The organism is Streptomyces canus (assembly GCF_041435015.1).
In the GTDB taxonomy this organism is placed as follows: Bacteria; Actinomycetota; Actinomycetes; order Streptomycetales; family Streptomycetaceae; genus Streptomyces; species Streptomyces canus_G.
On sequence record NZ_CP107989.1, the window covers coordinates 9,134,833 to 9,190,053 of the forward strand.

The 55,221-nt window shown below is 71.7% G+C and carries 54 protein-coding genes and 1 pseudogene (1 of these 55 only partly in view); 28 read left to right on the top strand and 27 right to left on the bottom strand.

Annotation, left to right across the window (positions count from 1 at the left end):
* From OG841_RS41515 to OG841_RS41545, 7 genes are all read left to right on the top strand, one after another.
* Positions 1-47, top strand: partial view of a Gfo/Idh/MocA family protein gene (locus OG841_RS41515; protein WP_328636656.1) — the 3' portion only. Its footprint begins 1,066 nt before the window's first position; 47 of the gene's 1,113 nt are visible here — the last part of the coding sequence; the start codon falls outside the window, past its left edge; it ends in the stop codon at positions 45-47.
* Complete coding sequence (locus tag OG841_RS41520) at positions 44-970, top strand: PmoA family protein (RefSeq protein WP_328636655.1); 927 nt, start codon at positions 44-46, stop codon at positions 968-970. The genes OG841_RS41515 and OG841_RS41520 overlap by 4 nt, the downstream gene beginning before the upstream one ends.
* Entirely contained in the window at positions 967-1,716 is a 750-nt protein-coding gene (locus OG841_RS41525; protein ID WP_328636654.1) for a cupin, read from the top strand. Before OG841_RS41520 ends, OG841_RS41525 begins: the two co-directional genes overlap by 4 nt.
* 71 nt (positions 1,717-1,787) lie before the next feature.
* Positions 1,788-3,071 (top strand): ABC transporter substrate-binding protein, encoded by a 1,284-nt coding sequence (locus OG841_RS41530; RefSeq protein ID WP_371569560.1) that lies wholly within the window; start codon positions 1,788-1,790, stop codon positions 3,069-3,071.
* Positions 3,068-4,006 (top strand): carbohydrate ABC transporter permease, encoded by a 939-nt coding sequence (locus OG841_RS41535; RefSeq protein WP_328636652.1) that lies wholly within the window; start codon positions 3,068-3,070, stop codon positions 4,004-4,006. Before OG841_RS41530 ends, OG841_RS41535 begins: the two co-directional genes overlap by 4 nt.
* Positions 4,003-4,869, top strand: a complete 867-nt coding sequence (locus OG841_RS41540) for a carbohydrate ABC transporter permease (protein ID WP_371569563.1) — start codon at positions 4,003-4,005, stop codon at positions 4,867-4,869. The genes OG841_RS41535 and OG841_RS41540 overlap by 4 nt, the downstream gene beginning before the upstream one ends.
* A complete protein-coding gene (locus OG841_RS41545) occupies positions 4,866-5,468 on the top strand; it encodes a hypothetical protein (RefSeq protein WP_365116827.1) in 603 nt (200 codons plus the stop codon). The genes OG841_RS41540 and OG841_RS41545 overlap by 4 nt, the downstream gene beginning before the upstream one ends.
* A 56-nt stretch (positions 5,469-5,524) precedes the next feature.
* Here the strand turns inward: OG841_RS41545 and OG841_RS41550 are convergent, their stop codons facing one another.
* Positions 5,525-7,765 (bottom strand): heavy metal translocating P-type ATPase, encoded by a 2,241-nt coding sequence (locus OG841_RS41550; protein ID WP_365116829.1) that lies wholly within the window; start codon positions 7,763-7,765, stop codon positions 5,525-5,527.
* Between the two features lie 161 nt (positions 7,766-7,926).
* On the opposite strand from OG841_RS41550, the gene OG841_RS41555 reads away from it, so the two are divergent.
* The gene (locus OG841_RS41555) at positions 7,927-8,880 is read left to right on the top strand and encodes a hypothetical protein (protein WP_365116831.1); all 954 of its coding nucleotides are present in this window, start codon (positions 7,927-7,929) and stop codon (positions 8,878-8,880) included.
* Positions 8,881-8,906: 26 nt separating this feature from the next.
* Here OG841_RS41555 and OG841_RS41560 read toward each other — a convergent pair whose 3' ends face one another.
* Entirely contained in the window at positions 8,907-9,785 is an 879-nt protein-coding gene (locus OG841_RS41560; RefSeq protein WP_328636648.1) for a PhzF family phenazine biosynthesis isomerase, read from the bottom strand.
* Between the two features lie 36 nt (positions 9,786-9,821).
* Positions 9,822-11,642, bottom strand: coding sequence for a glycoside hydrolase family 15 protein (locus OG841_RS41565; RefSeq protein ID WP_328636647.1), 1,821 nt, complete (start codon positions 11,640-11,642; stop codon positions 9,822-9,824).
* Positions 11,643-11,801: 159 nt separating this feature from the next.
* Here OG841_RS41565 and OG841_RS41570 point away from each other — a divergent pair, with 159 nt between their 5' ends.
* Together OG841_RS41570 and OG841_RS41575 are read left to right on the top strand one after the other, a co-directional pair.
* The gene (locus tag OG841_RS41570; RefSeq protein WP_328636646.1) at positions 11,802-12,686 is read left to right on the top strand and encodes an SIS domain-containing protein; all 885 of its coding nucleotides are present in this window, start codon (positions 11,802-11,804) and stop codon (positions 12,684-12,686) included.
* 8 nt (positions 12,687-12,694) lie between these two features.
* Positions 12,695-13,546 carry a class II fructose-bisphosphate aldolase gene (locus OG841_RS41575; RefSeq protein WP_328636645.1) on the top strand — a complete coding sequence of 284 codons (852 nt, stop codon included), beginning with the start codon at positions 12,695-12,697 and terminating at the stop codon, positions 13,544-13,546.
* On the opposite strand, the gene OG841_RS41580 is transcribed toward OG841_RS41575, so the two are convergent.
* Positions 13,524-14,300, bottom strand: a complete 777-nt coding sequence (locus tag OG841_RS41580) for a class I SAM-dependent methyltransferase (protein ID WP_328636644.1) — start codon at positions 14,298-14,300, stop codon at positions 13,524-13,526. The genes OG841_RS41575 and OG841_RS41580 overlap by 23 nt on opposite strands.
* The gene (locus OG841_RS41585; RefSeq protein ID WP_328636643.1) at positions 14,293-15,435 is read right to left on the bottom strand and encodes a methyltransferase; all 1,143 of its coding nucleotides are present in this window, start codon (positions 15,433-15,435) and stop codon (positions 14,293-14,295) included. The genes OG841_RS41580 and OG841_RS41585 overlap by 8 nt, the downstream gene beginning before the upstream one ends.
* Positions 15,436-15,503: 68 nt before the next feature.
* On the opposite strand from OG841_RS41585, the gene OG841_RS41590 reads away from it, so the two are divergent.
* From OG841_RS41590 to OG841_RS41605, 4 genes are read left to right on the top strand one after another with little or no spacing between them, the layout of a single operon-like run.
* A complete protein-coding gene (locus tag OG841_RS41590) occupies positions 15,504-16,145 on the top strand; it encodes an alpha-ketoglutarate-dependent dioxygenase AlkB family protein (RefSeq protein ID WP_328636642.1) in 642 nt (213 codons plus the stop codon).
* A gap of 36 nt (positions 16,146-16,181) precedes the next feature.
* Positions 16,182-17,426, top strand: a complete 1,245-nt coding sequence (locus OG841_RS41595) for an ROK family protein (protein WP_328636641.1) — start codon at positions 16,182-16,184, stop codon at positions 17,424-17,426.
* On the top strand, positions 17,419-18,141 hold the full coding sequence (locus tag OG841_RS41600; RefSeq protein WP_371569576.1) for an NUDIX hydrolase: 723 nt from the start codon (positions 17,419-17,421) through the stop codon (positions 18,139-18,141). The genes OG841_RS41595 and OG841_RS41600 overlap by 8 nt, the downstream gene beginning before the upstream one ends.
* Position 18,142: 1 nt before the next feature.
* Complete coding sequence (locus tag OG841_RS41605) at positions 18,143-18,592, top strand: RpiB/LacA/LacB family sugar-phosphate isomerase (protein WP_328636639.1); 450 nt, start codon at positions 18,143-18,145, stop codon at positions 18,590-18,592.
* A 14-nt stretch (positions 18,593-18,606) separates the two neighbouring features.
* Here OG841_RS41605 and OG841_RS41610 read toward each other — a convergent pair whose 3' ends face one another.
* Complete coding sequence (locus OG841_RS41610; RefSeq protein ID WP_328636638.1) at positions 18,607-19,578, bottom strand: NAD-dependent epimerase/dehydratase family protein; 972 nt, start codon at positions 19,576-19,578, stop codon at positions 18,607-18,609.
* A gap of 31 nt (positions 19,579-19,609) precedes the next feature.
* Positions 19,610-20,479, bottom strand: a complete 870-nt coding sequence (gene ilvY, locus OG841_RS41615; RefSeq protein ID WP_328636637.1) for an HTH-type transcriptional activator IlvY — start codon at positions 20,477-20,479, stop codon at positions 19,610-19,612.
* 85 nt (positions 20,480-20,564) lie between these two features.
* Here ilvY and OG841_RS41620 point away from each other — a divergent pair, with 85 nt between their 5' ends.
* Both OG841_RS41620 and OG841_RS41625 read left to right on the top strand, forming a co-directional pair.
* On the top strand, positions 20,565-22,034 hold the full coding sequence (locus tag OG841_RS41620) for a ketol-acid reductoisomerase (protein WP_371569581.1): 1,470 nt from the start codon (positions 20,565-20,567) through the stop codon (positions 22,032-22,034).
* Positions 22,035-22,069: 35 nt separating this feature from the next.
* Positions 22,070-22,597, top strand: coding sequence for an SMI1/KNR4 family protein (locus tag OG841_RS41625; RefSeq protein WP_371569584.1), 528 nt, complete (start codon positions 22,070-22,072; stop codon positions 22,595-22,597).
* A gap of 6 nt (positions 22,598-22,603) precedes the next feature.
* On the opposite strand, the gene OG841_RS41630 is transcribed toward OG841_RS41625, so the two are convergent.
* From OG841_RS41630 to OG841_RS41645, 4 genes are read right to left on the bottom strand one after another with little or no spacing between them, the layout of a single operon-like run.
* Positions 22,604-23,527 carry a phosphotriesterase family protein gene (locus OG841_RS41630; RefSeq protein ID WP_371569587.1) on the bottom strand — a complete coding sequence of 308 codons (924 nt, stop codon included), beginning with the start codon at positions 23,525-23,527 and terminating at the stop codon, positions 22,604-22,606.
* Complete coding sequence (locus OG841_RS41635) at positions 23,521-24,105, bottom strand: DUF4865 family protein (protein ID WP_328636633.1); 585 nt, start codon at positions 24,103-24,105, stop codon at positions 23,521-23,523. Before OG841_RS41635 ends, OG841_RS41630 begins: the two co-directional genes overlap by 7 nt.
* Positions 24,106-24,116: 11 nt before the next feature.
* Positions 24,117-24,512: a (R)-mandelonitrile lyase gene (locus OG841_RS41640; protein WP_328636632.1), complete on the bottom strand. Its 396-nt coding sequence runs from the start codon at positions 24,510-24,512 to the stop codon at positions 24,117-24,119.
* Between the two features lie 14 nt (positions 24,513-24,526).
* Positions 24,527-25,090, bottom strand: a complete 564-nt coding sequence (locus OG841_RS41645; RefSeq protein ID WP_328636631.1) for a TetR/AcrR family transcriptional regulator — start codon at positions 25,088-25,090, stop codon at positions 24,527-24,529.
* Positions 25,091-25,245: 155 nt separating this feature from the next.
* Between OG841_RS41645 and OG841_RS41650 the strand changes: the two genes are divergently transcribed.
* From OG841_RS41650 to OG841_RS41660, 3 genes are read left to right on the top strand one after another with little or no spacing between them, the layout of a single operon-like run.
* Positions 25,246-25,539 carry an SHOCT domain-containing protein gene (locus tag OG841_RS41650; RefSeq protein WP_371569591.1) on the top strand — a complete coding sequence of 98 codons (294 nt, stop codon included), beginning with the start codon at positions 25,246-25,248 and terminating at the stop codon, positions 25,537-25,539.
* The gene (locus tag OG841_RS41655; protein WP_311718732.1) at positions 25,536-26,294 is read left to right on the top strand and encodes an ABC transporter ATP-binding protein; all 759 of its coding nucleotides are present in this window, start codon (positions 25,536-25,538) and stop codon (positions 26,292-26,294) included. Before OG841_RS41650 ends, OG841_RS41655 begins: the two co-directional genes overlap by 4 nt.
* Entirely contained in the window at positions 26,291-28,852 is a 2,562-nt protein-coding gene (locus OG841_RS41660) for an ABC transporter permease (protein WP_371569595.1), read from the top strand. The genes OG841_RS41655 and OG841_RS41660 overlap by 4 nt, the downstream gene beginning before the upstream one ends.
* A 337-nt stretch (positions 28,853-29,189) precedes the next feature.
* Here the strand turns inward: OG841_RS41660 and OG841_RS41665 are convergent, their stop codons facing one another.
* Both OG841_RS41665 and OG841_RS41670 read right to left on the bottom strand, forming a co-directional pair.
* Positions 29,190-29,711 (bottom strand): ATP-binding protein, encoded by a 522-nt coding sequence (locus OG841_RS41665; protein WP_280855777.1) that lies wholly within the window; start codon positions 29,709-29,711, stop codon positions 29,190-29,192.
* Between the two features lie 186 nt (positions 29,712-29,897).
* On the bottom strand, positions 29,898-30,221 hold the full coding sequence (locus OG841_RS41670) for a hypothetical protein (protein ID WP_057617772.1): 324 nt from the start codon (positions 30,219-30,221) through the stop codon (positions 29,898-29,900).
* Between the two features lie 347 nt (positions 30,222-30,568).
* Between OG841_RS41670 and OG841_RS41675 the strand changes: the two genes are divergently transcribed.
* Positions 30,569-31,714 carry a PLP-dependent cysteine synthase family protein gene (locus OG841_RS41675; protein WP_328636628.1) on the top strand — a complete coding sequence of 382 codons (1,146 nt, stop codon included), beginning with the start codon at positions 30,569-30,571 and terminating at the stop codon, positions 31,712-31,714.
* Between the two features lie 433 nt (positions 31,715-32,147).
* Here OG841_RS41675 and OG841_RS41680 read toward each other — a convergent pair whose 3' ends face one another.
* Together OG841_RS41680 and OG841_RS41685 are read right to left on the bottom strand one after the other, a co-directional pair.
* A complete protein-coding gene (locus OG841_RS41680) occupies positions 32,148-32,627 on the bottom strand; it encodes an SRPBCC family protein (protein ID WP_328636627.1) in 480 nt (159 codons plus the stop codon).
* A 51-nt stretch (positions 32,628-32,678) separates the two neighbouring features.
* Complete coding sequence (locus OG841_RS41685) at positions 32,679-33,509, bottom strand: DeoR/GlpR family DNA-binding transcription regulator (RefSeq protein WP_328636626.1); 831 nt, start codon at positions 33,507-33,509, stop codon at positions 32,679-32,681.
* Positions 33,510-33,822: 313 nt separating this feature from the next.
* Here OG841_RS41685 and OG841_RS41690 point away from each other — a divergent pair, with 313 nt between their 5' ends.
* A complete protein-coding gene (locus OG841_RS41690; protein ID WP_371570982.1) occupies positions 33,823-36,141 on the top strand; it encodes a hypothetical protein in 2,319 nt (772 codons plus the stop codon).
* Here the strand turns inward: OG841_RS41690 and OG841_RS41695 are convergent.
* From OG841_RS41695 to OG841_RS41710, 4 genes are all read right to left on the bottom strand, one after another.
* Positions 36,111-38,546 (bottom strand): right-handed parallel beta-helix repeat-containing protein, encoded by a 2,436-nt coding sequence (locus tag OG841_RS41695; RefSeq protein WP_328636625.1) that lies wholly within the window; start codon positions 38,544-38,546, stop codon positions 36,111-36,113. The two genes, OG841_RS41690 and OG841_RS41695, sit on opposite strands and share 31 nt — an antisense overlap.
* Positions 38,547-38,657: 111 nt before the next feature.
* Complete coding sequence (locus tag OG841_RS41700; RefSeq protein ID WP_328636624.1) at positions 38,658-39,263, bottom strand: Rv1733c family protein; 606 nt, start codon at positions 39,261-39,263, stop codon at positions 38,658-38,660.
* A 220-nt stretch (positions 39,264-39,483) separates the two neighbouring features.
* Complete coding sequence (locus OG841_RS41705) at positions 39,484-40,311, bottom strand: MOSC domain-containing protein (protein ID WP_328636623.1); 828 nt, start codon at positions 40,309-40,311, stop codon at positions 39,484-39,486.
* Between the two features lie 42 nt (positions 40,312-40,353).
* Positions 40,354-40,794, bottom strand: coding sequence for a DUF6643 family protein (locus OG841_RS41710; protein WP_328636622.1), 441 nt, complete (start codon positions 40,792-40,794; stop codon positions 40,354-40,356).
* A gap of 297 nt (positions 40,795-41,091) precedes the next feature.
* Between OG841_RS41710 and OG841_RS41715 the strand changes: the two genes are divergently transcribed.
* The gene (locus OG841_RS41715; protein ID WP_328643462.1) at positions 41,092-42,297 is read left to right on the top strand and encodes a TerD family protein; all 1,206 of its coding nucleotides are present in this window, start codon (positions 41,092-41,094) and stop codon (positions 42,295-42,297) included.
* A gap of 4 nt (positions 42,298-42,301) precedes the next feature.
* Here the strand turns inward: OG841_RS41715 and OG841_RS41720 are convergent, their stop codons facing one another.
* Positions 42,302-43,480 carry a glycosyltransferase gene (locus tag OG841_RS41720; RefSeq protein ID WP_328636621.1) on the bottom strand — a complete coding sequence of 393 codons (1,179 nt, stop codon included), beginning with the start codon at positions 43,478-43,480 and terminating at the stop codon, positions 42,302-42,304.
* A gap of 57 nt (positions 43,481-43,537) precedes the next feature.
* Here OG841_RS41720 and OG841_RS41725 point away from each other — a divergent pair, with 57 nt between their 5' ends.
* Together OG841_RS41725 and OG841_RS41730 are read left to right on the top strand one after the other, a co-directional pair.
* Positions 43,538-44,326: a glutamate racemase gene (locus OG841_RS41725; protein WP_328636620.1), complete on the top strand. Its 789-nt coding sequence runs from the start codon at positions 43,538-43,540 to the stop codon at positions 44,324-44,326.
* 86 nt (positions 44,327-44,412) lie between these two features.
* Positions 44,413-44,961, top strand: a complete 549-nt coding sequence (locus OG841_RS41730) for a hypothetical protein (RefSeq protein WP_328636619.1) — start codon at positions 44,413-44,415, stop codon at positions 44,959-44,961.
* Positions 44,962-44,976: 15 nt separating this feature from the next.
* Here the strand turns inward: OG841_RS41730 and OG841_RS41735 are convergent, their stop codons facing one another.
* Positions 44,977-46,005 (bottom strand): O-antigen ligase family protein, encoded by a 1,029-nt coding sequence (locus OG841_RS41735; protein ID WP_371569607.1) that lies wholly within the window; start codon positions 46,003-46,005, stop codon positions 44,977-44,979.
* Between the two features lie 239 nt (positions 46,006-46,244).
* Between OG841_RS41735 and lnt the strand changes: the two genes are divergently transcribed.
* The 4 genes from lnt (at position 46,245) to OG841_RS41755 (ending at position 51,263) form a co-directional block, all read left to right on the top strand.
* Positions 46,245-47,858, top strand: coding sequence for an apolipoprotein N-acyltransferase (gene lnt, locus OG841_RS41740; RefSeq protein ID WP_371569610.1), 1,614 nt, complete (start codon positions 46,245-46,247; stop codon positions 47,856-47,858).
* Between the two features lie 68 nt (positions 47,859-47,926).
* Positions 47,927-48,406, top strand: coding sequence for an NUDIX hydrolase (locus OG841_RS41745; protein ID WP_328636615.1), 480 nt, complete (start codon positions 47,927-47,929; stop codon positions 48,404-48,406).
* 54 nt (positions 48,407-48,460) lie between these two features.
* The gene (locus tag OG841_RS41750; protein ID WP_328636614.1) at positions 48,461-49,261 is read left to right on the top strand and encodes a 3-hydroxybutyrate dehydrogenase; all 801 of its coding nucleotides are present in this window, start codon (positions 48,461-48,463) and stop codon (positions 49,259-49,261) included.
* 82 nt (positions 49,262-49,343) lie between these two features.
* Positions 49,344-51,263 carry a helix-turn-helix domain-containing protein gene (locus OG841_RS41755; RefSeq protein ID WP_371569614.1) on the top strand — a complete coding sequence of 640 codons (1,920 nt, stop codon included), beginning with the start codon at positions 49,344-49,346 and terminating at the stop codon, positions 51,261-51,263.
* 53 nt (positions 51,264-51,316) lie between these two features.
* Here the strand turns inward: OG841_RS41755 and OG841_RS41760 are convergent, their stop codons facing one another.
* From OG841_RS41760 to OG841_RS41785, 6 genes and pseudogenes are all read right to left on the bottom strand, one after another.
* A complete protein-coding gene (locus OG841_RS41760) occupies positions 51,317-52,705 on the bottom strand; it encodes an MFS transporter (RefSeq protein WP_328636612.1) in 1,389 nt (462 codons plus the stop codon).
* Positions 52,706-53,038: 333 nt separating this feature from the next.
* Positions 53,039-53,167, bottom strand: a complete 129-nt coding sequence (locus OG841_RS41765; protein WP_371569617.1) for a hypothetical protein — start codon at positions 53,165-53,167, stop codon at positions 53,039-53,041.
* A 42-nt stretch (positions 53,168-53,209) separates the two neighbouring features.
* Positions 53,210-53,407, bottom strand: coding sequence for a hypothetical protein (locus OG841_RS41770; protein WP_371569620.1), 198 nt, complete (start codon positions 53,405-53,407; stop codon positions 53,210-53,212).
* A gap of 257 nt (positions 53,408-53,664) precedes the next feature.
* Positions 53,665-54,444 carry an acyl-CoA dehydrogenase family protein gene (locus OG841_RS41775; RefSeq protein WP_328636609.1) on the bottom strand — a complete coding sequence of 260 codons (780 nt, stop codon included), beginning with the start codon at positions 54,442-54,444 and terminating at the stop codon, positions 53,665-53,667.
* Positions 54,441-54,953 carry an acyl-CoA dehydrogenase family protein gene (locus OG841_RS41780; RefSeq protein ID WP_371569624.1) on the bottom strand — a complete coding sequence of 171 codons (513 nt, stop codon included), beginning with the start codon at positions 54,951-54,953 and terminating at the stop codon, positions 54,441-54,443. Before OG841_RS41780 ends, OG841_RS41775 begins: the two co-directional genes overlap by 4 nt.
* Positions 54,922-55,002, bottom strand: a pseudogene (locus tag OG841_RS41785) (GlsB/YeaQ/YmgE family stress response membrane protein); the annotation flags it as partial. The pseudogene OG841_RS41785 and the gene OG841_RS41780, both read right to left, overlap by 32 nt.
* Positions 55,003-55,221 lie beyond the last annotated feature (219 nt).

Genomic DNA, 55,221 nt, shown 5'->3' on the forward strand with positions numbered 1-55,221 from the left:
CCATGCACGGCGACCACCCCCACTGGGCCCCCAAGGAGCGCGCATGAGCATCCGCGTCAGCCACGTCCACGGCGAGCACATCGCCGTCGAGGCGGCGAACGGCACGGAGATCCTCCGCTACGTCTACCGACCCGACCCCGAGGCCTTCGAGGCGAAGAAGCCCTACGCCCACCCGGTGCGCACCCTCGGCGGCCGCACGGTGACCGGCTACCGTCCCAACGACCACCGCTGGCACAAGGGTCTGCAGATGACCGCGAGCCATCTGTCGGGGCAGAATTTCTGGGGCGGCAACTGCTATGTCCACGGGCAGGGCTATCTGCCCCTGCCGGAGCGGGTCGGCTCGATGCGGCACGACGGGTTCCCGGTGCTGTCGGTCGAGGACGACCGGCTCACCGTCGCCGAGGAGCTCACCTGGGTGGAGAACGGCGGAACCGAGTGGGCGCGCGAAGTCCGCGGCATCACCGTCCACTCCGTCGACGAGGAGTCCGGCTCCTGGGCGCTGGACTGGTCGATCCGCCTCACCAACACCCGCGACGAGCCGCTCGCCTTCGGTTCCCCCACCACCGCGGGCCGTGAGATGGCGGGTTACACCGGACTCCAGTGGCGCGGCCCCCGCGACTTCACCGGTGGATCGGTCTTCGCCCCGGACACGGACGGGGACGCGGACAAGCTGATGGGCAGCCAGAGCCCCTGGCTCGCCTTCACCACCGAGCACGACGATGTGGACGCCCACTCCACGCTCGTCTTCGCGCACGCCCCCGAGAACCTCGACCCGCGGACCGCCGTCCACGAGTCGCACTGGTTCGTGCGTTCCGAGCCCTTCCCGACGGTCGCGTTCTCCTGGGCGTTCTTCGAGGAGTTCGAGCTGCCGCCTGGGGAGTCCTTCGAGTACCGCTACCGGCTCGTCGTGGCCGACGGTGCCTGGGACGAGGAACGCGTGTCCTCCTGTCTGGAAGGCCTGTCCTGGTGAAGCCCGGTCTTCCGCACCCGCTGCCGGGCGCCGTGGGCCTGTCCCACCTGAGCGCCTACGACTGGGAGGCCATCGACGGCGTCTGCGGCGGCAGCCCGCATCTGCACCTGGTGTGCACGGAGGCCTACGTCGTCACCGGCGGCCGGGGCGCGGTGCAGACGCTGAGCCCCGACGGCTACCGGGAGATCCCCCTGGAGCCGGGCTCGATCGCCTGGTTCACACCGGGCACCGTGCACCGCATGGTCCAGGGCGGCGATCTGCGCATCACCGTGCTGATGCAGAACAGCGGTCTGCCCGAGGCCGGGGACGCCGTGTTCACCTTCCCGCCGGACGTGCTCGCCGACCCGTCGCGGTATGCCGAGGCCGCCCGGCTCCCGCCCGGTACGGGTCCGGAGACGGCCGCGGCCGCCCGCCGGCGCCGGGACCTCGCCGTCGAGGGCTACCTCGGCCTGCGCGAGGCACTGGCCACCGGAGACAACGGCCCGTATCTGGAGTTCCAGCGGGCCGCCGCCCGCCTGGTACGGGACAAGGTGCCCACCTGGCGCGAGCTGTGGCGGACCGGTGCCCTGGCCACCGCGGAGCGCACCGGCGCCCAACTCGACGCGCTGGCGTCCGGTGAACCGTCGTACCTCGGCGAGGCGACCGCCCACGAGGCCGCGCCGACCCGGCTCGGCGGCTTCGGGATGTGCGGCCGACGGGACGAGTACAACCTGCCCGGCACGACGCTGCCGTACGGCGGCGAGTAACACCGTTTGCACGGGGGGGAGTTCCGAGGGGGGCCGTAGAAAGTCCGAGGAAGGGATGAGGTGACCTCGGCATGCCCGGACACAGGACAAAGGGGTTCTGCGCTTCGGCCGTCGCACTCGCGCTCTGCGCGCTGGCGGCCGGCTGCGGGGGCTCCGGGGAATCGGTCGGCGGCGGCAAGGTCGTGCTCCGCTACACGTGGTGGGGCAACCCCGACCGCGCGGAGCGCACCGAGCAGGCCGTCGCCCTGTTCGAGAAACAGCACCCGAACGTACAGGTGCAGACGTCGTTCTCGGGTTACGACGCCTACAAGCAGAAGCTCGCCGTCCAGGCCACGGGCGGCGACGCACCCGACGTGATGCAGCTCGACTACCGCCAGATCGACCAGTACGCCTCCGGCGGGGTCCTGCTCGACCTGGCGAAGCAGAAGGCCGTACTGCGCACCTCCGAGATCGACTCAGGGCTGCTGGCCACCGGCCGCGTGGACGGCACCCAGTACGCGATCCCGCAGGGCCGGGGCACCGAGACCGTCGTCTACGACGTCAAGACCTGGAAGACCTCCGGGGTGCCGCTCCCCGCGCAGGGGTGGACCTGGGACGACTGGGCCCGGGCCGTGCGCGCGCTCGAGAAGAAGACGGGCGAACCCGGCGCCACCGATCCCGGTCAGAGCGAGGACGCCTTCGAGGTCTGGCTGCGCGGACAGGGCAAGGCCCTCTACACCAAGGAGGGCGGACTGGGCTTCACCGCCGCCGACCTCACCAAGTGGTGGACCTTCACCGACCGGTTGAGGCGCGAGGGTGCCGTCTCCCCGGCCGGGCAGACCACCCAGCTCGACGGCTCCGTGGAGAACACCCCGCTGGGCCGGGGCAAGGCGGTCTCCGACACCAACTGGGACGCTCCGTCGAGCGGTTATCTCGCGATCATTCCGACGGGGATCGCGCTGGCACCCATGCCGTCCGGCTCCGACGGCACACCGGGGCAGTACTTCAAGCCGTCGATGTTCCTCGGTGTCTCCGCCCACACCGGCCACGCCGAGGCCGCCGCCCAGCTCGTCGACTTCCTCCTCAACGACGAGGACGCGGCGAAGATCCTCGGCGCCACCCGCGGCATCCCCGTCAACGAGACCATCCGCAAGGAGACAGCGCCCCTACTCAAGGACTTCGACAAGACGGCCGCCGACTACCAGGCCTCCCTGGAAGGGAAGTTGAAGGACCCGCCGCAGGCCCCGCCCTCCGGCGACAACGCCCTGCAGACCACCTTCCAGCGCGACTACGACCAGGTTTCCTACGAGCGTATGACGCCCCGCGAGGCGGCCGAGAACTACGTCACCGAGGCGAAGGCGGAGCTGAGGTCATGACCACCACCGCGATCCCGACCGGGGAGAAGCGCGCCACGGCCCCCACCACGAAGCGCCCATCCAAGCGCGAACGCCAGGGCGCCGCCTGGGTGTTCCTCTCCCCGTGGGTCCTCGGCGCGACCGTCCTCACCCTGCTGCCGATGGCCGTCTCGCTGTACCTGTCCTTCACCGACTACAACCTCTTCGACCCGCCCCACTGGGTGGGCCTGCGCAACTACACGCAGATGTTCACCGAGGACCCGCGCTACTGGCGATCCGTCACGACGACCCTGATGTACGTCGTGATAGCCGTGCCGCTCCAACTGGCCCTCGCGCTGGTCGTCGCGCTCGCCCTGAAGTCCATGAAACGCGGCAAGGCCTTCTACCGGTCCGCGTTCTACGCCCCCTCGCTGCTCGGCGCCTCCATGTCCATCGCCCTCGTCTGGCGTGCCGTCTTCAACGACGGCGGCACCGTGGACAACCTGTTCGGCACCGGCGGCTGGGTCAACAGGCCCGGCTGGGCACTGCTGGCCGTCGCGCTGCTGACGGTGTGGCAGTTCGGGGCGCCGATGGTCATCTTCCTCGCGGGTCTGCAACAGATACCGGCCGAGCTCTACGAAGCGGCGGCCGTCGACGGGGCCGGGACATGGCGGCAGTTCCTGTCCGTCACCGTGCCCATGCTGTCCCCGGTGCTCTTCTTCAACCTGGTCCTCCAGACCATCCAGGCCTTCCAGGTCTTCACGCCCGCCTTCGCGGTGAGCGCGGGCAAGGGCGGCCCCGCCGACTCCACGCTCGTCTACACGATGTACCTCTACGACCGCGGCTTCGTCGCCTCCCACATGGGCTACGCCTCCGCCATGGCCTGGGTGCTGCTGCTCGTCATCGGCGTCGTCACGGCGGTGCTGTTCCGCACCTCGCGTTCCTGGGTCTTCTACGCGTCCGAGGGGGACCGATGACCTCCATTTCAACTGCCGCCGCCCGCGAGCCCGTTCGCTGGGGTCGGGTCGCCCTGCACCTCGGCTGTCTGGCTGCCCTGCTCGTGATGCTCTACCCGCTGGCCTGGCTGCTCGCCACCTCGCTCAAGCCGGCCGACGAAGTGATCGCCAGCCTCGACCTGCTGCCCCGCCACCTGGAGTGGTCGAACTACGAGACCGCCTTCGAGGGCGTCAACGACGTCTCCATCTGGCGGCTGCTGTCCAACTCGCTGCTGATCGCCGGTGGCGCGGTCCTCGGCAACGTGATCAGCTGCTCGCTCGCCGCCTACGCCTTCGCCCGGCTGCGCTTCCGTTTCCGCGGCCCGATGTTCGCGTTCATGATCGCCACGATCATGCTGCCGCACCACGCGATCCTGATCCCGCAGTACATCATCTTCAACAAGCTCGGCATGGTGAACACCTACTGGCCGCTGATCCTGCCCAAGTTCCTGGCCACGGAGGCGTTCTTCGTCTTCCTCATCGTGCAGTTCATGCGCGGTCTGCCGCGTGAGCTGGAGGAGGCCGCCCGCATCGACGGCTGCGGGCCCTTCCGCAGCTTCTTCCAGATCGTGCTGCCGCTGACCAGGCCCGCGCTGATCACCACGGCGATCTTCACCTTCATCTGGACCTGGAACGACTTCTTCACCCAGCTCATCTACCTCTTCGACCCGGACAAGTTCACGCTCACGCTCGCCCTCAGGTCGTTCGTGGACGCCTCCAGCCAGTCGGCGTTCGGCCCCATGTTCGCGATGTCGGTGATCGCGCTGCTGCCGATCGTGCTGTTCTTCCTCGCCTTCCAGCGGTTCCTGGTGGAGGGCATGGCGAGCTCGGGACTCAAGGGATGAGCGGGATGCGTGCTCGTGAACCGGGCGAGGTCTTCGGGCCCAGGATGACCCTGTTCGCCGACATGCTGAGCGTCGGCCTGGCAACGGCACTGGTCTGCCTGCCCGTGGTGACGGTCCCGGCCGCGCTGTCGACCGCGTGTGCGGTCCTGCGGGGTGCGGGGGAGGGGCAACCGGCCACCGCGGGACGGTACTTCGCGGCGCTAGGGCGTCGGCTGCGGGCCGGTGACCTGGTGGCGGGCGCCGTCGCCCTGGCCGGTGCGCTGCTGTTCCTGGCAGACCTGGCGCTCGCCGGGGCCGGGTTGCCGGGGGCGTCGCTGTTCGCGGTGGTGGCCGCCGGCATCGGTGCGGTCGCCCTGGTGGTGGGCCTGCGGGCCTGTGCGCGCCCCGAGTCGCTCACCGACTGGCCGGCCGCCGTGCGGGAGGCCGCGCGTGATGCCGTACGGGATGCCGGCGGGAGCGCCCTGGTGCTGCTCGCCGTGGCCACGGCGGCCCTGTGTGCCTGGATGCTGGTGCCGCTGGCCTTCCTCGTGCCCGGACCGTTGGCGCTCGCGCTCACCGCCGTACATGTCCGGCTCACTGCCCGGGAGACATTCGGCTGAGAGACGGGCGGGCAGGGGCTCCGGAACCGGAGTCCCTGCCCGCCCGGTCTGCCGGGTCAGGCGGCTCGGAACGACCGCAGCCGCAGTGAGTTGCCGACCACGAACACCGACGAGAACGCCATCGCCGCCCCCGCGAGCATCGGGTTGAGCAGTCCGGCCGCCGCCAGCGGCAGGGCGGCCACGTTGTAGGCGAAGGCCCAGAAGAGGTTGGACCGGATCGTCCCCAGGGTGCGGCGGGCGAGGCGGATGGCGTCCGCCGCTGCCCTCAGGTCGCCCCGGACGAGGGTCAGATCGCCCGCCTCGATCGCGGCGTCCGTGCCGGTGCCCATCGCCAGGCCCAGGTCGGCCTGCGCCAGCGCGGCCGCGTCGTTGACGCCGTCACCGACCATCGCGACCGAACGGCCCTCTGCCTGAAGCCGCTTGACGACGTCGACCTTGTCCTGGGGCAGTACCTCGGCGATCACGTGCTCCGGCTCGATGCCGATTTCTCGGGCCACGGACTCGGCCACGGCCCGGTTGTCACCGGTCAGCAGGACCGGCCTGAGGCCGAGCGCGCGCAGGCGGACGATCGCCTCACGGCTGGTGTCCTTGACCGCGTCGGCGACTTCGAGCACGGCCCGCGCCTCGCCGTCCCAGGCGACCGCGATCGCCGTACGACCGAGGGCTTCCGCCTCCGACTTGACCCGTCGGAGCTCCTCGGGCAGCTCCAGGGACCAGTCGGCGAGCAGGCGCTCACGGCCGACGAGCACGGCATGACCGTCGACGATGCCCTGCACCCCGAGCCCCGGCACGTTCGCGAAGTCCTCCGGTGCGGGGAGAGCGCCCAGCTTCTCCCTCGCCCCGTCGGCGACCGCGCGGGCGACCGGGTGCTCCGAGGCGTGCTCCAAAGCGCCCGCCAGCCGCAGGACTTCGGCCTCTTCGGTGCCGTCCGCCGGGTGCACGGCCAGCAGGGTCATCCGGCCCGTGGTGACGGTGCCTGTCTTGTCCAGGACGACGGTGTCGACCTTGCGGGTGGACTCCAGGACCTCAGGGCCCTTGATGAGGATGCCGAGTTGGGCGCCGCGCCCGGTCCCGACCAGCAGAGCGGTCGGCGTGGCGAGCCCGAGGGCGCACGGGCAGGCGATGATCAGTACGGCGACGGCTGCGGTGAACGCGGCGGCCGTACCGGCGCCGTTGCCGAGCCAGAATCCCAGGGTGCCGAGGGCCAGCGCGATGACGACCGGCACGAACACCGCGGAGATCCGGTCCGCGAGTCGCTGAGCGGCCGCCTTGCCGTTCTGGGCGTCCTCGACCAGCTTGGCCATCCTGGCCAGTTGGGTGTCCGAGCCGACCCGGGTCGCCTCGACGACGAGCCGTCCGCCCGCGTTGAGGGTGGCGCCGGTGACGGCATCTCCGGGGGTGACCTCCACCGGCACGGACTCACCGGTGAGCATCGAGGCGTCCACGGCGGAGGAGCCCTCGACGACGGTCCCGTCGGTCGCGATCTTCTCGCCGGGACGGACGAGGAAGCGATCGCCGACCTTCAACTCCGCGATCGAGACGGTCTGTTCGTGCCCGCCCGGGTGCAGCACGGTGACGTCCTTCGCGCCCAGTTCCAGCAGCGCCTTCAGGGCCGCACCCGCCTTGCGCTTGGAGCGGGCCTCGAAGTACCGCCCGGCCAGGATGAACGCGGTGACCCCGGCCGCGGCCTCCAGATACAGGTTCCCGGAGCCGTCGCCGCGGGCGATCGTCAGCTCGAAGGGGTGCTTCATACCCGGCGTGCCCGCGGTCCCGAGGAACAGAGCCCACAGGGACCAGCCGAAGGCGGCCGTCGTGCCGACCGAGATCAGCGTGTCCATGGTGGCCGCGCCGTGCCGGGCATTGGTGAACGCCGCCTTGTGGAAGGGCCATCCGGCGTACGTCACCACGGGCGCCGCCAACGTCAGGGACAGCCACTGCCAGTACGCGAACTGCAGCGCCGGGATCATCGCCATCGCGACGACGGGCACCGCCAGCAGCACGGCGGTCACCAACCGCTCGCGCAGGGAACGCAGTTCGTCGGGCTCTTCCTCGCCGGGTGCGGACGGCTCGGGTGGTGCCGGTTCCCGGGCCGAGTACCCGGTGTTCTCGACGGTCGCTATCAGGTCCTGGACGGAGACACCCGCGGCGTGGGTGACCTTGGCCTTCTCGGTGGCGTAGTTGACGGTGGCGCTGACCCCGTCCATCCGGTTGAGCTTCTTCTCGATGCGCGCCGCGCACGAGGCGCAGGTCATGCCGCCGATGGCCAGCTCGGTCTCGGCTGCTGCGGTGGTGGTCATGATTGCTCCTCGTGGATACGGGGCGGGGGTATGGTGGCTTGCGATTCCTGTATACCCCCCATGGGTATCTGAGGCAAGCCGCTTGAACGGGTTGACTTGATACCCCCCAGGGGTATGGTGAAGTGCATCGAGAGTCGCATACCGACCCGGAGGAGCCGGCCATGCACGCTGGACTGAGGATCACCGCGTTCGCCGCCGCACTGGCCGCGACGTTCGGTACCGCCTATGGCGTGGGCCAGGGCGTCGGCCCCGTGACCGGGGACGAGACGCCCGCCCGCCACGACGCACACAAGGGAGACAGCGAGTCAGGGCATTCGGGTCATGAGTCGCCCCCGGCCGGCGGACTCCAGATCTCCGAGAACGGCTACACCCTCGACCTGCGGACCCCTCGTCTCGCGGCCGGACGCACCGCCGACCTCCGCTTCACCATCCGGGGCGAGGACGGCCGCGCGGTCACCGCCTTCCGCCGGGAGCACGACAAGGAACTCCACCTCATCGTCGCCTCACGGGACCTGAACACCTACCGCCATCTGCATCCCACCCGGGCCGCCGACGGCACCTGGAGCATCCCCGTGTCCCTGCCCCGCGCGGGCGGCTACCGGGTCTTCGCCGACTTCACCCCCGAGAAGAAGGGCGCCGAGAACCTCACCCTCGGCGCGGATCTGGCCGTGTCGGGCACCTACGCCCCGCAGAACCTGCCGGCGCCGGACACCACCACCGCGACCGAGGGCTACGACGTGAAGCTGGGTGGAGCCCTGCGCCCCGGTGCCGCCCGCGAGCTGAAGCTGACGGTCTCCCGCAACGGCAGGCCCGTCACCGATCTCCAGCCCTATCTCGGCGCCTACGGCCACCTGGTCGCCCTGCGCTCCGGCGACCTCGCCTACCTCCACGTCCACCCGGGCGGCGAACCCGGCGACGGCTCCACCCAGCCCGGCCCGGACATCTCCTTCACGGCCACGGCGCCCAGCAGCGGCACCTACCGGCTCTTCCTCGACTTCAAGCACGAGGGCAAGGTGCACACCGCCGCGTTCACGGTCCGGGCGGGCGCGGCGGTGACAGGGGAAGAGGCCTCCGAAGAGGCCCCCCATGAGTCGTCGGGCGAGCACGGCCACTGATCTCAGGTACGAGCCCGCCCCGTGCCCTACCGCCCGATGAGGGCCCCGGCGCCCCCGACCCGGACACGGGGGTCGCCCGCGCGCAGGGTCACCGTGAGTTCGCCGGGGCGGCCCAGGTCCTCGCCCTGGTGCAGGGTGAGGACAGCGTCCTCCGGGACCAGGCCGAGGTCACGGGCGTACGCACCGAACGCGGCGGCCGCGGCGCCGGTCGCGGGGTCCTCGACCACGCCGCCGACCGGGAAGGGGTCACGGGCGTGGAACACGGTGGCCGACTCCCGCCACACCAACTGGACGGTGGTCAGGTCCAGTCGGTGCATCAGGGTTTCGAGACGCGGGAAGTCGTACGCCAGGTTCGCGAGGCGTGCGCGCGTCGCCGCCGCGAGGACGAGGTGGCGGGCGCCGGCGAACGCGATCCGGGGCGGAAACGCCGGGTCGAGATCGGTGGCGGGCCAGTCGAGCGCGGCGAGTGCCTCCGTGAGGTCGGCCTCGGCGACCTCCTCGACGTGCGGTGCGACGCTGGTGAGCGTGGCCCTGACCGTCCCGTCCTCCTCGGCCACCGACACGGGCACGGTGCCGGCGGGCGTGGCGAACACCAGCTCCCCCGGGCCGATCCGCTCGGCCAGCGCGACGGCGGTCGCGACGGTGGCGTGCCCGCAGAACGGCACCTCGGCCTTGGGGCTGAAGTAACGGATGGTGAAGGTCCGTCCCTCCGGCCCTTCGAGGCCCTCCGGGGGTGCGGTCAGGAACGCCGACTCCGAGTATCCGAGCTCGGCGGCGATGGCCAGCATGTCGTCGTCGTCCAGGGCGGTGGCGTCCAGGACGACGCCGGCGGGGTTGCCGCCCTCGGGAGTGCTGGAGAAGGCGGTGTATCGCAGGACCTCGGGCCGCGGCGCGTTCGTCGTCATGCCGGCTGCAACGTGGGACCGGACGACGGCTATTCCTCAGCCGAGGGCCCGGTCCAGGTTGAAGGCCGCGCTGATGAGGGCGAGATGGGTGAACGCCTGCGGGAAGTTGCCCTGTTGCTCGCCGGTGTTGCTGATCTCCTCGGCGTACAGGCCCAGATGGTTGGCGTAGGTGAGCATCTTCTCGAAGGCCAGCCGCGCTTCGTCGATCCGACCGGCGTGCACCATCGCCTCGACGTACCAGAACGAGCAGATGGAGAAGGTGCCCTCGTCCCCGCGCAGTCCGTCGGGGCTCGCTGTCGGGTCGTAGCGGTAGACGAGGGAGTCCGACACCAGTTCCTCGGTCAGGGCGTCCAGCGTGGACAGCCACTTCGGGTCGGTCGGCGCGATGAACTTGGTCAGCGGCATCATCAGTACGGCCGCGTCGAGCACGTCGCCGTCCTCGTGCTGGACGAACGCCTGCCGGGTCTCCGACCAGCCGCGTTTCATGATTCGCCGGTAGATCGTGTCGCGGCATTCCCGCCAGCGGTTCAGGTCGGCGGGCAGCCCGCGCCGGTTGGCCATGCGGATCGCCCGCTCGATCGCCACCCAGCACATCAGCCGCGAGTACAGGAAGTTCTTGCGGCCGCCGCGGGTCTCCCAGATCCCCTCGTCGGGCTGGTCCCAGTTCTCGCACACCCAGTCCACCAGCGTGCTCACGTCGTCCCACTGGCCGCTGGAGATGGGCTTGGCCCACTTGTCGTAGAGGTAGATCGAGTCGATCAGAGCGCCGTAGATGTCGAGTTGGAGCTGGTCGGCGGCGGCGTTGCCGACCCGGACCGGTGCGGAGCCCTGATGCCCTTCCAGATGGCCGAGTTCACGCTCCGTCAGATCGGTACGGCCGTCGATGCCGTACATGATCTGGAGCGGCCCCGAGTGGCCGTGGCCGTCCGGGCTGACGTGCCGGATGAGGAAGTCCATGAACGCCTCGGCCTCGCTGGTGAAGCCGAGCCGCAGCAGCGCGTACACGCAGAAGGCGGCGTCACGCACCCATACGTACCGGTAGTCCCAGTTGCGCTCGCCGCCGAGCTGTTCGGGCAGGCTCGTCGTCGGCGCGGCCACGATGGCGCCGGTGGGCGCGTAGGTGAGCAGCTTGAGGGTGAGGGCGGAGCGGTGCACCATCTCCCGCCAGCGGCCCCGGTACTTGGAGGCGGACAGCCAGTGCCGCCAGTAGGCGACCGTGCTGTTGAACTGCTCCTCGGCCTCGGTGTGCGCACACCGGCGCGGGGTCACCTCGCCGCCGACCTGGTCCAGTGCGAACACCGCCGACTCGCCCTCGGAGAGCTTGAAGTCGGCGTGTACGTCCGGGCCTTCGGTCTCCAGCGGGACGGTCGCGGTCAGGCCCAGCGACAGCTTGGGGGACTCGAAGACCGCGACGTCCCCGACCATGCGGAGGGTGTGCGGCTGGGCGCCGTAGTCGAAACGCGGCGCCACGCGGGTCCGGAACGGAATCGAGCCGCGCACGCACACCACCCGCCGGATCAGCCGGTGCCGCTCGGTCTCCACCATGTCACCGTCGACCGGCATGAAGTCCTGGACCTCACCCACGCCGTCCTCGGTGTAGAACCGGGTGATCAGAACGTTGGTGTCGGGAAAGTAGAACTGCTTGGTCCGGGCCGGCACGGTCGCCGCGAGCTCGAAGCAGCCGCCGCGCTCCGCGTCCAGGATCGACGCGAAGACGCTCGGCGCGTCGAAGGACGGGCAGCAGTACCAGTCGATGGTGCCGTCGGTCCCGACCAGTGCCACGCTGCGCAGATCGCCGATCAGACCGTGCTCGGCGATCGGCAGGTAGCCCGTGTGATCCCTGGGTGATCCGCTCATCGCAGCCTCCTGCGGATCAGCCTATGCAGGATCGCCCGCGGGTGTCACGAAAACAGTCAGGGGACCGCAGGGCGCACCGCTCCTGCCCGCGTATGCTTGATTGTGCTCGAATAATGGCTATATCTTGCAAGAGCAATCAAAGTGACAGAGGGGTACGGCATGACTCATGTCGAGGACGAGCTGACCAGCCAGCCCGAGTGCTGGACCCGGGCGGCGGCGGAGGCCGCGGGCCACGCCCACGCGCTTCCGGCGGCCGGGGAGCGGGTCGCGATCGTCGGATGCGGCACGTCGTACTTCATGGCGCAGGCCGTGGCGGCGCTGCGGGAGGGCTCGGGCCAGGGCGAGACCGACGCCTTCGCCGCCTCGGAGTTCCCGCAGGCCCGTTCGTACGACCGTGTCGTCGCCCTCACCCGCTCCGGCACGACGACCGAAGTCCTCGACCTGCTCGGGCAGCTGAAGGGGCGCACCCGCACGACCGCCCTCACCGCCGACCCCGCCACCCCCGTCATGGCCGCCGCCGACGAGGTCGTCGTCCTCGACTTCGCCGACGAACGCTCGGTCGTCCAGACGAGGTTCGCGACCACCGCCCTCACGCTGCTCCGCGCCCACCTGGGCCTGCACACCGACGCCGTCGTCGCCGACGCCCGCACCGCACTCACGACTGCCTTGCCCGAAGGCCTCGTCGCATGCTCGCAGTTCACCTTCCTCGGCCGGGGCTGGACGGTGGGGCTGGCCAACGAGGCAGGGCTGAAGATGCGCGAGGCATCCCTCGCCTGGACCGAGGCCTACCCGGCGATGGAGTACCGGCACGGCCCCATCAGCATCACCACCCAGGGCACCGCCACCTGGATGCTCGGCGCGGCCCCCGAGGGGCTGGCCGAACAGGTCCGGGAGACCGGCGGACTGTGGGTGCCGGGCACCCTCGACCCCCTCGCCGAACTGGTCCGAGTACAGCGCCTCGCGGTCGCCGTCGCCGGGGCCCGCGGCCTCGACCCGGACCAGCCCCGCCACCTCACCCGCTCGGTGATCCTCGCCCGCCCCTAGGAGACGTCGTGCCCCTGGTCACCACCCGCGAGCTCGTCCCCCGCGCCGCCGCCACCCGCTCCGCCGTCGCCGCCTTCAACATCATCACCCTGGAACACGTCGAGGCCGTCATCGCCGGCGCCGAGTCCCTGGACGCGCCGGTCGTCCTCCAAGTCAGCGAGAACGCCGTCAAGTTCCGCCACGGCCGTCTCCTCCCGCTCGCTCGCGCCGCCGTCGTCGCGGCCGAACGAGCCACCGTCCCCGTCGCGTTGCACCTCGACCACGTCCAGAGCGACGACCTGCTGCGCCAGGCGGCCGACGCCGGCTTCGGCTCCGTGATGTACGACGCGGCCCACCTGCCCTACGCCGAGAATCTCGCCGCCACCCGGGCTGCGGCCGACTGGGCGCACTCCCAAGGGCTGTGGATCGAGGCCGAGTTGGGGGAAGTGGGTGGGAAGCAGGGCCGACCCGCGCTGGACGCCCACGCCCCCGGCGCCCGCACCGACCCCGCCGAGGCCCGCGCCTTCGTCACCGACTCCGGCGTGGACGCCCTCGCCGTGGCCATCGGCAGCGCCCACGCGATGACCGAACGCACCGCCACCCTCGACCACGACCTGCTCAAACGCCTCACCACCACCCTGGACGTCCCCCTCGTCCTGCACGGCTCCTCCGGAGTCCGCGACGACGAACTCACCGCTGCCGTCGCGGGCGGCATCGCCAAGGTCAACGTCGGCACCGCGCTGAACATCGCGATGACCGGCGCGATCCGGGAGTTCCTGGCGGCTCACCCCGAGGCGGTGGACTCCCGGGCCTACCTGAGTGTCGGGCGGGACGCCATGGCCGACGCGGCCCGGCGGATCATCCGGCTGCTCGGGCGGTGAGGACGGGCTGGTAGAACCCACTGGAGGCCGGATCGTGCCACCGCACGTCGACGAAACCGGCCGCGGCCACGAACTCCGTCAGCTGTGAACGGGCCAGGGCCCAGGAGGTCGTACGGCGGACGCGGACGGCCCAGTCGTCCCCGTCGCCGGGCACGAGCTGGAAGTACTCCTGGTCGTAGCGCTCGCCGTCCTCGTGCCAGTGCCACAGCTGGAAGGTGATCACCCGGCCGTCGGAGGTCTCGGAGACCTGCGGAGGCGGGGCCCCGGGCCTGGTATGGCGCATCTCGTCGTAGTCGCGAAGGGTGAGCACCAGCAGACCGCCGTCCCGCAGAACCCTGCGCATGCCCGCGAGCGCGGCCTCCAGGTCCCGGGCCGTCAGCAGATGCGCCAGCGAGTTGTCGGCGCAGACGACGACATCGAAGAAGGACGACACGAAAGGCAGCCGTCTCATGTCCGCGGCGGCGGTCGGCAACAGTGTCCCGCGGGCCGTGGCCTCCTGGGTGGCACGTGCGGCGGCCACCGGACTGAGGTCGCTGCCGACGACCCGGTGCCCCGCGAGGGCCAGTCCGATCGCCTGGGTCCCGATGCCGCACGAGCAGTCCAGGACGCGCTGCGGTCCCGGCCCCAGGTCCTTGCGCACGAGCGCCCCGAGCACGGCCGCCTGATGCGCCATGCTCACGTCCCAGTCCGCGAAGATCCGGTGGTAGTCCGGGGCCAGCGCGTCGTAGAAGGCCCGCACCGAGGGATCAGACACCCGACTCCTTCACCGCCTTGAGCACCACGAACTTCGGCCCGCCGGCGACGAGTTCACTGTTGCCGAACAGCTTCCGCAGCTTCACGTGATACCCGAGATGGCGGTTCCCGACAACCCACAGTGCGCCGCCGGGCCGTAGCGCCCTGCGCGCTCCGGTGAACATCCGCCAGGCCGTCGCGTCGGTCGTCGCCTGGTGGGAGTGGAAGGGCGGGTTGTTGAGGACGAGGTCGACGCTGCCCGCCGGGACGCCCGCCAGACCGTCCCCGACCCGGAACTCCGCGTGCCCCGGCACGCCGTTCGCCTTGTACGTCCCCTCCGCCGAGGCCACCGCCTGGAAGGACTCGTCGACGAACAGCACCTCGGCCTCGGGGTTGGCCAGGGCCACCGCCGTACCGACCACGCCGTTGCCGCAGCCCAGGTCCACGATCCGCTGGGAGCCCCGGCTCTTCGGGAGGTGCTGGAGGAAGAACCGGGTGCCGATGTCGAGCCGGTCCGCGCAGAAGACGCCCGCGTGATTGACGACGGCACGCCCGGAGGCGGCACCGATGCCGTCCGGGAGGGTGTAGCCGTACGGCCAGGGGTTGGCGGGCCGTGCGAGCGTCGGCTCCGGCGCGCAGAAGATGAGCCGGGCCTTCTTCTCGGCCAGCGAGGTGCGGGTCGGCCCGAGGATCCGCTCGAACAGCTGGAGCGTCGAGGTGTGGATCTCCTTCACCATGCCGGTGCCGACGACGAGCGTGCCCTCGTGCACCGCGGGCGCCAGCCGCAGCAGCTGGTCCTCCAGCAGGGCCAGGCTCTTCGGCACCCGCACCAGCAGGACGTCGACGCGGCCGGGCGGTGGGTCCTGTGTGGTGAGCAGCCGGACGGTGCCGGGCTCGACGCCGGCGCGTTCGAGGTTGGCGCGGGTCGCCTCCTGGCTGAGGAAGGAGTCGGTGATCTGGACCGGCCGGTGCGCCGCCAGCGCGGTGACCAGCGCGCCCCAGCGGTCTCCGACCACCACGACCGCGCCGGACAGGGCCACGCCCTCCGCCGCGAGATGCCTCAGCAGATACTCGTCGGAGGCGTCCCAGGCACGCAGCCGGTCACGCGGGTCCTCGGGGAAACGGGTGAGCGCGAGCTCGCCCCAGGGGGTCGTCATACGGTCGTCCATCGTGCGTCCAGGCTATCGGAGTCGCAGCTCAGGCCCGCTCGGGCAGGATGGAACCCATGGATGCCGAGCTGTTCCCCCGACCCCGTGCGGAGGTCGCGCCGGGCGCGGTGCACGTCCCGCACTGGCTGGAACCGGGCCGGCAGCGCGACCTGCTGGCGGCCTGCCGGGAGTGGGCGCGCCCGCCCGCCGGACTGCGCACGGTCCGCACCCCGGGCGGCGGCACGATGACCGCACGGCAGGTCTGCCTGGGCTGGCACTGGTACCCGTACGCCTACGCCCGCACGGTCGCCGACGGCGACGGGGCACCCGTGAAGCCCTTCCCGCACTGGCTGGGCGAGCTGGGTCGGGAAGCGGTGCGCGACGCACTCGGTCCGCAGGAGGTGTCGTACGACATCGCGCTGATCAACTTCTATGACGGCGAGGCTCGTATGGGCATGCACCGCGACAGCGACGAGAGGTCGGACGCGCCCGTGGTCTCCCTGAGCCTCGGCGACACCTGCGTCTTCCGCTTCGGCAACCCCGAGACCCGGACCCGGCCCTACACGGATGTCGAACTGCGCAGTGGTGACCTGTTCGTGTTCGGCGGCCCGTCGAGACTCGCCTACCACGGGGTCCCTCGTGTGCATCCGGGCACAGCGCCGCCCGAGTTGGGGCTGACGGGGCGGCTGAACATCACGCTGCGGGTCAGCGGGCTCTGAGCTCGATCGCGAACGGATCATGGGAGACTCGCCCTCATGAGCGGCAAGGCGGACCCCCGGCCGGCGGGGGAAGGAACCACCTCGAGGGCGCGGCTGGACCGGGGGCGCGGTGCGCTCGGGCCCGCGTTGGAGCTCGTGCACACCGGTCGCGCGCCCACCCGGGCCGTGCTCACCGCCGAACTCGGGGTGACCCGGGCGACGGCCGGCGCGGTCGCCGCCGAGCTGGAGGCGCTCGGGCTGATCCGCGTGGACGCCAGGCCCACCGCGGCCGCCGGTTCGCAGGGCCGGCCCTCGCATCGCCTCGCGGTCGCCGAGGACGGTCCCGTCGTGCTGGCCGCGCAGGTCCACGCCGACGGTTTCCGGGCCGCCCTGGTCGGTCTGGGCGGTCGTATCGTCGCCACCGCCCCCGGCTGCGAGACGGTCGACGCCGACCCGGCGAAGGTCCTCAGCTCCGTCGTAGAGGCGGGCGCCGACCTGCTGCGCACCACCGGCAGACGCTGCGTCGGCGCCGGACTCGCCGTGCCGTCCGCGGTCGCCGAACCCGACGGCCTCGCCCTCAACCCCCTGCACCTCGCCTGGCCCGCGGGCGCCCCCGTCCGCCGGATCTTCGACGAGTGCGTGCGGGCCGCAGGCATCACCGGACCGGCCTTCGCGGCCAACGACGTCAACCTCGCCGCGCTCGCCGAGCACCGGCACGGCGCGGGCCGCGGCGCCCGGGACCTGCTGTGTGTGGCGACCGGACACCGGGGCGTGGGCGGCGCGCTGGTGCTCGACGGGCGTCTGCACACAGGGAGTTCGGGCCTGGCCCTGGAAGTCGGCCACCTCACCGTGAACCCCGAGGGCCGCCCCTGCCACTGCGGCAGCCGGGGCTGTCTGGACGTCGAGGCGGACCCGCTGGCGTTCCTCACGGCGGCGGGACTCGCCCCCGGCCCCGAGCTCTCCCTGCTCCAGCAGGCCAACGACCTCGTCCGGCACCACTACGACGATCCCGCCGTCCGCACCGCCGCCGAGGCCCTCATCGACCGCCTGGGCCTCGGTCTCGCGGGCCTGGTGAACATCCTCAACCCGGACCGCATCATCCTCGGCGGCCTCCACCGCACCCTGCTGGACGCCGACCCCGCGCGTCTGCGCGCCGTCGTCGCCGATCGCAGCCTGTGGGGGCAGAGCGGCGGCGTTCCCATCCTGGCCTGCACCCTCGACCACAACAGCCTGGTCGGCGCGGCCGAGTTGGCGTGGCAGCCGGTGCTGGACGATCCGCTGGCGGCGCTGACCCGTGGCTGATCTGCTGGAGGTTGGGGGACTCCGGCTGGTCGAGGTGGCGCCCCCGGTGGTCCCGGCCGAGGTGCGGACGGCCATGGAGCGCGAGTGGGGCGAGGCCGTCCTGGCCAACCCGGCCCTCTTCGACGGCCCGGTGGCGGTGTGCGCGGAGCTTTCCCGGGAGGCACCGGACGCCCTCCTCGTCTCCTGGTCCCGGGTGACCTATCGGTACTTCGCGCTGCGCCGCGTCCCGGGTGCCACCGCCCTGCGGTCCCTCTTCGTCAGCGTGGTGCAGCCGGCGGACGACGGACGCGTGCTGGTGGGCCGTATGTCCTCGTCCACCGCCGCGCCCGGCCGCTGGCAGTTCCCCGGCGGATCGGTGGAACCGCCCACCGGCGACGAGCCCCTGGACGAGCCCGCCCTGCGCCGCCACGCGGCCGTGGAGCTGGCCGAGGAAACGGGCGTCGACGTCCCGGCCTCGGGCCTCATCCGGTGTCTGGTGACGCACGGCGGGGACGGTCAGGTCGGTGTCCACTACCTGGCGCCGCCGTTGCCCGCGTCCTTCCTGCAGGAGAGCTTCACGGCGCTGGTGGCCGCGGAGACGGCACGGGGACGCGCATCGGAGTTCGACCGGATCGCCCTCGTCGGCTCACCGGCCGAACTGCCCGACCTCGTCGGCCCGCACGTGGGCTACCTGGATCCCGTCGTCCGTTGGGCGAGCCGCCGAGTAGGCTCGTGACATGCGGATCTCCGTCTCCTCGGACATGGACGAACCCGTCGCGCGCACCCTCGTCGACGAACTGCGCGCGCGGGGCCACGACGTGGTCGCGTACGGCGCCCTGAGCCCCGGCGCCGACCCGCAGTGGGCCGTCTGCTCCGAGGCCGCGGCCCGCGAGGTGGCCGCGGGGACGGCCGACCAGGCCGTCGTGTGCTGCTGGACCGGCACCGGCGCCTCCCTCGCCGCGAACAAGGTCCCGGGCGTACGGGCCGCCCTGTGCACGGACGCCTACACGGCGGACGGCGCCCGCCGCTGGAACGACGCCAACGTCCTGGCCCTCAGCCTCCGCCTCACCTCCGGGCCACTCCTCAAGGAGATCCTCGACGCCTGGTTCACCGCCGAGCCGAGCGAGGACGCCGAGGACCGGGAGAACGTGGCCCGGGTGGGACGCCTGGACGCCGGCCGGGCCTAGAAGCGCGCGCCCGGTCAGACGCCGAGCGGGCCGGCCACCTTCAGCTCGCCGTGGTCGATCAGCCATCGCACCGACTCCAGTACGGCCGCCTCCGGTTCGTAGCGCGGCGCGTAGCCCAGGAGGGTCCTGGCCTTCTCGATGGTGAGGTATTGACTGCGGTAGAGGTGCTCCCAGCTCGCCTCGGCGTGCTCCGGGGCCGTGGTCCGGCGGAACTGTTCCCAGGTCACCGGCTCCAGCGACGCGGTCCGACCGAACCAGCCGGCCGCGATGCGGGCGTACCCGCGGACGTTCAGTGCGGTGGGGGCGACGACGTTGAAGTCCTCTCCCGCCGCCGCGTCCTGGTGCTCGACCGCCCGTTCGAAGGCCTGGGCGACATCGTCGGCGTGCACATGGTGCATCAGCTCGACCCCGATCCCCGGGATCGGCAGCGGCTCTCCGGCCGAGAGGGCGTACCAGACCGCGGGGTCGAGGTTTCCCAGCGGACCGATCGGGTGCCAGCCCGGACCGACGATGTGCCCGGGGTGCAGGGACGTGGTCACCAGACCCCCGGAAGCGGTCTCCTCCTTCAGCATCCGGGCGATCCGGTCCTTCTGGATGCCGTATTCCCCGATGGGCGCGGTGCCCGTGGTCTCGGAGATCGGCAGCTTGTCGCTGGGGCCGAAACGCCACACGGTGCCGCAGTGCAGCAGGTGCCCGACCTGGCCGCGCAGCCGCTCGACCAGCGCGGTGGCCGCCTCCAGGGTGAAGCAGACCAGGTCGATCACGATGTCCGGTGCCAGGCCTGCCACCCGGTCACCGAAGGTGCCCTCGCCGTCCTCCTGCTGCCGGTCGGCGACGACGTGGCGGACCTGCTGCCACTCGGGAGCCTCGGTGTAGGCCGTGCGGGTGCCACGGCTGATGTTGATCACTTCATGGCCGGCCCGCACCAGGCGGGGGACGAGGAAGGTGCCGATGTGGCCGCTTCCGCCGATGACGACGACTCGCATACGTTTCCCATCAGTGTCGAGCAGGTCAGTGTCAGGTAGGAGTATCCGGCGGCACCGTCAGGCTCCACAGCGCCGCCACCAGCGGTCGGCGCAGATCGGACCGCCGAACGCACAGACCGATCGCGAAGTGTTCGGGCCGCGGATCGGCGGGTACCTCCGACAGCCGTTCGCGCACCGCGCTGTGTTCCAGTACGAGGCGGGGGACCACGCCCGTGCCGCAGCCCAGGGCGACCAGCGTCAGCAGTCCTTCGTGACCGTCGGGCTCGCAGGCCACGTCGGGGACCGTGCCCCGGGCGCGGAACCAGCGGTCGGCCGCCTCGCGGACGAGCCCGCGGTGGGGGAGGACGAAGGGCCCGTCCAGGTCCGGGTCCGGACGGTCCCGCGCGGTGACGAGGACCAGGTCGGTCACCGCCACCGTCCGGCTCACCAGCCCTTCCGGCAGCCGCGCCGGGATCCCCGCCACGGCCACGGCCACGTCCACCTCGCCCTCGTCGAGGCGGGCCAGGGCGGCCGCCGCGTCACCCGTGCGCAGGTCCAGCCGTACCTGGGGATGGGCCGCGCGGAACGGCGCCAACAGGTCGGGCAGCAGGGCCTGGCAGGCGGTCACCGTCGCGAACACCGCGAGGTGGCCGGTCAGTTCGGCCGGGTCCGGGTGCTCCTCGCGGTAGGCGCGCCACAACTCCAGGGCCTGGACGGCGTAGGCGCGGAAGCGGTGCCCTTGCGCGGTCAGCGACACCCCGCGCGGGCCGCGGTCGAACAGCCGATGCCCGAGGTCCGCCTCCAGCCGCTGCACGGTCCTGGTCAGCGTGGCCGGACTGACATGGCAGTCGAGGCTGGTCCGGCCGAAGTTCAGCGTCTGCGCGAGGTGCAGAAAGAGACGCAGTTCCCGGTGATCGTCCATGTGACCTCGGCCTTTCAGTTCACGCAACAGTGCGCTGCAAAAGTTGCGCTTGCTGCAATGCTCGGCCGGAGCCTACAACTCCACCATGACCTCCACCACGTACACCTCCGGCGTCTTCACCCTCGAAACCATGGACGTCCCCGGCGGCACGGAGACCGTGCTGCGCGGGGGCCGGCACCTGTTCCCGCTGCTGCCCCAGGCCTTCGCCGGGGTCCGCCGCATCGGTGTGCTCGGCTGGGGCCCGCAGGGCCGCGCCCAGGCGCTCAACCTGCGCGACTCCCTCGCCGACACCGACATCCGGGTGGCCGTGGGCCTGCGTCCCGGCTCCCGCTCGGCCGCCGACGCGCGCACCCACGGCTTCACCGAGGAGGACGGCACGCTCGGCGACTGGCTCGCGGTCGCCGCCGACAGCGACCTGGTCGTGCTGCTGATCGCGGACGCGGCGCTCGCCGCCCACCACCGGGAGATCTTCGCGGTGCTGAAGCCCGGCGCGGCCATCGGACTCTCGCACGGCTTCCTGCTCGGCCATCTCCGGGAGACCGGCGGCGAGTTCCCGGCCGGGCACCCCGTGATCGCCGTGTGCCCCAAGGGCATGGGCGACTCCGTGCGGCGTCTCTACCAGCAGGGCGCCGATGTCAACGGCGCCGGCATCAACAGCAGTTTCGCCGTGCACGCCGACCCCGACGGCCGGGCGGTCGACCTCGCGCTCGGCTGGTCGGTGGCGCTCGGATCGCCGTACACCTTCCGGACCACGCTGGAGAGCGAGTACCTCTCGGACATCGTCGGCGAGCGCGCGATCCTGCTCGGCGCCGTGCACGGCATCGTCGAGACGCTGTACACGCGGTACCGCCTGGCCGGGGACGACGAGGTGACGGCGTACGAGAGGTCCTGCGAGAACGTCACCGGGCCGATCGCCCGCACCCTCTCGCACGCGGGCCTGCGGGCGGTCCGCGACGGCCTCTCCCCGTCCGGCCGGGAGGTCTTCGACCGGGCGTACACGGCGACGTACGGGCCCGCTCGCGAGATCGTCGCGGAGATCTACGACGAGGTCGCCGACGGCACCGAGCTGCGCAGCGTGATCCTGGCCGAACGCCGGCTCGGGGCACGGCCGATGAGCGAGATCGGCGGTTCGCCCATGTGGGGCGCCGGTGAGAAGGTGCGGGCGCTGCGGGGCGAACGCGCACTGCCCGTCGAGCCGTTCACCGCCGGGGTCTTCGTCGCCACCATGGTCGCCCAGATCGACGAGTTCGCCGAGCGCGGCCACCCCTGGTCCGAGATCGTCAACGAGTCCGTCATCGAGGCCGTCGACTCCCTCCTGCCCTACATGCACGCCCGTGACGTGGCCCACATGGTCGACAACTGCTCCCGCACGGCCCGCCTCGGCGCCCGCCGCTGGGGGCCGCGGTTCCAGGCCGCCTACGAGCAGATCGCCTACCCGGCTGCCGAACTCCCGGCGGACGATAGCCTGGTGGCGGCCTTCGCGAGGCACCCCGCGCACGAGGCGCTGGCCGCGGCGGCGCAACTGCGGCCCTCGGTGGACATCTCGGTGGCGTAGGGCCGTTGTCAGTGGCGGCGATTAGCCTGCTGCGCATGATCGAGACGACTGAGGGCGACCGCGCCTTTCCGCCCGCCCTGGCCGACGTGGCCCGCGTGGAGTTCGACTACGACGACGGCGAGGGCGTCGACTTCGAGCCGTACGACGCCTTCGACTCCGCCGAGGAGACGACCGACTGGCTGCGCCACTGGACCGGCAACCACCAACTGGACGGCGACGCCTACCGCGTCTTCGGGCAGGACGGCACCGGTGGCCTCGCCGCCCTGTGGTGCGTGCGGCCGGGGCGCCCCCTCGTCGAGCAGCCCGTGGTGTTCCTGGGCTCGGAGGGCGAGCGCGGTGTGGTGGCGGCAAGCCTGTCCGACTTCCTGTGGGTGCTCGCCGATGGCCTCGGGCCTTTGGAGGTCGTGGATTTCGAGCAGTACGAGGGCCGTCCGAGCGCGACGCTGACCGCACTCGCCGAACGCCACGCGACCACCCCGCGCCGCACCACCCGGGACATCGTCACCACCGCCCAGGCGGAGTTCCCGACCTTCTCCGAGGACATCGACGCGCTCTGCCGGTGAGCGGCGTCATGGCTGGCTCCACGCCACGGCCAGGGCTCGACCCGGGTTGTCGGTGAGGATGCGAAGCACCGGTTCCTCACCCAGTTCGGCCGTGAGGCGCGGCCGCACCCGGCGCAACAGATACGGCATCCCCGGGCCGCCGTTGACCGAGCGGGCCGCCGCGGTCGTGGTGTCGCCGCCGAGCAGCAGCCGGTCGCCGTGCCCCGCGTCCGCGAGCTCCCGCATCGCGTCGGGCATGCGCCAGTCCGTGGCGTGGTGGGCGCGCGAGGGTCCGTCGAAGGCGAGGTAGCAGCCCGACGCCGCGGCCTGGCGGTGCACCGTGAAGTCGGGGGAGCGGTTGAGATGCCCGAGGATCACTCGCTGCGGCGGCACCCCCAACTCCCCGCACAGCAGCTCCAGTACGTCCAGCGCACCGGTCCCCAGCTCCAGGTGGACGGCGATCGGCGCCCCCGTCGCGTGATGCGCCTCGGCCGCCGCGGTCATCGTCCAGCGGGCGTGCGCGTCCAGCGCGTGGAAGCCGCCCGCCACCTTGATCAGCCCCGCTCGGGCCCCCGACGGCCCGATGCCCTCCGTCAGTTCGGTGACGAACACGTCGGCCAGCCGGCCGCGCAATCCGGCGAGCGTGGCGTCGTCGTAGTGGACCGCCTGGTGCAGCCCGGTCGCGGCGACGATCCGCACCCCGGTCTCCCGTGACAGCGCCGGCAGTTCGTCGGCCCGACGCCCCAGCCCGTACGGCGTCCACTGCACCACGGCGCCACCGCCCTGCTCGGCGAACGCCGTCAGCTCGGCCCGCGCCGCCGAGACGCTCCGCAGCTCCTGCCCCGGCAGTTGGGGGCTGGCGAAGAACAGGTGGTCGTGCGCGTCGCACACGCCGAGCTCCTCGGCGGGGACGTCCCCCGCCACCGTACGGACCGCGACCGCGCTCACCACTGACGCCCCCGCGGCAGCCGCTCCCGTCCCGGCGCCGACACGTGCAGTACCTCGAACAGATCACCGTCCGCCTTCGGCGCTTCGTGCGCCCAGAGAGAGAAGTGCACGAGTTCCCAGCGGGCCGTGTCCACGGCGGCCGCCGCGAACAGCGCGCCGTCCTCCCCGGCCAGCCGCTCCGTCTCCTCCACCGCTTCCCCCATCACCTCCGCCAACTCCACGCCCTCGGGCACCGGTTGACGCCTGCGGACCGCCGCCCTGGCGGGGGTGCCGACGGCGCCGCCCTCCTCGTACGACAGACCTGTCCACTGCCGCACCGACGGCCGCCCGAAGTCGTTGCTGAGCCCCTGGAAGGCACCTCCCCAGAGGAAGCTGTTCATGCCCTCCACGGTGTCCCAGAGGTAGAAGGGGGCGTACTGGTGGACGGGCGAGCCGTTCACCCCGCGCTCGCGGATCAGGTACGTCTTGAAGCCGAGCCCCTCCCAGTCGTCCAGCAGATGCCCGATCCGGGCCACCCGGGCGCGGATGACGGCCATGTCGTAGTCGGCGGGCAGGGTGAGCTCGTACTGCATGGCGTGCATCGGATGCCTCCTCAGGCGGAGTGGTCCTCGGGGGCGACGTGCGCGCCCCAGTCGGCGGTCGTGCCGTTCTCGGCGGCCTCGACGACCGCGAGATGGGTCATGAAGGTGCGTGGCCCGGCCCCGTGCCAGTGCCACTCGCCCGGCTCGATCCACACCGTGTCACCCGCGCGGACCGGCTCGACGGCACCGCCCCTGCGCTGCACCAGCCCCTCGCCCTCCAGGACATGCAGCACCTGGCCGTGCGGATGGCGGTGCCACGCGGTGTGCGCGCCGGGCGCGAAATGGACGTTGAACATCCGCAGCCGGGACGGCGAGGCGGGCGCGGCGATCTCGTCGAGCCACACCGTCCCCGTGAAGTTCTCGGCCGGACCCTGCCGGCTCTCCGGGCGCTGTCGGGTGATCTGCACGTGGGTCGACTCCCTTACGAGGACGGTGGTGTGAGCAGGGAGAGCAGACCCCGTACGCCCGTGTCGAACGCGGCGGGCGAGCCGGACGCGCGGGCGAGGACATAGCCGCCCTGGACCGTCGCGAGAACGGTCGCCGCGATCTCCTCGCCGTCCAGCGAGGACGCGAACTGGCCCTGTTCCTTACCCTCTTCGACGATCCCGGCGATGCGCTCACGGATCCAGTCGATCGTCTCGTCGACGGGCGCGCGCAATTCGTCGCTGGCGATGACGTCCGGGTCCATCGTGAGCCGGCCGATCGGGCAACCGCGCAACACGTCCCGCTCACGCCGCAGATACGCCTCGATGCGCTCGTACGGCGTGCCGGGCCCGCCGAGTACTCCCTCCGCGGTAGTCCGCAAGTCCTCGGCGGTCCGCCGGATCGCGGCCAGGGCCAGGTCGGGCTTGCCCTTGAAGTGGTGGTACATGCTGCCCTGTCCGGCCCCCGCACGCTCCAGGATCGCCTTGGGGCTGGTCCCCACATAGCCGCGCTCCCACAGGAGCTCACGGGTGGACTCGATCAGTCGGTCCGAAGTGCTCATGCGCTCACTGTACATACTAGTAGTTACAGAAGTCGAGGCCGTCTCGTACTCCCCAGGAGGTATCCGCACTGCCGCTGTCCGTACGACGACCCGGCCCCCTCTCCGGAGCCAGTCTCGAGTCATCACGACAAGACCCACCAAGGAGATGACTCGAGATGCAGACACTCGCGCACTGGGACGGCGGCCCCGGCCCGTGGATCCTCTTCTTCCCGCTGATCTGGGCGGCCGTCGTGCTCGGCGTCGTCACCGTCCTGCGCCGCACCGTCCGGCGCGGCCACCGCGGACCGTGGCGCCCCATGGCCGACGCCGCCCCCTCCGGCGACTCACCGATCGCCATGCTCGGCCGCCGCTTCGCCTCGGGCGAGATCGACGAGGACGAGTACTGGCGCCGGCTGTCCGTCCTGGACGAGCAGTTCGGCCGTACGGCGGGCAAGGGCGGTGCGGCATGACCGCCACGACCGCCTCGACGAGGACGCTGCCGGCCGCCCGGGTGGTCGACGCCGTGAAGGTGTACGGCAGCGGCGACACCGGGGTGCGGGCCCTGGACGGGGTGAGCGTCGACTTTCCGGCCGGCCGCTTCACCGCGATCATGGGGCCCTCGGGCTCCGGCAAGTCCACCCTCATGCACTGCGCGGCCGGCCTCGACACGCTCACCGAGGGCGCCTCCTACATCGGCGACACGGACCTCGGCTCGCTCGACGACCGCCGCCTGACCCTGCTGCGCCGGGACCGCGTCGGCTTCGTCTTCCAGGCGTTCAACCTGGTGCCGACGCTGACCGTCGAGGAGAACATCAGGCTGCCGCTGGACCTCGCGGGAGGCAAGGGCGACCCGGAGTGGATCGACGCGCTGATCGAGGTCGTCGGCCTGCGCGACCGGCTCCGGCACCGGCCGGCCGAGCTGTCCGGCGGACAGCAGCAACGCGTCGCCGTGGCCCGGGCGTTCGCCGGCCGGCCGGACGTCGTCTTCGCCGACGAGCCCACCGGGAACCTCGACTCCCGCTCCGGCGGCGAGGTCCTCGGCCTCCTCGGCAGGACCGTGCGCCGGACGGCCCGCACGGTCGTCATGGTCACCCACGACCCGGTCGCCGCCGCCCACGCCGACGAGGTCGTCTTCCTCGCCGACGGGCGCCTGGTGGACCGTATGGAATCCCCCACCGCCGACCGGGTCCTGGACCGCCTGAAGGCCTTCGAGGTGCCCTCATGAACGCCTCCGTACGGCTGAGCATGTCCTCCCTGCGCGCCCACAAGCGGCGCTTCGCGGGGACCTTCCTCGCGGTGTTCCTCGGCGTGGCGTTCCTCGCCGGGACGCTCGTCATGGGCGACACGCTCCGCGCCGGCTTCGACACCATGTTCGGCAACGCGACCAGCGGCACCGACGCCGTGGTCCGCAGCGCCGAGGCCATCACCACGCCGGGGGAGAGCCAGGGGGTGCGCGAGCCGGTCGACACCGATCTGGTCAGGACCGTCGAGCAGGTCCCCGGTGTCGCGGCGGCCGTCCCCGACATCCAGGGGGCGGGCCAGTTGATCGGCGCCGACGGCAAGCCCATCGGCGGCCAGGGCCCACCCACCGTGGCCGGCAACTGGATCGACGACCCCGAGCTCAACCCGTACCGATTCGCCGAAGGCCGTCCACCGAAGAGGTCCGGAGAGGTCGTCGTCAACCGCGGCACCGCCGAGCGGGGCGATCTGAGGATCGGCGACACGACGATCCTGCGTACACCCGACCCCGTCGAGGTGACGATCGTCGGCCTCGCGACCTTCGGCGGCGAGGACGGCATGGCCCAGGTGACCTTCACCGGCATGACGCTGTCCGACGCCGAGAAGTACCTCACGGCCGGGCCCGGGGAGGCGTCGAGCATCCAGGTGCGGGCGGGTCCGGGCGTCGGTCAGCAGGAGCTCGTCGACCGGTTGACTCCCGTGCTGCCCAGGGGTGTCGAGGCGATCACCGGTCAGGAGTCGACCGAAGAGAACACCGATATGATCTCCAGCCAGTTCCTGGACATCTTCACGACCTTCCTGCTGGTCTTCTCGGGCGTGGCCCTCCTGGTCGCCACCTTCTCCATCCACAACACCTTCGCGATCGTCGTGGCCCAACGCACCCGCGAGAACGCCCTGTTGCGGGCTCTTGGTGCCTCCCGCCGTCAGGTCACGGCGTCCACCCTGACCGAGGCGAGCGTGGTCGCGGTGACCGCGTCGGCCGCGGGCCTCGCGGGCGGCATCGGCATCGCCGCCGGGCTCCAGGCACTGTTCCCGGCGATCGGATTCCCCTTCCCCGAGGGCGACTTGGTGGTCAGTGCGCTGTCCATGGTGCTGCCGCTGGTGGTCGGCATCATCGTCTGCCTGGGTTCCGCGCTGCTGCCCGCCGTACGCGCGGGCCGCACCGCACCGCTCGCCGCGCTGCGCGAGACGGCCGTCGACCATTCGGGCGCATCCCGTGTCCGAGCGGTCATCGGCGGGGGGCTGGCGGCACTCGCGGTGGCCGTGACGCTCACCGGCGTCCTGGTCTCGCCGTCCCTCTGGCTCGCGGGAGCCGGTGCCGTAACGGCCCTGGCCGCCTTCGTGGTCCTCGGCCCGGTCGCCTCCACGACAGCCGTACGGGTCATCGGTGTCCCCCTCGACCGGCTCCGCGGGGTCACGGGCTCCCTCGCCCGGCGCAACGCCCTGCGCAGCCCCAGGCGAACGGCCGCCACCGCGAGCGCGCTGATGATCGGCGTGTCCGTGGTCTGCCTGTTCACGGTGTTCGGAGCGTCCCTGAAGGCCACCATGGACCAGACGGTGTCCCGGTCGTTCGCGGGCGATGTCGCCGTCAGCACCCCCTCGTTCGGCGCGGGCGGCAGCGGTCTCAGCCCGCGGCTCGCCGGAGCGGTCCAGCAACTGCCCGAGGTGGACACGGCGGTGGGCCTCGGTCGCGGTGTCGCCGAAGTCGACGGCAAGGGGCGCGCGTTGACCGTCACCGACCCGCTCGCACTGGAGCGCACCTTCGACCTCGGCAAGGTCCGGGGCTCCCTGAGCGACCTCGGCACCGACGGCATCGCCATCACCGAGAAGGAAGCGGAGAAGCAGGGCCTCACGACCGGCGACAAGGCCCGGCTCACCTTCACCGACGGCATGAAGGACACCTTCACGGTCCGCGCGGTCTACGGGCAGTCCGAGCTGGCGGGGGACTACGTCATCACCCGCGCGGCCTGGGCCCCGCACCGCACGCAGGACTCCGACACGCTCGTCGCGGTCTCCTTCAAGGACGGCGTGAGCACCGGCGCGGGCAAGGCGGCGGTGGAGAAGGTGGCGGCGCGGTACGGCGATCCCGAGGTGCAGACCCGCGACGAGTACGCGCAGTCCTCGGCGGCTGGCATCGACATGATGCTCACCCTGGTCTACGCGCTGCTCGCCCTCGCGGTCCTCATCGCTCTATTGGGCATCGCCAACACGCTGACCCTGGCGATCCACGAGCGCACCCGGGAACTGGGTCTGCTGAGGGCCGTGGGCCAGACCCGCTCACAGCTTCGCGCGATGGTCCGCTGGGAGTCGGTCCTGGTAGCCGCGTTCGGCACGGCCGGCGGACTCGCCCTCGGCGCCTTCCTCGGCTGGGTCCTGGTCAAGGCCTCGGACGGTGCGAGCGACAGCGCCTTCGTCTTCGCGATGCCACCCCTGCAACTCGCGGTGGTGGCCCTGGTGGGCCTCGCCGCGGGAGCCCTCGCAGGCCTGCGCCCGGCTCGGCGCGCGGCCCGTCTGGACGTCCTGCGGGCGATCGCCACCGAGTGACGGGCAACGTCTCAGCCACGCGCACTGCAAGGGCGCGTCGACCGTGAGTGAGCAGGAGGGGCGCGCCGGTGCCGGGACGGCGAACGCGTGGGGTCCCGAGGCCTGCGCCCGGCTCGGCGCGCGGCCCGTCTGGACGTCCTGCGGGCGATCGCCACCGAGTGACGGGCAAGGGCCCACCCATGCCCGGCGCATCGGCGGCGGGCGAGCCGGAGGGGCGCGCCGGTGCCGGGACGACGAACGCGCGGGGGCCCGAGGGGCTGAGCGCGGCCGTCGTCCCGGCACCGGCTGAAAGCACCTCGCGGGCGAACGAGCGAAAGGAGGAGTCGTCACCGCCCGGTCAGCCGGCAACGGCGGACCGGGCGGGAGCGTGTTCGGGCCTGCGGCCGTCGACCCGCACCTCGGCGTACCTGAGCGCGGTCTTGTCAAGGACGGTGCGCCGCTGCGGCCGTGCGGCGGAGGGCGTCGGCAATGTGAACCACACGGCCTTCCCCGACTCGCCGTCCGGCCGGACACCCCAGCTCTCGCTGACCGCGGCGACCATCGCGAGCCCTCGCCCGCACGTGGCGAGCGGCTCGGTGTCCTTGATGTCGGCCACGACCGGCAGACGCGGGTCGTGGTCGTGCACCGAGACCGTGAGCCGGTCGAGCAGCAGCTCGATCTCCACGGTGCACGTCTTGTCGGGCTGGGCATGGCGGTGGACGTTGGTCAAAAGCTCCGTCACACCGAGCACGGCCCGGTCTATGAGGGGATCCATATGCCAGTAGCGCAACTGCGCGGAAAGGATTCTGCGGACCTGGCCGATCCGCGACGGCAGGGCTTGAAGCTCCACCGTGCAGTGCCTGCTCGGATAACTGATCACGGCTGCGACTCCCCGACGTGAGGTCCGGAAGAACACGGAGTTCGGATCGATCCAGCAGGTGCCTGCGTGAAAACGGCCGCCTGCTGTCGTGCCCGGCGGGCTGGTTCGCAGCGTGATCGCCGGTTAACCCAGAGTGATGTGAGATCAGCGTGACGCAGGAGGCGAGATACCGCAACTCGCGGTGACTCAGCCGCTACGGCCCGCAGCCCTGCGTACCGCCTCGATGAACCGGCGTGCGGCGGGCGGCCCCGGTTCGCCGGGAGCAGGGTCGTGATCGCCCAGGGTCAGCAGATACCGGTTGCCGTTGAGGTCCGCGAGGGCCCGGTCGTCCGCCGCGAACCAGGGCTTGGAGGCGCGCACCGCCTGCACGGGTGCGCTGTCGATCTCGCTGCCGTAACTGGTGAGCAGTTCCAGTCGGCCGTCGTTGATCCGGACCTGACCGGCCCGGGTGAGTGAGCGCAACCTCTTCCCGATCCGCACGCCCGTAGCCGTGAACTCCGGCTCCGCCATGCCGCCCCGCCCCCTTGTGAGCGTCGGTGTGCCGGCCCGTCGCTCCCGCGTGGGCCGAGAGCCGGCTCCTGTCGTGATCCAGTGTGCGCCCCCGTGCGAGACATCCGTCCCGTCCGGTGCAGTCTGCCCGCCACGGGCGTCCAGCACCAGTGCGCATGACATCTCGCCGGGGGCGCCCGGAGCACTCGTCCGAATGCGCCCCCGTGGCACGTTCCGTTGTGACCCCAGGGGTGTCTTTGGGGCGCTCAAAGGTGTGTTTATGCAGGTGAGAAGCGTGCGGAAGGTGTCTATGATCGAACCATCGGCCGCGCGACGCGCCGTCGGCGCGAAGTGTTAGGAGCCCCGCCGTGAGCACCCCTCAGCAGACCCGGACCGGCGACACCCTCGATATCGACCGCAGTGACACCGCCTATCGCGGCTGGCTGAAAGAAGCCGTCCGCAAGGTCCAGGCCGATGCCAACCGCTCGGCCGACACACATCTTCTGCGCTTCCCGCTCCCGGAGATGTGGGGCATCGACCTGTACCTCAAGGACGAGTCGACCCACCCGACCGGCAGCCTCAAGCACCGGCTCGCCCGTTCGCTCTTCCTCTACGGCCTGTGCAATGGCTGGATCCGGCCGGGCCGCCCGGTGATCGAGGCGTCCAGCGGCTCCACGGCCGTGTCCGAGGCGTACTTCGCGAAGCTGATCGGCGTGCCCTTCATCGCGGTCATGCCGCGCACGACGAGCGCCGAGAAGATCCGCCTCATCGAGTTCCACGGCGGCCGGTGCCACTTCGTCGACGACCCGCGCACGATGTACGAGGAGTCCGCCCGCCTCGCGGTGGAGACCGGCGGCCACTACATGGACCAGTTCACCTACGCGGAACGGGCCACGGACTGGCGCGGCAACAACAACATCGCCGAATCCATCTTCCGCCAACTGGAGTGGGAGCGTTTCCCGGAGCCCGCGTGGATCGTCGCCACGGCCGGCACCGGAGGCACCTCGGCGACCATCGCCCGGTACGTCCACTACATGCAGCACGACACCCGCATCTGTGTGGCCGATCCGGAGAACTCCTGTTTCTTCGAGGGCTGGACCACCGGCGATCCGGACGTCACATGTGACTGCGGCTCGCGCATCGAGGGCATCGGCCGGCCGCGCATGGAGCCGAGCTTCGTGCCCGGGGCGATCGACCGCATGATGAAGGTCCCCGACGCGGCCAGCGTCGCCGCAGTCCGAGCCCTGGAGCGGACCATCGGCCGCAGGGCGGGCGGCTCGACCGGCACCGGACTGTGGAGCGCGCTGAAGATCATCGCCGAGATGGTGGCCGAAGGACGCCGGGGGAGCGTCGTCACCCTGCTCTGTGACCCTGGCGACCGGTACCTGGACAAGTACTACTCGGACGCGTGGCTGGCCGAGCAGGGCCTGGACATCGAGCCGTACACGGCGGCGATCGCCGCGCTGCTGGAGACGGGGGTCTGGCCCGGCCAGGTCTCGCCCGGCCCGTCCTAGTGCCGGTGGGGTGCGCGTCGGGCTGACCCGCAGACCTCGTTGCCCCCCGGATCGGCCGGCCCGGTCCACGACGTGTCACCGCTCTGTCCGACGCCCTCGCATCGGGCGCCGGAGGCGAGGGTGCGTTCGGTCTCGGCCCGGTCTCCGTGCCCGGCGTCGGATCGAGGTGCAGGCGGTTCTTGACGATCTTGCGGTCCGTCACCGGCATGAAGCAGATGCCCACCGCCGCGCCATCGTCCGGCCCGACCACGACCTCCGCTCCCGCTCGGACAGGATCCGCCGGCGCAGCACCCCGGCCCAGAACCGTGCCAGGGCGGGCAGGTCGCGGGCGTCGATCACCATGCTGTGCAGCGAGACAGGCAGACCGAGCGGTGTCCCCGGTGGGGAACGGGACAAGCCTTGGGGCACCCAGGGTCCCTGGAGGACGCCCCGACTAGGACCCCTGCGCCGCGAGCCGCCGGTCCAGGGTCCGGACCGCGTCCCGGAAGGCCCGCCCCAGCCCCGCGCGCCCGAGCCTGGCGACGACGCGGAACGCCGCCGTGCCGTCCACGGCGAACGTCCAGCGCACATGGGTGCCCGCCCCGGCGGGAGTGAGCCGCCACTCCTCGGCGATGGCGCGGGCACCGGGAGCGTTGGCCACGTCGACCCGGTAGGCGTACAGCTCGGGGGCCTTCGCCGCGAGAACCGTCTCCTGGAAGCGCCCGCCGCCCTTGAGGTGGATCTCCCGGGTCGAGCCGTCCCCGGTCGAGCGGGCCAGCGTCACCGCGGAGAACCATTCCTCCCAGCCCGGTACGTCCTCGGCGAGCGCCCGGTGAACGGCCTCCGGCGGGGCGGACATCTGCTGGGCGAACACCAGCCGTACCGGCGCGGTCCCGATGAAGTCGAGCCCCACCTCACGCAGTTGGTGAACCATGGACACACCCCCTGGCCTCGAACGGGAAGTGTCACCCTAACTGACGCTCAGTCAGCTGTCTGCACCGTCATCGGACTCACCGGCCACGACCAGCCGCCGCAGATGCTCGGAGACCTCCGCGCGCGCCCCGGCCGGCAGCCCCGCGTCCGTGACCAGCGTGTCGACCTGCTCCAGCGAGGCGAACGAACTCAGGCCCACCGTGCCCCACTTGGTGTGGTCGGCGACCACCACGACCCGCCGCGCCGACTGCACGAGACGCCGGTTGGTCTCCGCCTCCGCGAGGTTCGGCGTCGACAGTCCGGCCTCGACCGATATGCCGTGCACACCGAGGAAGAGCACATCGAAGTGGAGCGCCCCGATCGCCTGGTCGGCCACCGGCCCCACCAGCGAGTCGGACGGGGTGCGCACACCGCCGGTCAGTACGACGGTCGCCGCGCCCTGACGGGGGCCCGTGGTGCGCTGCGCCGCGTGGAACACATCGGCGACCCGCACCGAGTTCGTCACGACGGTCAGATCGGGCACATCGAGCAGATGGTGGGCCAGCGCGTACGTCGTCGTACCGCCCGACAGCGCGATCGCGGTACCCGGGGCGACCAGTTCCGCCGCCGACCGCGCGATGTCCTCCTTGGCGGTCAGCTCCAGACCCGACTTCGCCTCGAAGCCCGGCTCGTGGGTGCTCGCCTCGACCACCGGGACGGCGCCGCCGTGCACCTTCTCCAGTACACCCTGGCGGGCCAGCGCGTCCAGATCACGCCGTACCGTCATGTCCGACACGCCGAGCTTGCGGGTCAGCTCGTTGACACGCACTCCGCCTCGGCGCCGGACCTCGTCCAGGATCAGGGCGCGCCGCTGCTCCGCGAGGAGGTTCTGATTCTCACTCACGTACGCTCTCCGGTCCTTTCGCCTGGGGCCGTCCGACATGCCCTGCGCACCCTCTCCCACGAGCACATTTTGCCCGACCCTGGTGCGCGGGACGTCCCATACTCGCACGGGCCCCGGCCGGGAGTGCCACCGACCGCACCGTCGCGCTCCTGCCACCGGGGTGACACCCGGGCTCCGGCCGTCACCCGGATCGGGGAGATTCCGTGACGAGGGGTGTGCGCACCGCGCAGACCGGAGATCCTGGTGTCCGCACGGACAGATGCCGACAGCGCGTCACGGGGGAAGTGCGACAACAGTGGAACGTGTCACGACCATGGGCGGCGACGGCTCGGCCGCCCGGCCCGAAGAATCCGGAACCGCCCTGGAGCTCCTGGTCCACGGAGTGGGCGGCACCACGCCGGAGAAGATGCTCGACGATCCGCGCACGGTGCGGATCACCGGCGACGACATCGCGGCCGTCTTCCGGCGCGCCGACGACGTCGACGCCGAGGAGGGACAGCGCGACGGCCGCACCGGCCCGGTGCCCGAGGCCTACGTCTGGTGCAACCTCACCTCCGGCAACGGCACCCGCGCCCTGTGGCTGCTGTTGCTGCCGTTCATGGTGGTCAACCTCGCCCACTGGATGCGCCCCACCGCGCGCGGCCGCAAAAGGACGGTGCGCCTCTACGGCCTCCTGGTACGACTCGCCGCCCTGACCCTGACCGTTCTGCTGGTCGCCGCGGCCTGCGAGGTCGCCCTGGACCTCGCCGCCTGGCAGTGCGCGGGCACACGCGCGTGTGCCGAGTCGCACTCCTGGCTGGGCTTTCTGTCGCCCGAGGTGTCGGACGGCGGCTGGTGGAGCAGGCCGGGCCGCCGCCTCGCCGTCGCGGCCCTGGTCCCGGCCGCGCTCACCGGCCTCCTCTGGTACCTGTCCCACCGCACCTGGAGCGCCTACGAGTCCCAACAGCCCATGTCCCGCGAGGGCGATCCGGAGGAGGACAACGGCCGCACCGCGCTCGGCCGGCCCGGCTTCTGGTACGGCCGCCGCCTGGTCGCCCGCCTGCGGGCCGCGCACACCGCTGCGGGCCTGCTGACGATCGCCGCGGCGGTCAGCTCGACGGCGGCCCGCTTCGACCGCGAACCGGGCGGCCCCGCACTGCTCGACACGCTCGGCCGGGTCCTGGAGACCGGTCTCGTCACCGGTGGGGTCGCCGTCGTCTGGGTGGTGTGCCGCCGCGGCCGCAGCGAGAGGTATCTCGACCGGCAGCTCGACCAGCACCTAGTACGACGCCTGCCGCTCGCCGCGCTCGTCCTGCTCGCCCTCGCCGCGGTGTACGCCGGGTGGGCGCGGCCCGGATGGGAGTCGCACGGCAGGCTGTCGGGGGACGCCACCTTCGGCGGCATCGCCTTCGTGCAGGGCCTGCTGATCATCGCCCTGGCCGCCGTCGCTCACGTGCTGTACCGCACGCATCCCGACCCGCGCGCCGCGATGCGGGGCCTCGGCGGACCCGCCGTGGCGATGCTGGCCTGCGCCCTCGGCGGTGTGATGTCCGGCGGCGTGTCGCAGCGCGTGGCGGACTGGCTGGACGGCACCGGCGCGACCATCCTCGGGCCGCCGGTCCTGCTGACCTGGCAGGCCTCCGTGATTCCGCTGGTCCTCCTCGTGCTGCTGGGGCACTGCGCCTGGCTCGGCCGGCGTACCTGGCGCTCCGGTCGGGCCCAACTGGGCACGGTGGAGAGCGAGTACCCCGCAGAGCCCAAGGACGCGGCACGGACCCGCCGTATCGCCCGCACCCGCGCGATGGCGGCGCTGACGGACCGGGGGCCCCGGCTGATCGGGGTGACATCGGCCAGCACCCTGCTCCTCGGCGCCGGAGCGCTCGTGGGCGCCCTGACCTCCCACAAGACACCCGGCAAGGCCGCCGAGGGGGCGTACGCCTTCGTCGAGAGCGCCGCGGAGACCGCGCAGGCCCTCGGCTCCTGGCTGATCGGACTCGGCTTCATCCTGTTCGTCACCTGGGGCCGCCGCGCCTACAAGGACCCCTCCGCGCGCCGGACCATCGGCATCCTCTGGGACGTGGGCACCTTCTGGCCGCGCGCCGCCCACCCCTTCGCCCCGCCCTGTTACGCCGAGCGCGCCGTACCGGACCTGACCTGGCGGATCGCGACGTGGACCCGGGCCACGCGCGGCCGACTGGTCATCTCCGGCCACTCCCAGGGGAGCGTGCTCGCGGCCGCCGCTGCCTGGCAGCTGGAGCCGGCCGTCCGCAAGCGGGTCGCCCTGCTGACCTACGGCTCCCCGCTGGAGCGCCTCTACGGCCGCTGGTTCCCGGCCCACTTCGGTCCGGCCGCGCTCACCGCGCTGCACCACGACGTGGACTGCTGGCGCAACCTCTACCGGCTCACCGACCCCATCGGCGGCCCGGTCCGGCTGCCCGGCGACTGCGGCCCCGAGGTGGACCGGGAACCCCTGAAGGACCCGCTCGCCTACGGCCGTACCGATCTGCACCCGCTGCCCGCGCAGATCCTGGGCCACTCCGACTACCAGGCGGACCCGGTCTTCGCCGAGGAGCGGGCGAGACTACTGGGCCGGCTCCAGCCGGACGTACCTGGCCCGCGGTCTCAGGACGACTCGGGCAGATCCTCGGCGTAGAGGAGGGTCAGGTCGTCCGTGGTCGGGTCGTCCACCTGGGCGACCCGGCTCGCGTGCCGCTCCACCATCGCCTCGAAGGTCTGGCGCGCGGTACGGCCGTTACCGAAGGCGGGCCCCTTCGGCAGCACCGTGAAGTACTTCAGCAGAGCCTCCGCGGCACCCGCCGCCAGCCGGTACTCGTGCTCCTCGGCCTGCTGCTCCACGATGCTGAGGAGTTCCTCGGGGTTGTAGTCGCTGAAGGTGATGGTCCGTGAGAAGCGGGAGGCCACACCCGGGTTGACCGACAGGAACCGCTCCATCTCGGCGGTGTAGCCCGCGACGATCACCACGACCGCGTCCCGGTGGTCCTCCATCAGCTTCACCAGCGTGTCGATGGCCTCCTTGCCGAAGTCCCGGCCCGAGTCCTCCGGCGACAGCGCGTACGCCTCGTCGATGAACAGCACTCCACCGCGCGCCTTGTCGAAGGCCTCCTGGGTGCGGATCGCGGTGGAACCGATGTGCTCGCCGACCAGGTCGACGCGGGACACCTCGACGAGATGGCCCTTCTCCAGGACACCGAGGGAGGCGAGGATCTCGCCGTAGAGCCGGGCGACCGTGGTCTTGCCGGTGCCGGGGGAGCCGGTGAAGACCAGGTGGCGCTTGACGGACGCGGCCTTGAGGCCCGCCTGCTGGCGGCGCCGGCCCACCTCGATCATGTCGGTGAGCGCTCGCACCTCGCGCTTGACGCTGTCCAGGCCCACCAGCGCGTCGAGTTCGCCGAGAACGGCCTTCGAGGTGCGTGCGGGCTTCTCCGGCTCCGCGGGGACGACCAGCGGCTCCTGCTCGGTGATCCGCTGCCCCGGGATCGCACCCAGCAGGCCGGTCGAGCGGGACTCGGTCTGTACGGCGGTCTCGCGGGCCGCGGGCGGGGTCAGGCTCCCGCTCTCGTCGCTGGTGCAGTCCTCGACGACCGGACCCGCGCCGGCGGCCGCGTCCGGGGCGTCCGCGAACTCGTAGCCCCCGCGCGCGCAGCGCTCGGTACGGCACTTCTTGAGCGTCGTACGGCAGCCGTCTATCACATGGAAGCCGTACCCGCCGCTGCCCGTCACCCGGCAGTTCAGGAAGCTGCCGCGGCCGCCCGCCGACACGTAGAAGCCGGCCTCGGCGGGGGAGTCGACCGTGCAGCGCTCGATCGTCGGGTCGGCGCCCTTGGTGACGATCACGCCGGTCTGGGTGGCGTCCACGGTGCAGTTGTTGAGGGTACCGCCGCTGCCGTGGTCGCGGAACCAGGCGCCGGTCGCCGCGTCCCGGATCCGGCAGTCGTCGAGCTGCGCGGTGGCGCCGTCGCTCACCGACACGGCCGTGTTGCGGACCTGGGAGATGTCGCTGTCGACGACGTCCGCGCGGGAGCCGCGGTCCAGGACGAACAGGGCGTCCGGCACGTCGTGCACCCGGCAGGAGTCCAGTACGGCGGTGGCGCCGTCGCTGACCCAGACGGCCGGGTAGTCGCCGGTGCTGTCGAAGATCTCGCACTGGTTGGCGTCCACGCGGGTGCCCGGATCCCACACCGACAGGCCGTTGCGCCCGAACTGACGGACCGTCGTGCGGGTCAGGGTGAGCACCGAGCGGGAGCGCAGGTCGACCGCGTTCTCCGGGATGTCGTGGATACGGCAGTCGGCGAGGGTCAGCACCGCGTCGGTGTCGAGCGTGACGCCGTCGGCGGTGGTGCGGTGCACATCGCAGTCGGTGAGGTGGGCGGTGGCCCGGCCGGTGATCTGCACGCCGCTGCCGCGGACCTCGTAGACCTCGCAACCCACGGCCTCCAGCGCGGAGTTCTCGCCGGTGGCCGCCAGTCCCGCGCCGGAGGTGTGGTGGACCCGGCAGCGCTCCAGGCGGGGGTGGGCGCCGCCGCGCACCGCGATGCCGGACTGACCGGCCGCCACGATCTCGCACTCCTCGAAGACCCCGCCCGCGCCGTCCAGTACGGCGATGCCGATACCGGCCGGGTTGTCGACGGTGCAGCGCCGCACGGTCGGGCGGGCACCGCCGCGGACCTCGATGCCGGCCGCGGACCGGGTGACGACGCGGATGTCGGCGAGCTCCGGCGTGCCCTCCTCGACGAGCAGGGCGGGCGCGGCGGCGTCCTGGCCCTCCACGTGCAGATCCTGCACGACGGCGGAGGCGCGGACGGTCAACGGCACTCCGTCCAGGGGCGCGATGCGCACGGAACCGGGCGAGCCTTCGGGGCCGCGCAGGGTCACCGCCCGCTGAAGGACGAGGTTCTCCCGGTAGGTGCCGGGCGCGACCGTGAGCACGTCGCCGTCGGCCGCGGCCTCCAGGGCAGCGGCGAGGGACGCGTACTCACCCGTGCGGCGCCGCCACCGCGATGTACCGGTGTGCGTCACCTGGACCGTGCCCTGTGCCATGGCGTTGCTGTGCCCCCACCTCGACGTACGCGGGTTTGTGCTGCCGAGGAACCTCGGCCGGTCCACCGTAGCGTGCGTGCGGGCGGTGGGTTGACCAGAGCCGTGAGGCCGTCAGCTGCCGGTGCCGGTCCGGCCCCAGTCCGGGCCCGCGCGGTCCCAGGCCTGGTCCCAACGGGCGTACCGGCGACGGACCATGCGCCAGACGGCGAGCCGCCTGCCGCCCTCGATCAGGCCCGCGGTCAGCAGGGCCGCCCCTGCGCCCGCGAGGACGGCATGGGTGGTGGCGGTCGCGGAGTCCAGCGGCCGGGCCGCTATGCGTCCGTGGAGGTCCGTCCACAGGCTGAAGTGGTCGCCGCGGTGCGGGGTCTGGAGGGCGGCCAGCACCGTGCCCTTGTGCGTGGTGCCGTCCGGCGCGGTCCAGTCGGCCACCACCCGGCTGCGCACATCCCGCCCCGAGGCGGCCTCGGGGTCGGCGTCCAGCGGCGAGCGGTCCAGTTTGCGGATCACGGTCGCCGTCACCATCCGGCGGGATTCCTGCTGTTCACGGACAGACCGCTGCAGCGCGTCCTGGGCCACGCCCCCGGTGACGGACCCGATCACCGGACCGACGACCAGGATCAGCAGCAGGGCCAGCAGGCCCACCCAGGCCTCGGCCAGGTCGGTCCCACGGCGCAGCGGATTGCTCCGCCAACGCCAGAGTCCGCTGATCGCTCGCACCGTCCGCACCCCCTTCCCCGCTCCGTGATAACCCCCGGCGGAGTCGTTCACGCGCGGGACCGGCCGAAGAGAGAGCGAAATCACCTGCGGCCGGGTCCTCTCATGAACTCCTCATGAAAGTCCCAACGTGCAGGCCCCCGGGCGGTGTTCCCGTGCCCGGGGCCCGGGGCGATCTTTAACGGAACTTTGTCCACCGCGGCCGCGTCGAGCCGCTGCCCGCCTATTCGAGAATCCTGACCGGGTCGCCGACCCGGATCGTGCCGCGGGACCGGGGCACCAGATTCTGTCCGAAGACGAGCTTGCTTCCGAAGCGGCGGTGCCGGCCCAGGGTGTGCAGGGGTTCCTTGCCGCGGACGGCGGCGGCCTGGTCGGTGGTGGTCACCACGCATCGCCCGCACATCTTGGCCACCCGGAAGGTCACGTCCCCGATCGCGAGGAGCGACCAGTCGTCCTCGGCCCAGGCGTCGGTGCCGCCCACGACGACGTTCGGCCGGAAACGGTTCATGGGCAGGGGGCCCTCGGCCGCGTGCCGGCCTTCGGAGATCAGTGAGTTGAGGGCGTCGAGGGACGCCGCGGAGACGAGCAGCAGCGGGTATCCGTCGGCGAAGGTGACGGTCTCGCCCGGCAGCGCGTACTCGGGTTCGACCGGGCGGCGGGTGGCGGGGTCGTCCATGTGGACGAGGCGGGTCCGGGCGCCGAGGTACTCGCTGCACCACGCGTGCGCGGCCGGATCGGCGGCGGGCACCCCTTCGACCTTGTCGCCGAAGAGATCCAGCGTGACGGTCCCGTCCGACTCGGGGACCGGCACGGTCAAGGGATCCATGCCGGGCGCGGACAGAACGACGCCGCCGCCGGGCAGCAGCTCGGCGGCGGCCAGCGCGAGGCGCGGCTGCTGGCGTTGTGTGACGACCCTTCCCCCGTCGTCGACCAGCGTCCAGCGCCGGTCTCCGGCCAGCCCCCAGGGCTCCACCTCGGCCTCCCGGGGCGCCAGGCCCCGGAACGCTTTGACCGGATGGACGTGAATCGACAGCAGCTGCGCATTCCCCATGCGGCCATCGTGCCAGGCGGCACCGACAGCCGGGGAGGGGAATCAGTACCCGCGGTACTGCTGGTTGTTGTACGGGTCCTGGTAGGGAGCCGCCGGGGCGGGCCGGGGAGCCGCGGGGCGCATCGCCTCGTAGCCCGTGCCCATACCGGGGCCGGCCGGGCGCGGCTGCTGCTGTTGCTGCCCGGGATAACCGCGAGGCGCGGCCGCCTGCTGCGGGATGTACGCGCCGGGCGCCTGCTGCAGCGGAGAGGGCTGCTGCGCCTGCGGGTAGCCGTAGGAGGAGTAGGAGGGACCCGCGGGAAGAGCGGGCAGTCCGGACGACAGCGCGGGCAGGTTGCTTGCCGGGACGTCGTACGCGGCAGGGACCCGGATCGGGGCGATCTGCGGGGTGCCCCGCTCGGCCACGAGCGAGTCGTAGATCGGAGTGTCCGGGAAGGAGGCGGAGTAGTAGCCGCCGCCATAAGTGGAGCGGGGGGAGGTCATGGCACATAAGTTAAGCCCACGATGTGCTGGTTGGGGAGACCGATAAGAGGGTTGTTTTCCGTGTCCGCAGTGACGTGGGATCCCCAATGCGAGCGAACTCGGCAAAAAAGGACGCCAATCCAGGTCCCATCCGTGTAAAGGCCGAGTTCCGGGCGGGTTACCGACGGTTGACCGGCGATCTTCCTGTCCGTGGGATGGGAGTTCGCTGTCCCGGGGGAATAGGTTGAGCGGGTAGAACTCGAAGGGCCTCCGGGGCGCGTCCTGGACTGCCGACACCTGATGGGGGCGGACATGTCAATGTCGAAAGGGTCGAACGTTCCGGTGCCCACGACGGCACTGCGCGTCGAATTGGGCTGGCGCTCGGGACCGGGAGTCCCCGACGCGGACGCCTCGGCCCTGCTGCTGGTCGGCGGAAAGGTCCGCTCCGACGCCGACTTCGTCTTCTACAACCAACCGCAGCACTCCTCCGGAGCGGTCCGCCACGAGGGCAAACGGACCGACGGCGGCGGGGTGACCGACACCCTGCTCGTCGACCTCGCGCGCGTGGAGCCGTCGGTGGAAACCGTCGTACTCGCCGCCTCCGCGGACGGCGGGACCTTCGCCCGGATCCCGGGCCTCTACATCGAGGTACGGGACGCCGCTCAGGGCACGGTGGCGGCGCGATTCGACAGCGGGGGTGCGACCGTAGAAACCGCTTTCGTGCTCGGGGAGTTCTATCGCCGTCAAGGCGCTTGGAAGTTTCGCGCCGTCGGTCAGGGCTACGACAGCGGACTGGAAGGTCTGGCAACGGACTTCGGTATCACCGTGGACGAACCCCAGCAGCCGGCACCCATGGCCCCGCCGCCCGCCCCAACTGCGCAACCTGTCCGCCTCTCCAAGGTCACGCTGACCAAGTCGGCGCCTTCGGTCTCCCTCGCCAAACAGGGTGGCACCTCGGGCGCGATGCGCGTGAACCTCAACTGGCAGGTACGCAAACAGTTCTCGGGCTGGGGCAGCAAGCGCGGTCGCGCGGTCGCCATGCACGCCGACCTCGACCTCGACCTGTGCGCCCTCTACGAGCTCGCCGACGGCCGCAAGGGGGTCGTACAAGCGCTGGGCAACGCCTATGGAGCCCTGCACCAGCCGCCGTACATCCACCTCGACGGCGACGACCGCACCGGTGCCCTCGCGAGCGGCGAGAACCTCACCGTGAACCTCGACCACAAGCGGGATTTCCGGCGCATCCTGGTCTTCGTGACCATCTACGAGGGGGCGCGTTCCTTCGCCGACCTGCACGCCACGGTCACCCTTCAGCCGCAGCACGGCGCCGCGATCGACTTCTCCCTCGACGAGTGCACGGTGCCCTCGACGGTGTGTGCGCTGGCCCTGATCACCAACACCGGCGACGACCTGGTCGTGCAGCGCGAGGCCCGCTATCTGGTGCCCGACCGCGGGGTGAGCCCGCAGCGGACGGTGGACCAGGTCTACGGCTGGGGCATGAACTGGACACCGGGCCGCAAGTGAGGCCTCAGCCCTCCTCACCGGCGACGGCGTCCGGGCGCGCATAGGTGCGGCCCTTCCAGGCCGCGCCGCGCCCCCTGTAGTGCTGCACCGCCGAGTCGACGGTCATCAGGAGATAGAGGAACGCGGTGAACGGCAGCAGGGGTGCGAGCCACAGCGGCTGCCGGTAGTAGCGGAGCATCGGGACATACGTCCCCGTCATGACCAGCCACGCGAGAGCACCGGGCACCACGGTCGCCGTACTCCCCGCAGCCAGTCCCGTGAGGACGGCGACGGGCGGCACCAGATAGACCAGCGCGAGCCCGGCCACCGTTCCGAGCAGCACCAGGGGGTTGTGGCGGAGCTGGGCGTAGGCGCTGCGCGACACCATCCGCCACAGGTCGTGCAACCGGGGATAGGGGCGCACGCTGTCCACCCGCTCGGCGAGGCCCAGCCAGATGTGGCCACCCCCGCCCTTGACGGCCCGCGCGAGGGCCACGTCGTCGATGACGGCCTGCCGGATGGCGTCCGGGATCCGCGCCCGCTCGGCGGTTTCGGCGCGCAGCAGGACGCAGCCGCCCGCCGCGGCCGCCGTCCGAGCCCCCTTCTTGCCGATCCGGCGGAACGGATACAACTGCGCGAAGAAGTAGACGAACGCCGGCACCACGAGCCGCTCCCACAGGCTTTCCACCCGCAGCCGGGCCATCTGCGAGACGACGTCGAAGCCCCCGGCGTGCGCGGCGGCCACCAGCCGGCGCAGGCTGTCCGGCTCGTGGGCGATGTCGGCGTCCGTCAGCAGCAGGTACTCGGGGCCACGCGCGCGTGCCAGGCCGATACCGTGGCGCACCGCCCAGAGCTTGCCCGTCCACCCCGGCGGTGGCTCGCCCGGCGAGGACACGGTCAACGGCAGCCCGCCCCGCAGGCGCGCCAGCGCGCGGGCCACGTCCCCGGTGCCGTCCGTGCTGCCGTCGTCGACGAGGAAGACCTCCGCCCGGCCCGGATAGTCCTGGGCCAGCAGGGAAGGCAGGCTCGCGGGCAGCACCTCGGCCTCGTCGCGAGCCGGCACCACCACACCCACCGAGGGCCAGGCCTGCGGATCCCGCTCCGGCGGGAGTCTCACATCCGTGCGCCAGAAGAAGCCCTGGCAGAGCAGCAGCCACAGCCAGGCGGCGAGGGATACGGCGGCGGTCCACGCGATGGCGCTCACGCGCGCAGTCTGCCCCACGGGACCGGCCCCCAAGGGCACATCGTCTATCGTGGCCGGGTGAAGATCGCGCTCCTGGACTCCGGAATCGGGTTGCTGGCGGCCACCGCCGCGGTACGGCGACTGCGCCCCGACGCCGATCTCGTGCTCTCCCTCGACCCCGACGGCATGCCGTGGGGCCCCCGGACGCCGGACGACATCATCGGGCGCGCTCTGACCCTCGCCGAGGCCGCCGCCGCCCATGGTCCCGAGGCCCTGATCATCGGTTGCAACACCGCCACCGTGCACGCCCTGACCGCCCTGCGCGCACGCCTCGAACCGGATCTGCCGGTCATCGGCACCGTCCCCGCGATCAAGCCCGCGGCGTCCGGCGGCGGCCCCTTCGCCATCTGGGCGACGCCCGCCACCACCGGCAGCCCCTACCAGCGCGGTCTCCTCGAGGAGTTCGCCGACGGGGTACCGGCCACCGAGGTGCCCTGCCACGGGCTCGCCGAGGCGGTGGAGCACGCCGACGAGGCCGCCATCGACGCCGCCGTCGCCGCGGCCGCCGCCCTGACCCCCGAGGACGTGACGACCGTCGTCCTGGGCTGCACCCACTACGAACTGGTCGCCGAGCGCATCCGTGCCGCCGTACAGCGTCCCGGCCGTCCGCCCCTCGTCCTGCACGGCTCCGCCGGAGCGGTCGCCGCCCAGGCGCTGCGCCGGATCGGCGCGCAGCCCGCGCCTGAGGCCGCGGCCACCGGCACCCTCACGGTGCTGCTGAGCGGACGCGAGGGCAGCGCCCTGCCCGCGCCCGCCCTGGCCTACGCGGAAGGCCGGCTCCTGCGCACGGCCACACCCGCCCGCTGACCGCTGCGGGCGGCCGGGCCCCACCCGGAGCAGTCACTCTCCGCGACGAGGTAGCCGCACGGCGAAACCTGAGTAACCTCGTAGCCATGAGGGACCACCCCCACGGCGAGCAGACCTCGCACCACACCGATGTCTGGACCGGTCGTGCCTCCAACCGGGTCCAGTGGCTGCTGGCGCTCGGCGGCGCCGCGATCGTGGCGCTCGGCGTCGAACTCGCCGTCGACTCGGCGTGGACCTCGGGCGTCGCTCCGCTGGTCATGTCCGTGGTCGGCTGCATCGCGGCCGGGCTGCTGGTCCTCTTCCTCACGCTCGGCTTCGTCCATGTAGCCCTCAAGGTCGACATGGAGTGCCTGGAGGTGCGCTGCGGCCACATCGGCGTGCCGCGCCGGCGGATCCCGCTGGCGCATGTCGCCGGTGCCGAGTTCGCCCCCCACGTCAACCCGCGCCAGTGGGGTGGGTGGGGCTACCGGTGGCGCCCAGACAAGGGCACCGCGGTAGTCGTACGCCGTGGTGAGGGTGTGGTCCTCCGACTGTGGGACGGGCACACGTTCACGATCACCGTGGACGACGCGGAGTCCGCCGTCCGCGTCATCCGCGACCGGCTGCGGCCCGGCGTCACGGGTCCGCGACGCTGAGACCGGGCCGGTCGGTCACTTCGGGGCCGGTTCCTCGGTGAGCGGATGGGCCGTCGCCAGACCCGCCAGGAGTCCTGCGCCCACCGACACCATCGTGAAGCTCAGCGCGTTGCCGACCGCGGCGATCGCCGCCAGCGCTGTGAGGGCCGCGCCCGCGGTGAGGACGACAGGCGTGGGACGGGGAGAGCGCCACAGTGCGTACAGCAGCCAGCAGAAGGCGGCCCCCAGCAGAAGTACCCCGACCAGCCCCTGCTCGGCGGCCATCTGAAGCGGCGCCGAGTGAGGTTTCCCGTCGGGCAGCAGTGACTGAGCCGCCGTCGTGCTGAGCTCACCGAAGCGGCCAGGTCCCACCCCGAGGGCGGTGTCCTCGCGAGCCAGGCCCAGAGCGTCGTGCCACAGGCCGATCCGGTGCGGGGTGAGCCGACCGCGCAGCGTCTCGGCGAGTCCGTCCGGGACGGCGTTCCCCGCCACCGCCCAGGTCAGGCCGGTCACCGCGGTCGCGGCGAGGGTGAGACCGGCGAGGCCTGGACCGCGGTGGCTCATCTGGCCCGCCGCGAGGGAGCACAGCAGCACCGCCGCACAGGTGAGCAGCCCGGAGGCCGACCCCAGGGCGGCCGAGGCCACCGCGATGCCGACGGCCAGCAGGCGCAGGAGGAGCCGCAGGGCGGGCGATCCGGTGGTCCAGGCGGCGCAGCAGGCGGCACCGGTGGAGAGCGTCAGCAGGGCGGCCGTGGCGCCCGCGTGACCGAGCGGTGCGACGATCTCGGGGCCCGGCGCGAGGTGGGGGAGCCCTACTGCCAGGCCCAGTCCGGTCAGCGCGGCGGCACAAGGGGCGGCGACCGGCAGCAGCGCCCCCGAGATCCGGCCGGCGGCATACCCCGCGGCCACGGCCAGCAAGGCGAGCAGGACGCCCTCCGGACGGCCGTCGTGCGCGGCGGCGGTGATCAACGACCAGGTGGCACTGGCTCCGAGCACCAGCACGCCCACCGCGTCGGAAACGTTTCGTCTGTCGCCGTCCTCCGCAGAACCGGCTACAGACGTCATCCCCGTGGAACCCACCCCGCCCCCCGAAACCCCGGTCCCCCGACCTGTGGTCCTCGCCGCCCGCAGGCAATCGGCCCGTAAGACGGGGACTCCGGCACACCGTAACGGCTGATGGGTGATTTGTGGATGAGTTGCGCCGGGTTGCCCGGCCACATCACGGTTCAGGTGCCCGGCCACGGCCACGGTCACCAGGCGGACCGCGCTGTCGACGCCAAGGTCAACGGCCGTACACTCCCGGAGTGACCGTCACCGCAACTTCCGTGGACGAGTCGGACCAGCTGGAACCGCAGTCCGCGCCCGCCTCCCGCTGGGCCGCCCGCCTCCGCCGTCTTGTCCCGGCCGCCGCCGCAGCGCTCTCCGGAGTGCTGCTGTACGTCAGTTTCCCGCCACGCACCCTGTGGTGGCTGGCGCTGCCCGCCTTCGCCGTCTTCGGCTGGGTGCTGCGCGGTCGCGGCTGGAAGGCGGCCTTCGGTCTCGGGTATCTCTTCGGCCTGGGCTTCCTGCTGCCCCTGCTGGTGTGGACCGGCGTCGAGGTCGGCCCCGGGCCCTGGCTCGCCCTGGTGGCGATCGAAGCGATCTTCGTCGCGCTGGTCGGCGTGGGTGTCGCCGCAGTGTCGAAGCTGCCGGGCTCGCCGGTGTGGGCGGCCGCCGTGTGGATCGCCGGAGAAGCGGCACGCGCGCGTGCGCCGTTCCACGGCTTTCCCTGGGGCAAGATCGCGTTCGGACAGGCGGACGGCGTCTTCCTGCCGCTCGCCGCGGTGGGCGGCACGCCCGTGCTGGGCTTCGCTGTCGTCCTGTGCGGGTTCGGCCTGTACGAGATCGTTCGGCTGGTCGTGGAGCGGCGCGGGAGCGGTGTCATACGGCGTCCGGCCGCCGCCGTGGCCCTGCTGAGCGTGGCCGTGCCGGTGGTCGGGGCGCTCGCGGCCCGGACGCTGGTGAGCGACAAGGCCGAGGACGGCACCGTGACCGTCGCGGCCATCCAGGGCAACGTGCCGCGCGCGGGGCTGGAGTTCAACGCCCAGCGGCGGGCCGTGCTCGACTACCACGCGCGCGAGACCGAGCGGCTGGCCGCCGAGGTGAAGGCCGGCAAGATCGCGAAGCCCGACATCGTGCTGTGGCCGGAGAACTCCTCCGACGTCGACCCCTTCGCGGACGCGGACGCGGCCGTGGTCATCGAGCAGGCGGCCAAGGCCATCGACGCGCCGATCTCCGTCGGCGGCGTCGTCGAGCGGGGCGGCAAGCTCTACAACGAGCAGATCCTGTGGGACCCGGTCAAGGGCCCCACCGACACCTACGACAAGCGGCAGATCCAGCCCTTCGGCGAGTACCTTCCGCTGCGCTCCCTCGTCGGCGCGATCAACAAGAACTGGACCTCCATGGTCCACCAGGACTTCAGCCGGGGCACCAAGCCGGGGGTGTTCCAGATGGCCAACGCCAAGGTCGGCCTGGTCACCTGCTACGAGGCCGCGTTCGACTGGGCCGTGCGCTCCGAGGTCACCGACGGCGCACAGCTGATCTCCGTGCCGAGCAACAACGCGACCTTCGACCGCAGCGAGATGACCTACCAACAGCTCGCCATGTCCCGGGTGCGTGCCGTGCAGCACAGCCGGACCGTCACCGTGCCGGTGACCAGCGGCGTCAGCGCGATCATCATGCCGGACGGGAAGATCACTCAGAGGACCGGGATGTTCGTGGCCGACTCGCTGGTGCAGAAGGTGCCGCTTCGGTCGACGCAGACCCCGGCGACCCGGCTGGGCATCCTGCCCGAAATGGCCCTGGTGCTGGTGGCCGCCGGCGGGCTCGGCTGGGCGATCGGCGCCGGAGTGCGGCGGCGTCGCGCCGGTGACGCGTAACCGTACGCCGGTCGTACGCCCCCTGAAGATCACCAAGGCGCCATGACCGGCCGGTTAGGGTCGGAGACATGGCTACTCCTGACTTCATCCGCACCCTGCGCCGGTCCATAGGTCATGACCTGCTCTGGCTCCCCGGCGTCAGCGCCGTGGTCCTCGACGACGACGGCAGAGTGCTGCTCAACCGCCGCTCGGACACCGGCAAGTGGTCGCTGATCGGTGGCATCCCGGAACCGGGGGAGCAGCCCGCGGCCTGCGCCGTGCGGGAGGTCGAGGAGGAGACAGGGGTGCACTGCGTCGTCGAGCGGGTGATCGTCGTCCAGGCGCTCAAGCCCGTGACGTACGACAACGGCGACATCTGCCAGTACATGGACATCTCGTTCCGCTGCCGGGCCGTCGGCGGCGAGGCGCGGGTCAACGACGACGAGTCGCTGGAGGTGGGGTGGTTCGCGGTGGACGCCCTCCCGGAACTGAACGAGTTCGGGCTGCAGCGGATCAAGCAGGCACTGACCGACTCACCCACATGGTTCGACTCTATGAGTTCCGAGTGAAGTATGGGGTGTGACCACATGTGGTGAGGGTCGGGCGCTTCCTAGGATCGAAACATGACCGCTAGCAGCGCCCTCCCGGGCCCCCACGCCCTCACGCTCGACCTCGGCGGCCGCACGGCCCTCGTCACCGGCGCGGCCGGCGGCATCGGTCGCGCCTGTGCGCTGCGGCTCGCGGCGGCCGGGGCCAAGGTGAGAGCGGTCGACCGGGACGCGGCAGGTCTGGACGCGCTCGCCGAGCGGTCCGCGGGGCTGGCGGGCGCCGTCGAACCGCTGGTCCTCGACCTCACCGACCTGGACGCCGCCGAGCACGCCGCCGCGGGCACCGACGTCCTGGTCAACAACGCCGGGCTCCAACTGGTGCGCCCCATAGAGGAGTTCCCGCCCGAGGTGTTCCACACGGTGCTCACCGTGATGTTGGAGGCGCCGTTCCGCCTGATCCGCGGCGCCCTGCCGCACATGTACGGGCAGGGCTGGGGGCGGATCGTCAACGTGTCCTCGGTCCACGGCCTGCGCGCCTCGGCCTACAAGGCGGCCTATGTGGCCGCCAAACACGGTTTGGAGGGCTTGTCCAAGACGGCCGCCCTCGAAGGCGCCCCCCACGGAGTGACCTCGAACTGTGTGAACCCCGCCTATGTGCGGACCCCACTGGTCGAGCGACAGATCACCGACCAGGCCCTTGCGCACGGCATCCCCGAGGAGCGGGTGGTGTCCGAGGTGCTGCTCCAGGACAGCGCGCTCAAGCGGCTCATCGAGCCGGAGGAGGTCGCCGAGGCCGTGGCGTACCTGTGCGGCCCGCAGACGTCCTTCGTCACCGGAACGTCGCTCGTCCTCGACGGCGGCTGGACCGCGCACTGACCGGCATCCGGCCGTCCGTCGCCCCGCCCGGAGTTTTCCACAGGCCTGACGGGGTGAGCGTGCGATGAGCAATCCTGTGGGCATGTCCAGCGATCACCTGCAGTCCGCCGAGCGCTCCGCCGGCAGTGCCGAGGCACCCTTCCTCGAGCTGCTCGCCAGGGGCGCGTCCGCCGACGCCTACGAGCAGCCGGTGCTGATCGCCCGCGCCGAGGGAAGGCCGGCCGAGCGGATCGCCGCGCTCGAAGCGGCCAAGACGGTCGCCCTGCGGGTGCGCTCCGAGCTGGAGGGCCGACGCCGGCGGGAGGCCGAGCTGTCCGCCCTGTTCGAGACCGCCCACGACCTGGCCGGGCTCAGAGACCTGGACGCCGTGCTGCGGGCCATCGTGCAGCGCGCCCGGTCGCTGCTCGGCACGGACGTGGCCTACCTCAGCCTGAACGACCCGGTGCGGGGCGACACCTACATGCGGGTCACCGAGGGCTCGGTCGCGGCCCGCTTCCAGCAGCTGCGGCTCGGGATGGGCGAGGGGCTCGGCGGACTGGTTGCCCAGACCGCCCGTCCCTATGTCACCGACGACTACTTCAAGGACGACCGCTTCCAGCACACCCTCACCATCGACGCGGGAGTACGGGACGAGGGCCTGGTCGCCATCCTCGGCGTGCCGCTGACGCTGGGGCACCACGTCATCGGGGTGCTGTTCGCGGCGGACCGGCGTGCCCGGGTCTTCGAGCGGGAGCAGATCGCGCTCCTCGGTTCCTTCGCCGCGCTGGCCGCGGCCGCCATCGACACCGCGAACCTGCTCACCGAGACCCGCTCGGCCCTGACCGAGCTGGAGCGGGCCAACGAGATCATCCGGGATCACAGCGGCGTCATCGAGCGCGCCTCCGACGTCCACGACCGGCTCGCCGAACTGGTGCTGCGTGGTGGCGGGGTGCACGACGTGGCCGCGGCCGTCTCCGAAATCCTCGACGGCACGGTCGAGTTCTCCGAAGTCGCGCCCACCGAGGCGCTGGAGGCCTCCCGGGCCGAAGGCCACGCCGTGCGGCACGAGGACGACTGGATCGCCGCGGTCGCCGCCGGCGGAGAACTCCTGGGGGCCCTCGTGCTGCGCGGCCACCCCGGACTCGACCCCGTCGACCAGCGCACCCTGGAGCGCGCCGCGATGGTCACCTCGCTGCTCCTGCTGGCCAGGCGCTCGGCCGCCGAGGCCGAACAGCGGGTGCGCGGCGAGCTCCTGGACGACCTGCTCGACGCCCGGGACCGCGACCCCCGTCTGCTGCGTGAGCGGGCCGCCCGGCTGGACGCCGACCTCGACGCCACCCACGTCGTGCTGGCCGCCCGTCTCGACGGCCCGGTGGCCGACGCCGACCAGGAGGCGGCCGCCCGCAGACGCCTGTGGTCCGCGGCCTCCCACCTCGCCGCCACCCGGCACGGCCTGGCCGCCGCCCGCGACGGCGGCACCGTCCTGCTGCTGCCCCTCACCGCCGCGGACACGGCCACCGAACTGGCCCGCCGGACGGCGGTACACCTGGGGACAGCGGTCCATGAGGCGGTGACTGTAGGCGCCTCGGCGCCGGTCCGCGATCTCGCCGTCCATCTGGACGCCGTGGCCGCCGCCTACGAGGAGGGCCGCCGCTGCCTCGACGCGCTGCGCCTCCTGGGCCGCTCGGGGGACGGTGCCGCCGCCGAGGACTTCGGATTCCTCGGACTGCTCCTCGCCGGTGACCGGGACATCGCGGGCTTCGTCGACCGGACCATCGGTCAGGTCGTCGCGTACGACGACCGGCGGGGCACCGATCTCCTGCGCACCCTCGACGCCTACTTCGCGTGCGGGATGAGCCCGGCCCGCACCAAGGACGAGCTGCACGTCCATGTGAACACCGTCGCCCAGCGACTGGAGCGGGTGGGCCGCCTGCTCGGTGAGGACTGGCAGAGCCCTGCCCGCGCGTTGGAGATCCAACTCGCGCTGAGGCTGCACCGGTTGTCGGCGCCGACGCGGCACTGACCCCCGCACGCACGCCGCGTACGGGGGCCGGTGGGGTCGGGCACCGCCAGGATTCAGGCGGTCCGGGCGTCCGCGGCGGAGGACTTGGCCGCGGGCTCCGGCTCGGTGGCCGGCTCGGCGTCGGCCAGGTCCCGGTGGCGTGTCTCCTTGGCGACACCCACGGCGACGACCGTCAGGACGGCCGCGGCGATGACGTACAGGGCGATCGGGGTGGAGCTGCCGTAGTCGGAGAGGAGGGCGGTGGCGATGAGAGGTGCCGGGGCACCTGCCGCGACGGAGGCGAACTGAGCGCCGATGGAGGCACCGGAGTACCGCATCCGGGTCGCGAACATCTCCGAGAAGAAGGCCGCCTGGGGCGCGTACATGGCGCCGTGCATGACGAGTCCGACGGTCACCGCGAGGATCATGTTGCCGAAGCCGCCGGTGTCGATGAGGGAGAAGAAGGGGAACATCCACAGCCCCACGCCGACCGCGCCTAGCAGGTACACGGGGCGCCGGCCGACGCGGTCCGACAGGGCTCCCCAGGCGGGGATCACCGCGAAGTGCACGGCCGAGGCGATCAGCACCGAGTTGAGGGCGGTCTGCTTGGAGACTCCGGCCGACGTGGTGGCGTAGACGAGGATGAACGCGGTGATGACGTAGTAGCTGATGTTCTCCGCCATGCGCGCGCCCATAGCGACCAGGACGTCACGCCAGTGGTGCCGCAGCACGGAGACGATCGGCAGCTTCTCGGCCACGCCGTCCCGCGCCGCCTTGCGGGCCTCCGCCTGCGCCAACGCCTGCTTGAACACGGGGGATTCGTCGACGGACAGCCGGATCCACAAGCCGACGATCACCAGGACGCCGGAGAGCAGGAAGGGAATCCGCCAGCCCCAGCTGCCGAACGCGGCGTCCGACAGTACGGCGGTCAGCAGCGACAGCACACCCGTGGCGAGGAGTTGTCCGGCCGGCGCGCCGGTCTGCGGCCACGAGGCCCAGAAGCCGCGTCGCCGAGCGTCCCCGTGCTCGGACACGAGGAGTACGGCTCCGCCCCACTCTCCGCCCAGCGCGAAGCCCTGGACCAGGCGCAGCACGGTCAGCAGCACGGGAGCGGCCGTGCCGACGGTCGCGTGCGTGGGCAGCAGCCCGATCGCGAAGGTCGCCCCGCCCATCAGCAGCAGGCTCAGGACCAGCAGCTTCTTACGCCCGAGCCGGTCGCCGTAGTGCCCGAACACCAGGGCGCCGAGCGGACGGGCGGCGAATCCGACGGCATACGTCAGGAAGGACAGCAGCGTGCCGACGAGCGGGTCGGAGTCGGGAAAGAACAGTTTGTTGAAGACCAAGGCGGCCGCGGAGCCGTAGAGGAAGAAGTCGTACCACTCGATGGTGGTGCCGATGAGGCTGGCGGCGACGATGCGCTTGAGGTTGTTCGGGGCCGGTGGAGCGGTTGCGGGCGACGACATCGGCACCACTTCCTGGGATGTGACGGGGACGTTTGCGTGTCGCCACACCGTAGGAATCCGCAGGTCAGGCGCACATGTGGCGGGGCAACATAGTTCGAGGGTTCGCTATGCGTGCGGCCACCATGCCGGCTCATGGATTGGCGGTTCAGGGGAGCGATGGTGGTCGAAACGAGTGCCGTCCAGGACGCGCAGTTCAGGGTGATTTGACAGTGCGGTGCTGACTCCCGTGCTGGTTTGGTTCTGACTAAAAGCCCACGTCATCACCTGTGCTCACCCCTCCCGTGCTGACTTGGTGCTGACTACACTCCGTTGAACTCGGACATCTTGGGGCACCTACGCCGCTGTGACCAGCGCCTTGAGCTGCTCGATGTCCGTAGGGGGCTGCTGTCCGTCGTGCATGGCGGGGGCGCGTAGGGAGTCGGGGAACCGCTCCCTGCTTACCGGGTCGAGCACGGTGTCCACGCCCCGGCTGCCGATATGCCCGCGGACCGGCCGAGCCCGCCGTCAATCTGCACCACCAGGTCGGCACCCGGCGGTCCGCAAGTGGCCGACGATGCCGGGTCGGTAGAAGACATAACGGGGCACTGGCCGTGGCAGTGGCGCGTCGTGCTGTTCGTCGGGCCTGTGACGCTCAGGACGGATGACGTAGAACGAGACGCCGACCTCGATCGTCGCAAGGTGGGTGAAGAACTCGATCGCCATCGGCGGCGTCCGTCGGCCGATTGGTAGTCGGCAGCGGCACGGCGATCTCCTGGGCAGGTCCCGCCGTGCTGCTCGCCTACGTCGGTGTCGGCGGCGGGTGATGGGACCGCGACATCGCTCGAGGTGATCCCTTCACCTGGGGCGGTCTTGACGATTCGCTGCCGCAGCGTCGCCTCTGGTGGTCTCGTCCCGAGACCGTGGTCGCAGTGGCCACGATCCCGTCCCAGGACATCTCGCCGCATGCCCGAGCGCAGACCTCAGTCACGGCCCTTCGACGCCAGGTCACGTCCGATGAGCTCCTTCATGATCTCGGTGGTGCCGCCGTAGATCGTCTGGATCCTTGTGTCGACGTATGCCCGGCCGACCGGGTATTCCTTCATGTAGCCGTAGCCGCCGTGCAGTTGCAGGCACCGGTCGACGACCCGCTTCTGCAGCTCGCTCACGAACCACTTGCCCTTGGCCGCGTCCACCGGGGTCAGCTCGCCCGCGTTGTAGGCGCGCACCGAGCGGTCGACGTAGGCCTCTGCCACATCGATCTCGGTGGCCATCTCGGCGAGCTCGAAGCGGATGTGCTGAAAGTCACCGATGGGTTTGCCGAATGCCCGGCGGTCGAAGCAGTAGTCGCGGGTGAGGTCGAAGATCGCCCGGCTGGTGGCGATCGCCATGGCGGTCACTCCGAGCCGTTCCCTGGGCAGATGGCTCATGAGCTGCTGCAGGCCCGTGCCCGGGAGGCCGACCACGTTGTCGGCCGGCACGCGTACATCCTCGAAGTAGAGCTCGGCGGTGTCCTGAGCGGGGAGTCCGATCTTGTCCAACTTGCGGCCACGGGTGAAGCCCGGCATGTCCCGCTCGACCACGAGGAGGCTGAAACCGCGCGACCCGGCGTCGGGGTCCGTGCGCGCGGCGACGATCACCAGGTCTGCCATCATCCCGCTGGAGATGAAGGTCTTCTGGCCATTCAGGATCCAGTCTTCGCCATCGGGGCGGGCCGAGGTGCGGATGCCCCGCAGGTCGCTGCCGGTCCCCGGTTCGGTCATCGCGAGCGCGCCGATGGTTTCACCGCAGGCGAAGCCGGCAGCCAGCGCCGCTTCTGCGCGTCATTGGTGAGATCCAGCAGGTAGTGCAGTACCAGGTCGTCCTGCAGGGCGACGGTGAGGCCGAAGGACAGCGCGTGGACGCGGGCGATCTCCTCGCAGACGACCATGCGGTAGCGGTAGTCCTTCTCGGCGGCGCCGCCGTATTCCTCGCCGATCTGCAGGCCGTAGATTCCCTGCTGCGCGGCCGCGGCGAAGACCTTGCGGTCGATCCACCGGTCGGACTCGGATGAACGGGTCGGGTCGGACCGCCTGTGCGACCGCGCCCGGCGACCTCGAGTTGATCTGCACGCCTCCCGGACGCGCCGGCCCGTCGGTGGCGCACCTTGACCTTGCTGAGCGCGGCACCCCCGGGCGCGGCCACGGCGATCTGGATCAGCTCCGCCGACTCGGCAGGCGCTCGACCACCTGCCGACTCGGACGTGAGGGAAGCACGAGCCGGCCGAGGGCACCGATCACGATGCCGATGACAATCGCGCTGACCACGCCTGAGAGCTCCAGGCGGTGTCACCCCATTGAGAAGTTTTCATCCTGCTTTCGCAGGTCACGGGGCTGGTGTGGCCCTGAGTTCGACTTGGACGTCGACGCTACGGGGCATGAGAACGCCGTCGGACTGCCAGCGCCGCACCGAAACCGTCCCGGCCCAGGACGGGACGGCTTCCCGGCTCGAAGAACAAGCACCGGGCCAAGCGCCACGACGTGGACAAGACCGTCAAACGC

What these genes read in the sequence shown, in the direction of transcription:
- OG841_RS41730 (WP_328636619.1), top strand. Translation starts at nt 44,413, where the DNA reads ATGAGGGACCACCCCCACGGCGAGCAGACCTCGCACCACACCGATGTC.
- OG841_RS41690 (WP_371570982.1), top strand. Translation starts at nt 33,823, where the DNA reads ATGGGCGGCGACGGCTCGGCCGCCCGGCCCGAAGAATCCGGAACCGCC.
- OG841_RS41530 (WP_371569560.1), top strand. Translation starts at nt 1,788, where the DNA reads ATGCCCGGACACAGGACAAAGGGGTTCTGCGCTTCGGCCGTCGCACTC.
- ilvY (WP_328636637.1), bottom strand. Translation starts at nt 20,479, where the DNA reads ATGGACGATCACCGGGAACTGCGTCTCTTTCTGCACCTCGCGCAGACG.
- OG841_RS41520 (WP_328636655.1), top strand. Translation starts at nt 44, where the DNA reads ATGAGCATCCGCGTCAGCCACGTCCACGGCGAGCACATCGCCGTCGAG.
- OG841_RS41550 (WP_365116829.1), bottom strand. Translation starts at nt 7,765, where the DNA reads ATGACCACCACCGCAGCAGCCGAGACCGAGCTGGCCATCGGCGGCATG.
- OG841_RS41605 (WP_328636639.1), top strand. Translation starts at nt 18,143, where the DNA reads ATGCGGATCTCCGTCTCCTCGGACATGGACGAACCCGTCGCGCGCACC.
- OG841_RS41710 (WP_328636622.1), bottom strand. Translation starts at nt 40,794, where the DNA reads ATGACCTCCCCCCGCTCCACTTATGGCGGCGGCTACTACTCCGCCTCC.
- OG841_RS41625 (WP_371569584.1), top strand. Translation starts at nt 22,070, where the DNA reads ATGATCGAGACGACTGAGGGCGACCGCGCCTTTCCGCCCGCCCTGGCC.
- OG841_RS41735 (WP_371569607.1), bottom strand. Translation starts at nt 46,005, where the DNA reads ATGACGTCTGTAGCCGGTTCTGCGGAGGACGGCGACAGACGAAACGTT.
- OG841_RS41620 (WP_371569581.1), top strand. Translation starts at nt 20,565, where the DNA reads ATGACCTCCACCACGTACACCTCCGGCGTCTTCACCCTCGAAACCATG.
- OG841_RS41560 (WP_328636648.1), bottom strand. Translation starts at nt 9,785, where the DNA reads ATGACGACGAACGCGCCGCGGCCCGAGGTCCTGCGATACACCGCCTTC.
- OG841_RS41775 (WP_328636609.1), bottom strand. Translation starts at nt 54,444, where the DNA reads ATGACCGAACCGGGGACCGGCAGCGACCTGCGGGGCATCCGCACCTCG.
- OG841_RS41555 (WP_365116831.1), top strand. Translation starts at nt 7,927, where the DNA reads ATGCACGCTGGACTGAGGATCACCGCGTTCGCCGCCGCACTGGCCGCG.
- OG841_RS41755 (WP_371569614.1), top strand. Translation starts at nt 49,344, where the DNA reads ATGTCCAGCGATCACCTGCAGTCCGCCGAGCGCTCCGCCGGCAGTGCC.
- OG841_RS41655 (WP_311718732.1), top strand. Translation starts at nt 25,536, where the DNA reads ATGACCGCCACGACCGCCTCGACGAGGACGCTGCCGGCCGCCCGGGTG.
- OG841_RS41705 (WP_328636623.1), bottom strand. Translation starts at nt 40,311, where the DNA reads ATGGGGAATGCGCAGCTGCTGTCGATTCACGTCCATCCGGTCAAAGCG.
- OG841_RS41660 (WP_371569595.1), top strand. Translation starts at nt 26,291, where the DNA reads ATGAACGCCTCCGTACGGCTGAGCATGTCCTCCCTGCGCGCCCACAAG.
- OG841_RS41595 (WP_328636641.1), top strand. Translation starts at nt 16,182, where the DNA reads ATGAGCGGCAAGGCGGACCCCCGGCCGGCGGGGGAAGGAACCACCTCG.
- OG841_RS41745 (WP_328636615.1), top strand. Translation starts at nt 47,927, where the DNA reads ATGGCTACTCCTGACTTCATCCGCACCCTGCGCCGGTCCATAGGTCAT.
- OG841_RS41545 (WP_365116827.1), top strand. Translation starts at nt 4,866, where the DNA reads ATGAGCGGGATGCGTGCTCGTGAACCGGGCGAGGTCTTCGGGCCCAGG.
- OG841_RS41565 (WP_328636647.1), bottom strand. Translation starts at nt 11,642, where the DNA reads ATGAGCGGATCACCCAGGGATCACACGGGCTACCTGCCGATCGCCGAG.
- OG841_RS41770 (WP_371569620.1), bottom strand. Translation starts at nt 53,407, where the DNA reads ATGGCGATCGAGTTCTTCACCCACCTTGCGACGATCGAGGTCGGCGTC.
- OG841_RS41680 (WP_328636627.1), bottom strand. Translation starts at nt 32,627, where the DNA reads ATGGTTCACCAACTGCGTGAGGTGGGGCTCGACTTCATCGGGACCGCG.
- OG841_RS41715 (WP_328643462.1), top strand. Translation starts at nt 41,092, where the DNA reads ATGTCGAAAGGGTCGAACGTTCCGGTGCCCACGACGGCACTGCGCGTC.
- OG841_RS41610 (WP_328636638.1), bottom strand. Translation starts at nt 19,578, where the DNA reads ATGCGAGTCGTCGTCATCGGCGGAAGCGGCCACATCGGCACCTTCCTC.
- OG841_RS41585 (WP_328636643.1), bottom strand. Translation starts at nt 15,435, where the DNA reads ATGACGACCCCCTGGGGCGAGCTCGCGCTCACCCGTTTCCCCGAGGAC.
- OG841_RS41570 (WP_328636646.1), top strand. Translation starts at nt 11,802, where the DNA reads ATGACTCATGTCGAGGACGAGCTGACCAGCCAGCCCGAGTGCTGGACC.
- OG841_RS41695 (WP_328636625.1), bottom strand. Translation starts at nt 38,546, where the DNA reads ATGGCACAGGGCACGGTCCAGGTGACGCACACCGGTACATCGCGGTGG.
- OG841_RS41540 (WP_371569563.1), top strand. Translation starts at nt 4,003, where the DNA reads ATGACCTCCATTTCAACTGCCGCCGCCCGCGAGCCCGTTCGCTGGGGT.
- OG841_RS41670 (WP_057617772.1), bottom strand. Translation starts at nt 30,221, where the DNA reads ATGGCGGAGCCGGAGTTCACGGCTACGGGCGTGCGGATCGGGAAGAGG.
- OG841_RS41535 (WP_328636652.1), top strand. Translation starts at nt 3,068, where the DNA reads ATGACCACCACCGCGATCCCGACCGGGGAGAAGCGCGCCACGGCCCCC.
- OG841_RS41645 (WP_328636631.1), bottom strand. Translation starts at nt 25,090, where the DNA reads ATGAGCACTTCGGACCGACTGATCGAGTCCACCCGTGAGCTCCTGTGG.
- OG841_RS41650 (WP_371569591.1), top strand. Translation starts at nt 25,246, where the DNA reads ATGCAGACACTCGCGCACTGGGACGGCGGCCCCGGCCCGTGGATCCTC.
- OG841_RS41750 (WP_328636614.1), top strand. Translation starts at nt 48,461, where the DNA reads ATGACCGCTAGCAGCGCCCTCCCGGGCCCCCACGCCCTCACGCTCGAC.
- OG841_RS41590 (WP_328636642.1), top strand. Translation starts at nt 15,504, where the DNA reads ATGGATGCCGAGCTGTTCCCCCGACCCCGTGCGGAGGTCGCGCCGGGC.
- OG841_RS41760 (WP_328636612.1), bottom strand. Translation starts at nt 52,705, where the DNA reads ATGTCGTCGCCCGCAACCGCTCCACCGGCCCCGAACAACCTCAAGCGC.
- OG841_RS41635 (WP_328636633.1), bottom strand. Translation starts at nt 24,105, where the DNA reads ATGCACGCCATGCAGTACGAGCTCACCCTGCCCGCCGACTACGACATG.